Origin of the sequence: Ruminobacter amylophilus, from assembly GCF_900115655.1 — a bacterium.
GTDB lineage: Bacteria > Pseudomonadota > Gammaproteobacteria > Enterobacterales > Succinivibrionaceae > Ruminobacter > Ruminobacter amylophilus.
Genome location: NZ_FOXF01000001.1, coordinates 1 through 57,671 on the forward strand (window position 1 = coordinate 1; position 57,671 = coordinate 57,671).

43 protein-coding genes (1 of these 43 running past the window's edge) are annotated in these 57,671 nt (G+C 45.0%); 26 read left to right on the plus strand and 17 right to left on the minus strand.

Annotated features, from left to right (window positions below; genetic code table 11):
• Positions 1-542 precede the first annotated feature (542 nt).
• The 15 genes from leuS (at position 543) to BMY80_RS00075 (ending at position 17,850) form a co-directional block, all read left to right on the plus strand.
• The gene (gene leuS / locus BMY80_RS00005) at positions 543-3,128 is read left to right on the plus strand and encodes a leucine--tRNA ligase (protein WP_218140295.1); all 2,586 of its coding nucleotides are present in this window, start codon (positions 543-545) and stop codon (positions 3,126-3,128) included.
• Positions 3,129-3,420: 292 nt separating this feature from the next.
• A complete protein-coding gene (locus BMY80_RS00010; RefSeq protein WP_093139744.1) occupies positions 3,421-4,107 on the plus strand; it encodes an LPS-assembly lipoprotein LptE in 687 nt (228 codons plus the stop codon).
• A 47-nt stretch (positions 4,108-4,154) separates the two neighbouring features.
• A complete protein-coding gene (gene holA, locus BMY80_RS00015; protein ID WP_093139748.1) occupies positions 4,155-5,198 on the plus strand; it encodes a DNA polymerase III subunit delta in 1,044 nt (347 codons plus the stop codon).
• On the plus strand, positions 5,191-5,835 hold the full coding sequence (nadD, locus tag BMY80_RS00020) for a nicotinate (nicotinamide) nucleotide adenylyltransferase (RefSeq protein ID WP_093139751.1): 645 nt from the start codon (positions 5,191-5,193) through the stop codon (positions 5,833-5,835). Before holA ends, nadD begins: the two co-directional genes overlap by 8 nt.
• A 237-nt stretch (positions 5,836-6,072) precedes the next feature.
• Positions 6,073-6,393 carry a ribosome silencing factor gene (gene rsfS / locus BMY80_RS00025; protein WP_031578939.1) on the plus strand — a complete coding sequence of 107 codons (321 nt, stop codon included), beginning with the start codon at positions 6,073-6,075 and terminating at the stop codon, positions 6,391-6,393.
• Positions 6,394-6,441: 48 nt separating this feature from the next.
• The gene (gene rlmH / locus BMY80_RS00030) at positions 6,442-6,912 is read left to right on the plus strand and encodes a 23S rRNA (pseudouridine(1915)-N(3))-methyltransferase RlmH (RefSeq protein WP_093139753.1); all 471 of its coding nucleotides are present in this window, start codon (positions 6,442-6,444) and stop codon (positions 6,910-6,912) included.
• Between the two features lie 5 nt (positions 6,913-6,917).
• Positions 6,918-8,885 (plus strand): penicillin-binding protein 2, encoded by a 1,968-nt coding sequence (gene mrdA, locus BMY80_RS00035; protein WP_093139756.1) that lies wholly within the window; start codon positions 6,918-6,920, stop codon positions 8,883-8,885.
• Positions 8,885-10,021 carry a rod shape-determining protein RodA gene (gene rodA, locus BMY80_RS00040; protein WP_031578936.1) on the plus strand — a complete coding sequence of 379 codons (1,137 nt, stop codon included), beginning with the start codon at positions 8,885-8,887 and terminating at the stop codon, positions 10,019-10,021. Before mrdA ends, rodA begins: the two co-directional genes overlap by 1 nt.
• Positions 10,022-10,438: 417 nt before the next feature.
• Positions 10,439-11,551: a lytic murein transglycosylase B gene (gene mltB / locus BMY80_RS00045; protein ID WP_177178444.1), complete on the plus strand. Its 1,113-nt coding sequence runs from the start codon at positions 10,439-10,441 to the stop codon at positions 11,549-11,551.
• Between the two features lie 16 nt (positions 11,552-11,567).
• Complete coding sequence (locus BMY80_RS00050; RefSeq protein WP_218140296.1) at positions 11,568-12,434, plus strand: septal ring lytic transglycosylase RlpA family protein; 867 nt, start codon at positions 11,568-11,570, stop codon at positions 12,432-12,434.
• Between the two features lie 44 nt (positions 12,435-12,478).
• Entirely contained in the window at positions 12,479-13,687 is a 1,209-nt protein-coding gene (locus BMY80_RS00055) for a D-alanyl-D-alanine carboxypeptidase family protein (RefSeq protein ID WP_177178449.1), read from the plus strand.
• Complete coding sequence (locus BMY80_RS00060) at positions 13,687-13,983, plus strand: HP0495 family protein (RefSeq protein WP_093139761.1); 297 nt, start codon at positions 13,687-13,689, stop codon at positions 13,981-13,983. The genes BMY80_RS00055 and BMY80_RS00060 overlap by 1 nt, the downstream gene beginning before the upstream one ends.
• A 65-nt stretch (positions 13,984-14,048) precedes the next feature.
• Complete coding sequence (locus tag BMY80_RS00065; RefSeq protein ID WP_093139764.1) at positions 14,049-14,945, plus strand: SanA/YdcF family protein; 897 nt, start codon at positions 14,049-14,051, stop codon at positions 14,943-14,945.
• 218 nt (positions 14,946-15,163) lie between these two features.
• Positions 15,164-16,612, plus strand: coding sequence for a molybdate ABC transporter ATP-binding protein ModF (gene modF / locus BMY80_RS00070; protein WP_093139766.1), 1,449 nt, complete (start codon positions 15,164-15,166; stop codon positions 16,610-16,612).
• A 290-nt stretch (positions 16,613-16,902) separates the two neighbouring features.
• Positions 16,903-17,850: a glycosyltransferase family 2 protein gene (locus BMY80_RS00075; protein WP_093139769.1), complete on the plus strand. Its 948-nt coding sequence runs from the start codon at positions 16,903-16,905 to the stop codon at positions 17,848-17,850.
• Between the two features lie 71 nt (positions 17,851-17,921).
• Here the strand turns inward: BMY80_RS00075 and BMY80_RS00080 are convergent, their stop codons facing one another.
• From BMY80_RS00080 to BMY80_RS12165, 5 genes are all read right to left on the minus strand, one after another.
• A complete protein-coding gene (locus BMY80_RS00080; protein WP_093139771.1) occupies positions 17,922-19,181 on the minus strand; it encodes a glutamate-5-semialdehyde dehydrogenase in 1,260 nt (419 codons plus the stop codon).
• Positions 19,182-19,188: 7 nt separating this feature from the next.
• A complete protein-coding gene (gene proB / locus BMY80_RS00085) occupies positions 19,189-20,295 on the minus strand; it encodes a glutamate 5-kinase (RefSeq protein WP_031578926.1) in 1,107 nt (368 codons plus the stop codon).
• Between the two features lie 19 nt (positions 20,296-20,314).
• A complete protein-coding gene (locus BMY80_RS00090) occupies positions 20,315-21,562 on the minus strand; it encodes an alpha/beta hydrolase (protein ID WP_093139774.1) in 1,248 nt (415 codons plus the stop codon).
• 576 nt (positions 21,563-22,138) lie between these two features.
• Positions 22,139-23,008 (minus strand): IS110 family RNA-guided transposase, encoded by an 870-nt coding sequence (locus BMY80_RS00095; RefSeq protein ID WP_143066418.1) that lies wholly within the window; start codon positions 23,006-23,008, stop codon positions 22,139-22,141.
• Entirely contained in the window at positions 22,992-23,147 is a 156-nt protein-coding gene (locus BMY80_RS12165; protein WP_177178445.1) for a hypothetical protein, read from the minus strand. The genes BMY80_RS00095 and BMY80_RS12165 overlap by 17 nt, the downstream gene beginning before the upstream one ends.
• Before the next feature lie 1,315 nt (positions 23,148-24,462).
• Between BMY80_RS12165 and BMY80_RS00105 the strand changes: the two genes are divergently transcribed.
• Together BMY80_RS00105 and pepD are read left to right on the plus strand one after the other, a co-directional pair.
• A complete protein-coding gene (locus BMY80_RS00105; protein WP_031579549.1) occupies positions 24,463-24,681 on the plus strand; it encodes a hypothetical protein in 219 nt (72 codons plus the stop codon).
• A gap of 339 nt (positions 24,682-25,020) precedes the next feature.
• Positions 25,021-26,481: a beta-Ala-His dipeptidase gene (gene pepD / locus BMY80_RS00110; RefSeq protein WP_177178446.1), complete on the plus strand. Its 1,461-nt coding sequence runs from the start codon at positions 25,021-25,023 to the stop codon at positions 26,479-26,481.
• A gap of 107 nt (positions 26,482-26,588) precedes the next feature.
• Here the strand turns inward: pepD and ilvN are convergent, their stop codons facing one another.
• The 5 genes from ilvN to asnA all read right to left on the minus strand — a co-directional run bounded on the left by ilvN (position 26,589) and on the right by asnA (position 34,324).
• Positions 26,589-27,086, minus strand: coding sequence for an acetolactate synthase small subunit (gene ilvN, locus BMY80_RS00115; protein ID WP_031579547.1), 498 nt, complete (start codon positions 27,084-27,086; stop codon positions 26,589-26,591).
• Complete coding sequence (ilvB, locus tag BMY80_RS00120; RefSeq protein WP_031579546.1) at positions 27,086-28,834, minus strand: biosynthetic-type acetolactate synthase large subunit; 1,749 nt, start codon at positions 28,832-28,834, stop codon at positions 27,086-27,088. The genes ilvN and ilvB overlap by 1 nt, the downstream gene beginning before the upstream one ends.
• A gap of 358 nt (positions 28,835-29,192) precedes the next feature.
• Positions 29,193-32,255, minus strand: a complete 3,063-nt coding sequence (gene ydiJ, locus BMY80_RS00125) for a D-2-hydroxyglutarate dehydrogenase YdiJ (RefSeq protein ID WP_093139784.1) — start codon at positions 32,253-32,255, stop codon at positions 29,193-29,195.
• Positions 32,256-32,452: 197 nt separating this feature from the next.
• Positions 32,453-32,989: a hypoxanthine phosphoribosyltransferase gene (gene hpt, locus BMY80_RS00130; RefSeq protein ID WP_093139787.1), complete on the minus strand. Its 537-nt coding sequence runs from the start codon at positions 32,987-32,989 to the stop codon at positions 32,453-32,455.
• A 297-nt stretch (positions 32,990-33,286) separates the two neighbouring features.
• On the minus strand, positions 33,287-34,324 hold the full coding sequence (asnA, locus tag BMY80_RS00135; protein WP_093139789.1) for an aspartate--ammonia ligase: 1,038 nt from the start codon (positions 34,322-34,324) through the stop codon (positions 33,287-33,289).
• Between the two features lie 959 nt (positions 34,325-35,283).
• Here asnA and BMY80_RS00140 point away from each other — a divergent pair.
• The 4 genes from BMY80_RS00140 to BMY80_RS00155 all read left to right on the plus strand — a co-directional run bounded on the left by BMY80_RS00140 (position 35,284) and on the right by BMY80_RS00155 (position 43,243).
• A complete protein-coding gene (locus tag BMY80_RS00140; RefSeq protein ID WP_093139791.1) occupies positions 35,284-39,045 on the plus strand; it encodes an ATP-binding protein in 3,762 nt (1,253 codons plus the stop codon).
• Positions 39,046-39,065: 20 nt separating this feature from the next.
• A complete protein-coding gene (locus BMY80_RS00145; protein ID WP_031579541.1) occupies positions 39,066-39,707 on the plus strand; it encodes a hypothetical protein in 642 nt (213 codons plus the stop codon).
• Positions 39,700-40,992, plus strand: coding sequence for a hypothetical protein (locus tag BMY80_RS00150; RefSeq protein ID WP_093139793.1), 1,293 nt, complete (start codon positions 39,700-39,702; stop codon positions 40,990-40,992). Before BMY80_RS00145 ends, BMY80_RS00150 begins: the two co-directional genes overlap by 8 nt.
• Positions 40,993-41,098: 106 nt before the next feature.
• Positions 41,099-43,243, plus strand: a complete 2,145-nt coding sequence (locus tag BMY80_RS00155) for an LTA synthase family protein (RefSeq protein ID WP_093139796.1) — start codon at positions 41,099-41,101, stop codon at positions 43,241-43,243.
• Positions 43,244-43,326: 83 nt separating this feature from the next.
• Here the strand turns inward: BMY80_RS00155 and BMY80_RS00160 are convergent, their stop codons facing one another.
• The 4 genes from BMY80_RS00160 to ung form a co-directional block, all read right to left on the minus strand.
• On the minus strand, positions 43,327-43,776 hold the full coding sequence (locus tag BMY80_RS00160) for a hypothetical protein (protein ID WP_093139798.1): 450 nt from the start codon (positions 43,774-43,776) through the stop codon (positions 43,327-43,329).
• 317 nt (positions 43,777-44,093) lie between these two features.
• On the minus strand, positions 44,094-45,227 hold the full coding sequence (locus BMY80_RS00165; protein WP_093139801.1) for a LacI family DNA-binding transcriptional regulator: 1,134 nt from the start codon (positions 45,225-45,227) through the stop codon (positions 44,094-44,096).
• Positions 45,228-45,619: 392 nt separating this feature from the next.
• A complete protein-coding gene (locus BMY80_RS00170; protein ID WP_093139804.1) occupies positions 45,620-47,656 on the minus strand; it encodes a transglycosylase SLT domain-containing protein in 2,037 nt (678 codons plus the stop codon).
• Between the two features lie 546 nt (positions 47,657-48,202).
• Positions 48,203-48,913: a uracil-DNA glycosylase gene (gene ung, locus BMY80_RS00175; protein ID WP_255326988.1), complete on the minus strand. Its 711-nt coding sequence runs from the start codon at positions 48,911-48,913 to the stop codon at positions 48,203-48,205.
• Positions 48,914-49,427: 514 nt separating this feature from the next.
• Between ung and BMY80_RS00180 the strand changes: the two genes are divergently transcribed.
• Together BMY80_RS00180 and BMY80_RS00185 are read left to right on the plus strand one after the other, a co-directional pair.
• Positions 49,428-51,038 carry a sigma-70 family RNA polymerase sigma factor gene (locus tag BMY80_RS00180; protein WP_093139806.1) on the plus strand — a complete coding sequence of 537 codons (1,611 nt, stop codon included), beginning with the start codon at positions 49,428-49,430 and terminating at the stop codon, positions 51,036-51,038.
• Positions 51,039-51,067: 29 nt separating this feature from the next.
• Positions 51,068-51,799 (plus strand): MmcQ/YjbR family DNA-binding protein, encoded by a 732-nt coding sequence (locus BMY80_RS00185; protein ID WP_093139809.1) that lies wholly within the window; start codon positions 51,068-51,070, stop codon positions 51,797-51,799.
• Between the two features lie 234 nt (positions 51,800-52,033).
• Here the strand turns inward: BMY80_RS00185 and BMY80_RS00190 are convergent, their stop codons facing one another.
• The 3 genes from BMY80_RS00190 to guaB all read right to left on the minus strand — a co-directional run bounded on the left by BMY80_RS00190 (position 52,034) and on the right by guaB (position 56,293).
• On the minus strand, positions 52,034-52,822 hold the full coding sequence (locus BMY80_RS00190; protein ID WP_177178447.1) for an IS110 family transposase: 789 nt from the start codon (positions 52,820-52,822) through the stop codon (positions 52,034-52,036).
• Positions 52,823-53,188: 366 nt separating this feature from the next.
• Positions 53,189-54,766 carry a glutamine-hydrolyzing GMP synthase gene (guaA, locus tag BMY80_RS00195; protein WP_031579020.1) on the minus strand — a complete coding sequence of 526 codons (1,578 nt, stop codon included), beginning with the start codon at positions 54,764-54,766 and terminating at the stop codon, positions 53,189-53,191.
• A 66-nt stretch (positions 54,767-54,832) separates the two neighbouring features.
• The gene (gene guaB, locus BMY80_RS00200) at positions 54,833-56,293 is read right to left on the minus strand and encodes an IMP dehydrogenase (protein ID WP_093139814.1); all 1,461 of its coding nucleotides are present in this window, start codon (positions 56,291-56,293) and stop codon (positions 54,833-54,835) included.
• Positions 56,294-56,795: 502 nt separating this feature from the next.
• On the opposite strand from guaB, the gene BMY80_RS00205 reads away from it, so the two are divergent.
• The 3 genes from BMY80_RS00205 to BMY80_RS00215 all read left to right on the plus strand — a co-directional run.
• Entirely contained in the window at positions 56,796-57,065 is a 270-nt protein-coding gene (locus BMY80_RS00205) for a hypothetical protein (protein ID WP_093139816.1), read from the plus strand.
• A 300-nt stretch (positions 57,066-57,365) separates the two neighbouring features.
• Positions 57,366-57,563, plus strand: a complete 198-nt coding sequence (locus BMY80_RS00210) for a hypothetical protein (protein WP_093139818.1) — start codon at positions 57,366-57,368, stop codon at positions 57,561-57,563.
• Positions 57,564-57,638: 75 nt separating this feature from the next.
• On the plus strand, positions 57,639-57,671 hold the 5' end (the start) of the coding sequence (locus tag BMY80_RS00215) for an efflux RND transporter permease subunit (RefSeq protein WP_218140297.1). It continues 576 nt past the right edge of the window; 33 of the gene's 609 nt are visible here — the first part of the coding sequence; its start codon is at positions 57,639-57,641; the stop codon falls past the right edge of the window.

Below are 57,671 nucleotides of genomic sequence, written 5' to 3' on the forward strand. Positions count from 1 at the left end.
CTCACAATACTCACAAGTTAAATTATACCATAAAAATATTTTGTCAAACAAACGAAATAATGTGTAAAAGGCTTGTAATTCAAGGGATTGAAGGGTAAAAAAATTTTAAAAAAAGGGAAAATTCTTCAAAAGAATATTGTGAGAAAGTCTAAAGACGGGGCCTGACTGCCGGACGGAAAATTCCCGATTTAAAAGCTTTACGGGCCTCATAAGTTTAATCCGCTTTATTTTAGCCGGGCCGTCCAAATTTTGTGAGCAAAAACACTATTATCGTTGTATAATGCACCATTATTTTAATTAGCAGGAAAGTCGATGCTGTTTTCGCTGACGGCCTTACCGGGTTTTCAGACGGGCACCGGCTTTCATAAAGGCGGTGAAGTACTGACAATACGGCCGTTTAAGCAGATACGCCGTACTCAGACGTTCCTTCGGAGGCTTTTCCGGAAACACCGGAAAGGTCACGGGCACCGGCTCAGGCTACAGCCTGCTAACAACTTATTTTATGGATAAATTACTAATTTAATAAGAGCTCTGATTAAATCATGTCTACTATTCTTGAACAATACAATCCGCATGACCTTGAACCAAAGGTTCAGGAACACTGGGAAAAAAACAATACCTTCAAGGCTGTGGAAAACAGCAACAAGGAAAAATTCTACTGTCTGTCAATGTTCCCATATCCGTCAGGAAAACTGCACATGGGGCACGTACGTAACTACACCATCGGTGACGTTATTGCCCGTTACCAGAGACTCAACGGCAAGGAAGTAATGCAGCCAATCGGCTGGGACTCTTTCGGTCTTCCTGCCGAAAATGCGGCAATCAACAACAAGACCGCTCCTGCCAAGTGGACCTACAGCAACATCGACTACATGAAGGGTCAGCTCAAGATGCTCGGTCTTTCTTTCGACTGGAGCCGTGAAATCGCCACCTGCAAGCCTGAATACTACAAGTGGGAACAGTGGTTCTTCACCGAACTGTACAAGAAAGGCATTGTTTACAAGAAGACCTCAACCGTAAACTGGTGTCCGGTTGACCAGACCGTTCTGGCTAACGAACAGGTTCAGGACGGCAAGTGCTGGAGATGTGACGCTCCGGTACAGATCAAGGAAATTCCTCAGTGGTTCCTCAAGATTACCGATTATGCCGAAGAGCTTCTCAACGGTCTCGACACACTTGAAGGCTGGCCTGATACCGTTAAGGCCATGCAGCGCAACTGGATCGGCCGTTCAGAAGGTCTCACCATCACCTTTAACGTAAAGGACAGCGATGCCAAGCTGGACGTGTACACCACCCGTCCTGATACCTTCATGGGCGTAACCTACGTTGCCATCGCAGCCGCACATCCGCTGGCAAAGAAAGCCGCTGAAAACAATGCCGAACTCGCCGCATTCATTGAAGAATGCCGCAATCTCAAGGTTGCCGAAGCTGATATCGCCACCATGGAAAAGAAGGGGATGGCAACAGGTCTCTACGCCATTCATCCGCTGAACGGACGTACAGTACCTATCATGGTTGCAAACTTCGTTCTCATGGACTACGGTACCGGTGCGGTTATGTCCGTACCGGCTCACGACCAGAGAGACTTCGAATTCGCAAAGAAGTACGGTCTTGACATCATCCAGGTAATCAGACCTGCAGACGGCTCAGAAGTAAGCATTGCCGACTGCGCCTATACTGAAAAGGGTCTTACCACCAACAGCGGCAAATTCGACAACCTGAACTTCAAGGAAGCATTCGATGCCATCGCCGCGGAACTTGAAAAGAATCATCAGGGTCACCGCACTGTTAACTACAGATTAAGAGACTGGGGTGTATCACGTCAGCGCTACTGGGGTGCTCCTATCCCGATGATCTACATGCCGGACGGTTCAGTACAGCCTGCAGAGGAATTCCCTGTACGCTTACCTGAAAACGTGGTTATGGACGGTGTACAGAGTCCGATCAAGAGCAATCCTTTATGGGCTCAGACCAAGGTAAACGGTGTTGACGCCCTGCGTGATACCGACACCTTCGATACCTTCATGGAATCATCATGGTACTACGCAAGATACTGCTGCCCTGATTATCAGGACGGTATGCTTGATCCGACCAAAACAGGTTTCTGGCTTCCTGTAGACCAGTACATCGGCGGTATTGAACACGCCTGTATGCATCTGCTCTACGCACGTTTCTTCCACAAGCTTCTCCGTGACGCCGGTCTGGTAAAGGGCGACGAACCGTTCACCAGATTGCTGTGTCAGGGTATGGTTCTGGCTGACGCCTTCTACTACGTGGGACCTAACGGAAACAAGGTATGGGTAAGCCCTCTGGATGCAATCTGCACCCGTGACGAAAAGGGCAACATCAAGACCGCAGTAGACAAGGAAGGTCACGAACTGGTTCATGCCGGCATGACCAAGATGAGTAAGTCAAAGAACAACGGTATTGACCCTCAGCGCATGGTTGAACAGTACGGTGCGGATACCATCAGACTGTTCATGATGTTCGCTTCTCCTGCAGAACTCACTCTTGAATGGCAGGAATCAGGCGTTGAAGGTGCAAAGCGCTTCATCGGCCGTTTCTGGAACAGCATTGTTTCACTGGCTCAGAAGGCTCGTCCCGCAGACTACAATCCTTCAGCTCTCAGCTCTGAAGAAAAGGCTGTTCGCCGTGATCTGCACAAGACCATTCAGAAGGTTACCGACGATATCGGTCGCCGTCAGACCTTCAATACCGCCATTGCCGCCATCATGGAACTTCTCAACAAGGCTGCCAAGGTTGACACCTCAACCGACAGCGGCTTAGGTCTTGCCTACGAAATCTATGATGCGGTTGTTGTTCTTCTCTACCCTATCATTCCTCACGCATGCTACAGACTCTATGAAATCCTCGGTCACAGCGAAAGCATTGACGAAGCTTCATGGCCTGCCGTATGTGCAGATGCTCTGGTTGAAGATGAAAAGCTCATTGTGGTTCAGGTTAACGGCAAGGTTCGTTCACGTCTGACCGTATCAGCCGATGCGTCTGAAGACGACATCAAGGCCAAGGCTCTTGCTGATGAAGCCGTTAAGAAGTTCACTGACGGCAAGGAACTGAAGAAGATCATCTACATCAAGGGCAAGCTCCTGAACATCGTAGCCGTATAACCGGAAAATAATGCGGAATCAGCCGTTTCACGCGTCTGATTCCGTTTTTCCGGATCATACGGGTAAAAAAAGCAGGTGACGGATACTGCATATCGGAATCCGATAATGTGTAAACATGCGTCATCTGCTTTAAAATACCGATTGAGCAGAAGGACTGACAGTCAGACCTTAAACCCATCAGGACTGCTTCCGAAAGACGGAGTCCTTATAGGTTTAAGGTTTTAACATATCCTGAACCCCGTGTTTTAAGCAGGCTCATGTTTCCCTGCGAACAACAATAGGACCAATCAACATGAAAAACATCCGTGGAATACTCCCTATTATCCCGTTAACCCTTTTATGCGGCTGCGGTTTTCATCTGGCTGGCACCAATGACATCACCAATGATTTCGATGAAATAATTCTGGCGGGAAACAACAACGACATTCTTTTCAAGAACCTGAACAAAGAACTCTCTCTCGAAGGCGTCAATGTCATCATCGGATCTCCCGACATCAGTGAATATCTCGAAGGAGACATTCCGGTACTGACCTGCAGTGAACTGAAAAACGACAGCAAGGTGCTGTCAGTATCCAGTGATTCTCAGGAAATCGAATACGCATACAAGAATCAGATAAGCTGTACATTCTTCTCCAGGGGATATGAACCGTATCTGATTTCATCAACCCTCGACCGTTCATTTCTGAACAAGTCAGGTGCAACCCTGAGTCAGCTTACGGAAGAACAGGCCATCCGCAATGAAGTGGTTGATATTTTTACCGATCAGATTCTTTTCAGAGTCAGACATGCCAGTCTGAAACCTGTCAAAAAGGCAGATGAACAGAATACCGATGGAAAGGAAGAACCAACCACTATCGTAATCAACGGCACCGGAGGAACATCATCTGAAGAGAAAACCGAAGTCTTCGAAATTCAGAGTGACGATGATTTAAAGAAACTGGAACAGGAAAAGAACATCAGTATCAATCCTGACAGATAATCATTCTTTTTTAGTTACGGCAGGCAAACTCCACAAGACGCAGAACCATGAAAATAAACTCTTACGAACTGGAAGGAAAACTGAAACAGCAGATTGAAGGTGTTTACATCTTCAGCGGCAATGATCCGTTCTGGTTGGATGAAGCCACTGCCACGGTTCAGAATTATGCCGTTAAAGCAGGATTCACCAAAGACAACATCTACACCTTCTCGGATGACGAACTCAAAACCGACGAACTGATTGAAGCAATGAGCAGTCCGGGGCTGTTTGCCGACAGGGTTCTGGTTAAACTCAAGATTCACGATCTTAAGGTCAAAGGCAAAAAACTTCTGGAAATATGCTCGGAATGCATCAATCCGAGTCTGCTTCTCATCATTCACGTACCGAGACTGAGCCTCGCTGAACTGAATAAAAACAAGCCTCTGCTTTTTCTGGCCGACCACGGCATCATTTCCATATTCTACGATCCGGATCAGCGTCAGATAATTGACTTTATCCGCCGTCGCGCCTACTCCCTCGGACTTTCGCTTAATCAGGGGGCGACAGCCATCCTGTACAGCGCCTACGAAGGAAACGTGGAAGGCATGGTTCAGGTTCTGCAGAAAATGGAGCTGTGCGGTCTCAAGGGAGAAATAAATGAAGAGCAGATGAGAGAGCACATATCATCCGATGCCCACTTCTCTGCCTTCGACTATATCGAATCCCTGATCGATCCTTCAGTTCCCGTGGAAAGAAGAGTTCAGATCATGGAGGTTCTTCTGGAAAACGGAGTAACCGCCATGGAACTGGTGAGCAGAACGGGATCCGCTCTCGGCACTCTGCATGAAATGAGGACCATTCTGGATACCACCGGAAGTCTGGAAAACTACTTCAACAACCACCGTCTTCTCAAGAGCTACAAGGCCAAAAGAAACCTTTACCTTAACGGAGCCAGAAACAATTCACTCAAAGAGCTGCATCACCTTATAGATCTGCTGACAAAGGCGGATTTTCTGGTGCGTAATTTTGAGGACGAGGAAGCGGTGATGGTACTGAAGGAAATTGCCGTTGCCCTCTCCAAAAAACAGCTGAGGCTCTACACTGATGATTAAGAAAGGACTGCTCGGAGGCTCATTCGACCCTGTACATCTGGGGCATCTCAACATGGCCGTATCAGCCGGAAAGACACTTCAGCTTGACGAGGTGATTCTGCAGCCAAACAGGATCCCCTACTACAAGAAACAGGCGGCCGCATCCGATGCCGACAGGCTGGAAATGCTCAGACTCTCTGTCGAAGCCCTGAAAACTCCGGGAATAAAGGTAAGCGACAGCGAACTTAAGGCGGATGATTATCTTTCCACTTCAGAGGTTCTTAAAAAGTGGCGTGCCGAAGAACCGGACACCGCCCTGGTATTCATTATGGGTATGGACTCATGGCTTTATTTTCACAAATGGCGAAACTACCGCACCATTACCGAATATGCCAGCATAGCCGTATTCAACCGTCCCGGACATTCCCTGAATGTCATGGAAATGCCTGAAGAGCTGAAGGAGCTGTATGAAAGACACTTCACCGGTGAAAACAGGATAACCAGACCGTTCGGAGAACTTTTTTTTATTGAAAGCCGACCTTTTGACATCAGCTCAACCAGACTGAGGGAAATGCTGAAGGAACGGAACGCAGGAGTATCGGAATACCTGCCGGATGCCGCCCTTGAATATATAAAACGCAACGGACTGTACCTCTGATATCCGTACAAAAAACACACAAAAAATATCAGAGAGGGAAAACAAGTTTTTTCCGCAAAAGTGTACACGCAATTAGTATTTTTTTGGAATTGCTGTAAAATTACATTAAAATCTGCATTATCATCGCAGAAAACATCACAGACACACTCAGATCATTTATCAGCCCGGTGCTCCTTCCGGAAAAAGCCGGCAAGCCGTAAAAAGATCTGAAATTTATCGAAAAAGGAACCTATAAAATTGACTAATCAGGCTATTATCGAAAACATCACCAGTGCCATTGAAGACATCAAAGGCAGAGACATCAGCGTTATTGACGTTCGCGAAACCTCTGATGTTGCGGACTACTACATGATCTGCACCGGCACCTCTACCCGTCATACCACCGCCATTGCCGAAAAGGTAAGTGAATCACTGCACAGAAGCGGCATCAGAACCTACGGCATCGAAGGTGAAAAGAGCGGCGACTGGGTTCTGCTTGATGCAGGCTCCGTAATTCTTCATGTAATGATTCCGCAGGCCCGTGACGACTATCAGCTTGAAAAGCTCTATACAGCATAAAACCGTCCGTTTCTTAATCCAGCACTGCTTAACATCGTAGACAGAGTCATGAAAATTTATCTGATAGCCGTCGGTACCAAAATGCCGGCTTTTGTGAATATGGGTTTTGAGGAATACGCCAAGCGTTTTCCCAGAGAGGTTTCACTGGAACTGGTGGAAATTCCTGCCGGTAAGAGAACCAAGAACTCCGACATTGAAAAAATCGTCAATCACGAAGGCGAGCTGATGCTTGCAGCAGTTCCCAAGGGAGCCATGATTGTAACCATGGATATTCCAGGGAAAATGCACAACACCCATCAGCTGGCGGAAGAACTCAACAAATGGAAAAGCAGCGGCCGTGATATAGCCCTTCTGGTCGGCGGACCGGAGGGACTTTCAGATGCTTGCAAAAAGGCGGCGGAGGCCAGCTGGTCTCTTTCCCCTCTTACCCTGCCGCATCCGATTGTAAGAATAGTCATAGCTGAAAGCCTGTACAGAGCCTGGAGTATCACTGCAAACCACCCTTATCACCGTGAGTAGCAAAGATGAACAATTTTTTCTACAGACCTTTTCGATTCAGGGACAATGCCGCTGAAAAGAAAATATTCGTCAGAAGAACAAGGTTTGCCCTGTTGATGGTGATCCTGGCGCTGCTGGTATTATGGGGAAACCTGTACTATCTGCAGGTTCTGGGGTATGACAACTACCATACCCGTTCCAACCAGAACCGCATCAAAATCGTTCCTCTGGCACCTCCGCGCGGGCTGGTTTACGACCGCAATCACTATATTCTGGCCGATAACCGTCCGCTGTTCAGTCTTGAAATCATTCCGGAAAACAGTAAGAACCTCCGTGCAGACATAGAGGGACTCAACGATCTGTTAAAGCTTGATCTTGAAAGCGAGGATATCGACAACATTATCAGACTGAGTAAATACAGACGCAAATTCCTCTCCACCATGATTGCAGAAAACATCAATGAGGAACAGGTGGCAAAATTTGCCGTCAACCAGCATCGTTTTCCGTGCGCACACATAGAAGCGAACCTGAAACGTCACTACCCTCTCGGCGAAACCATGACCCATGCTCTTGGATACGTGGCAAGAATCAATACCGATGATCTGAAAAAGCTGAGTGAGGACGGCTTTGCGGAAAACTATGCCGCCACCAACGACATCGGTAAACAGGGTATCGAAAAGTATTATGAAAATCTGCTTCACGGCATCAGCGGCTATAAGAAGGTGGAGGTAGACTCCCTCGGCCGTATTCAGAGAACACTGAACCTTGTTTCTCCGAAACCGGGCAGAGACATAACGCTGAGCATTGACATCCGCCTGCAGCTTCGCGGAGAACAGCTTCTTCGCGGCAAACGAGGCGGTCTGGTGATGATGAATCCGAAGAACGGGGAAATCTATGCCTTCGTATCATCTCCAAGCTACGATCCGAATCCTTTCGTGAGAGGCATCAAGAACAAGGAATATAAGGCTCTGCTTTCAAATCCTGACAAGCCTCTGATAAACCGCGTAACTCAGGGCGGATACGCTCCGGCATCAACCGTCAAACCGTTGCTGGCGGTCATGGGACTTGAGGAAGACCTTATCACTCCGCATGCAAAATTCTTCGGGGCTCCGTTCTTCCAGCTTCCGGGTTCAACCCACAAGTTCCGAGACTGGAGACGCTGGGGACACGGCATGATGGACATGTTCAGAGCCATCGAAATTTCCGCGGATACCTACTTCTACGATCTGGCCTACCGTGCCGGTATCGACCGAATCCATGAATACATGTCAAAATTCGGCATGGGACAGCGTTCAGGCATAGACATCATGGAGGAATCACTGGGCAACCTGCCGTCAAAGGCCTGGAAAAAACAGAAGTACAAGCATGACTGGGTTCCCGGAGACACCATTTCCATCGGCATAGGTCAGGGATACTGGACCACCACGCTGATTCAGCTCGCCAGGGCTCATGCCATTCTTACCCAGAACGGCACCAACGTGGTTCCGCATCTGCTCAGCAATGCGCACGACCCTACAGGTTCCGATCCTGAAATCGTGATTCCGCCAAGAAGAGACAAGGCAGTACAGGTAAGAGACGAGCGTTTCTTCGAATATGCCCGTGAAGGCATGTGCCGTGTTATCAACGGCAACGAGGGAACCGGGCGCAAGGCCTTTGCCAATACCAAATACACGGCCTGCGGCAAATCAGGTACGGCTCAGATTGTAAGCATCAAGCAGGACGCCAAATACAATGCGGCCGCACTTAAGGAAGAACATCGAGACAACGCCCTGTTCGTAGCCTTCGCGCCAAAGGAAAATCCGGAAATTCTGGTAGCTGTGATTGCCGAAAACATCGGTGGCGGAAGCCGCGAGGCCGCACCTATAGTAAGAGCCATGATGGATGACTATTTCAAATATCAGTCCGAACCTACTCCTACAGAACAGGAAATTGATGACTACGTTAAAGAGATGAAACAGAGTTTTGCTGAAGAAACACAGGAGGTCAGACAATAATGAGTGAAGTCTATGACAACTACTATGACGGCTTCAGTCGTAAAAAGACCCTAAGCGAAAAGCTGCATATAGATATTCCGCTGCTCGGTGGTCTTGCCGCGGCTCTTGTGCTCAGTCTTTTTGTGCTGTACAGTGCTTCCGGTCAGCATTACGAAATGCTTCTGAAACAGATTCTGCATACCGGACTGAGTTTCGGCCTCATGGTGATAATAGCCCAGATCAACGTTAAATTCTTCGAACGCTGGGCACCGGTGATTTTTGTATTCTGTCTCCTTATGCTTCTCGGCGTTACCTTCTTCGGAGAAATAAGCAAGGGAGCCCGGCGCTGGCTGAATCTGGGAATCATCAGAATACAGCCGTCGGAATTTTTCAAGATTGCCATGCCAATCACCATTGCCGCGGTAATAGCCAAGGAAGCCATACCGCCGCGCATCATAAGAGTTATCTGGGCAGGCATTCTGGTAGCCATTCCTTCCGCCCTGATAGCCAAGCAGCCGGATCTGGGAACGGCCATACTGGTTGCCACCACGGGCTGTATTGCCATATTTCTCGGAGGCGTAAGCTGGTGGTTCATAATTGCCTGCATCATGGTTACCATCCCTATAATACCTTTTCTGTGGATGTACGTTCTGCACGACTATCAGAAACAGCGAGTTCTCACCTTCCTGAATCCGGAATCGGATCCGCTAGGCACCGGATACAACATCATCCAGTCCAAAATAGCCATCGGTTCAGGCGGCTTTTACGGCAAGGGATGGCTGCACGGCACCCAGTCACAGCTCGACTTTCTGCCGGAACACCATACCGACTTCATTTTTGCCGTGTACAGCGAGGAATTCGGGATGATGGGTTTTTTCCTGCTGATAGCCATCTACATGTACATTATCCTGAGATGTCTGTACATTTCCCGAAAGGCTCAGACCACTTTTGAGAGAATTCTGGCGGGAACACTGTCACTTACCTTCTTCTTCTACATTTTCGTAAACATCGGCATGGTAAGCGGCATTTTACCGGTTGTGGGCGTTCCGCTGCCTCTCATCAGCTACGGCGGTACCTCAATGGTTACCCTGTGTGCGGGATTCGGAATCATCATGTCCATCAGAACCCATCGCAGAATTACCGATTACCGCTACTAGAACACCGTTTCGAAACAGATGTTCTCCGGAAGCCTGCATCTTCATTTACATGAAAAAGGATGCAGGCTTTTCCCATATCGGGAAACATGACGCTTTTCTCTGTATAAAGTTTGGTATTTTGTGAGTTTTCCGTTTATTGTAACAGCCTAAATTATGCTATATTAGGCAACCGTGAAACAGATGTTTCAATGATTACCGGACGGGGCTGTCTGATGAATGCCTGCAGCTTTTCAGACACTTTACAGGAGAAAGACAGTTCCTCAACGTCAGTCCTTTTGGAATTCCTCAACGTCAGTCCTTTTTGAAAAAATTCGGACAGGAATGCAACAGACGGTACACAGCCCTGTCTTACTTAACAGGTCCTGATAAAACAATGAGGCCCGGACTGACAGTACTTACATGATGTGGAGATTTATTTTGAACAGATTATCCGCCCTTATACTTGGAACCTTAATCGGAACCATGGGCTTTGGCCTCCAGGCTGAAGCCGCCCAGAACACTCATGCACATCACCATGTGCAGAATCACGGCAACAGAGCACAGAACATCAAATCAAAAATTCCGCCAAAGGACGATGCACTGCTGAAGAAGCTGGCTGCGGATGCCGGCGGAATCACTCACGAAGAACTCAGATCCGCCTACCTGCAGGCAGAAAAAAAGCAGTCCATCATTGATGCCATGAACCGCCCCGGCGAAGCCAAGCCCTGGTACAAATACCGCCAGATTTTCATTGTTCCGAAAAGAATCAACGAAGGACGCAAGTTCCTCAAAGACAACAGAGCCATCTTTGACAGAGCGGCATCAACATATCAGGTTAATCCTGAAATCGTGGCAGCCATCATCGGCGTGGAAACATACTACGGCGCCAACATGGGTAACTATCGCGTGCTTGATGCGCTCTACACCCTCGGCTTCCATTATCCGAAAAGAGCCGAATACTTCAGCAAGGAATTCGCCAACTACGTAAAGCTTGCCAAACAGCAGGGATGGAAGCATAACGAAATCAAGGGTTCATATGCCGGAGCCATGGGTATGGGACAGTTCATGCCGTGGAGCTATATGAGATGGGCCGTTGACTTCAACAATGACGGTCACAAGGATCTGTTCCACAACAAGGCGGATGCCATCGGCAGCGTAGCCAACTATTTCCATGAACACGGCTGGATATACGGAGCTCCCGTAACCGCAAAGGTTAAGGTGGAAAGACCTGAAAAGATTGAATCACTGCTTGCAGGTGACACCAAACCAAATACCACGGTCGGTGAACTCAGAAAACTCGGAGTTACCGTTCCGGCCGTTTACGAAAACAAGGTCAGATGCCGTCTGTTCAAGTTCCAGACTGAAAAAGGCTGGGATTACTACATAGGCTTCCATAACTTCTACGTGATCACCAGATACAACAAGAGTCCTCTGTATGCCATGGCCGTATATGACCTAAGTCAGGAAATCATTAAAAAACCTGCAGCCGAAAACAGTCACCATAAGAAGCCTGCTCACGGCAAACCGGTCTCCCACAGTCACAAGAAGTAATAATCCGGGATAGTCTATGAAAAAATTTATACCTCTCCTAACGGTTAGCGCGGGACTCTCTCTCGGACTTGTCACGCAGGGGTGCGTTACCTCTTCAGGCAGCCCGGTCGTGGAAAACGGCAGTAACCCCGCCGTAACCACCGGAGCCGGAACCGATGCTCCCTACTACGGCACCGGCCCCAACAACAGCATGCCGGCACCTCAGACCGCTCCGGTTGATCTCAGAAACGTAACCGGAGCCAGACTCACCTCTGAAAAATACAGTGTAAGAGGCAACAAGGACTATACCGTTCTCGGACAGAAGTACAAAGTATGGCGTGACGTGGAAAGCTATTACGAGGAAGGCACGGCCTCCTGGTACGGTCCGGGATTTCACGGCCAGAACACCTCCAACGGTGAACCCTACAATATGAACGGCTATACGGCCGCCCACAAGAACCTGCCTCTGCCGAGTTTTCTGAAGGTTACCAATCTGGAAAACAACAAATCCGTAATCGTGAGGGTAAACGACCGCGGTCCGTTCCACGGCAATCGCATACTTGATCTGTCACGCGGAGCCGCCTCAAAAATCGGGGTAATCGGTCCGGGAACCGCCAGAGTCAGGGTTGAACTCATTAAAACCGTGGCCACCAAGGATCAGACCAACGAAAATCTGATGAACGGTTTTAAACCTTATATTCAGGTTTTCAGCACCATGGATTATAATAAGGCGCTAACTATAAAAAACAGTCTGTCCAGAGAAACCGGCAAACCTGTTTTTATCCAGAACTACCAGCAGGCATACAGGGTAAAAATGGGACCGCTTAAACAGGACGAGGCAGACAGAGCGCTGTCTGCAGTCAGAAAGTCCGGATTCTCCGGAGCTTTCTTTACAGCTGACTGATGAATTTAATGAAAGGAACCAGTAAACAAATGTTATCAAAGATAATATCTACTTTTATTGCATCCGTGTTACTTGCAGGATCTGTCACAGCCATAGCCGATGCCACTGTGGAAGTACCGGAATCATCCACCCTGCCGCCTCCGGCTCCTAGCGATCAGATTCCTGAACCGCCGTCTCCTAATGTTCGCGCCTACCTGCTTATGGATTATGCTTCAGGTCGTGTTCTTTTTGGAAAGGCATATGAGGATCAGATAGATCCTGCCTCCCTGACCAAAATGATGACCTCATACGTAATCGGTCAGGAAATCAAACTCGGACGTCTTCACCTGAACGACATGGTAACCATCAGTGAAAAGGCCTGGAGCAAGAACTACTCCGATTCTTCAAAGATGTTCATTGAAGTCGGCCGTGAAGTTCCTGTTGAACTCCTCAACAAGGGAATCATCATCGCTTCAGGCAACGATGCCTGTATCGCCATGGCGGAACACATTGCCGGATCTGAGAGCTCCTTCGCCTCACTGATGAACGAATGGGCCAAGATTATCGGCCTCAAGAACTCGCATTTCGTGAACAGCCACGGTCTCTATGACGAAAACCACTATTCAACCGCCTACGACATGGCCCTTCTGGGAAGAGCACTGATTAAGGATCTTCCTGAAGAATACGCCATTTACTCTGAAAAGGAATTTTCATTCAACGGCATCAAGCAGTACAACAGAAACAAGCTTCTCTGGGATACCACCATCAATGCCGACGGCATCAAGACCGGTCACCTCAGTCAGGTGGGCTACAATCTGGTGGCTTCAGCAGTTCACCCTTCCAACGGCATGAGACTTATTTCCGTAATCATCGGAGACGTAAGTGAAAAGGAGCGTGCGGCTCACTCCAAGGAGCTGCTGCGCTACGGCATGCGTTTCTATGAACCTTACACTGCTTTCAAGCAGGGACAGGCCCTTGCCACCAAGGAAGTACGTTTAGGCGACAGAGATTCCATCAGCATCGGAACCCTTAACGACGTAAGTCTGGTTGTACCAATCAACTCAGTAAGCCGTTTAAAGGCTGAATATTCACTTGATCAGAAGAATCTTACCGCTCCTATCAAGAAAGGTGCAAAGATTGGCGTGCTTAACCTGTCTCTTGACGGCAAGGTCATCTACAAGACCAATCTGGTATCCCTTGACGAAGTCAACGAAGGCGGTTTCTTTTCAAGAACCTGGGATCATATTGTGATATTTTTTAAGGATTTATTCTAATGACCGACAATACAAACGCTCCTGAGAAGGAAGAACCGAAGCTTGAAGAGCTTATTCAGTTTCCGGCCAAACTGACCTTCAAATTCATCGGCAACAACAACGACGCCGTTGAAGGCATCATCAAGACTTTTTTTGATGAAAAACTGGCTATCGGATCCCAGATAAGCGAAGGTCGAAAAAGCCGTACCGGCAAATACGTCACCTTCAATGTATCCGCTACGGTAAATGACAAGGAAACCCTTCACAGAATCTATAACGAAGGGGCTGAACTTCCTCACGTTCAGCATGTATTATAATAACTGATAAATAACGGCTCTGCCCGGGGACATTCCCCGGCAGAAAAAACGGCGGACGGGGAAATATGTCTCACAACGCATTCATAAGGGAATACGGCAACTTCATGCGCAAGGTGTTTTACGTATTCATTATCACGGTTCTCATGATGCTGGTTCTCACCTGCATCATGATGAGCGATATTTCCCGCATGTCCGCCTACACCTATAATTCAGTTGAAAAAATACCTCACAACCGTACCGGACTTCTTCTCGGAACCTCAAAGTTCGTATCCAAAAACAGAATCAATCAGTATTACCAGAACCGCATCAATGCGGCCATCGAACTGTTTCACAGCGGTAAAATCGATTATATTGTGGTATCAGGGGATAATGCCCTCAAATCATACAACGAACCACGCACCATGCGTAAGGATCTGATTAAAAGAGGCATACCGTCAGACAGAATCTACCTTGACTACGCAGGCTTCAGAACCCTGGACAGCGTGGTCAGAATCAAGCACATCTTCAAACAGAACAGTGTTACCATCATCAGTCAGGACTTCCATAACGAAAGAGCCGTGTACATCGCAAGACATAACGGTATCAACGCCATTGCCTTCAATGCTCACGTTCCGAAGCAGGATTTCTTTGTTTCCAACATCAGGGAATTCTTCGCCAGACTGAAATGCATCCTTGACGTCTATATTTTTGACAGCAAGCCTAAGTTCCTGGGCGACTCCATTGAAATCGGCGGAGAGAACATTTCTCCTAAGCATGCCCAGCTGCATGACACAACACATTCAGCCGAAGGCAAGCCTGAAGCCATTATTCCGGAACAGAACGATGCCGCCGACGGAATCATGAACAACAGTGACTATGAGTATGAAGAGAGTGTTCCTAACGACGAAGGCAGCTATCAGGAACCAGCCGGCGGACAGGATGCTTCAGAACAGATGCCGGACGCCTCAGGTACTCATCACTGACGGGAAAATTCCGTGCTTTTCATTTTCAATGAAAACACGCCCCGTTTTTCTTTTAAGTACATCACAAATTTCAGTTGAGAGAAAACCCCGAACTATTTACAATAACTGCCAAGGACTCTCACATATTCCCTATGAGTAATCAACTGCTGTTTTACCCAGAATTCGGACTCAAGGAATAAAGCCCAGGTTTTTACAGAAATACGGACACAGGATTTATTATGTACAGCTGGAAGGATTGTATATTTCTGACCAAAGACGGCCAGGCTCATTTCATTTTAAAGAATCTTACCCTTGAAGATCACTGCTTCTGCACCATCATAGGACAGAACGGCAGCGGCAAAACACTGTTTGCAAAATCCATCTGCGGTGAACTCAAGAACACCAGCGGAACGGTACCTGAATCAATCAGCGTGGCCAATATTTCATTCGAAAAACAGATGGAATTCATTGAAGAGGACTTCAACAGACGCAATTCCGACACCGAAAGCGATCTGGTAGGCTATACTCCCATGGAAATGTTCCTCAGGGTAAACGAGGATAAGAGAGTAATCAGCAGCCTGTGTGAAACTCTTCATTTCAGCTATGCGCTTAACCGTTCATATCACAAGCTTTCCAGCGGTGAAGGCCGCAAGGCGCTGATTATCGAAGCTCTGCTGAAAAATCCTGAACTGATTGTTCTTGATTCTCCTTTTGACGGACTTGACGTGAAAACCCGTGAAGATCTTCAGCAGATGCTGATTGATATCTACAATCAGGGAAAATCAATCGTTGTTACCGTTAACCGTTTTGATGAAATATCACCTATGTGCCAGAAGCTCGGTCTCATCATGGACAAGGAACTGGTTAAATTCGGAGATAAGGACGAAATTCTCAACAACAGTGAAGTAAAACAGCTTACCCACTACGAAAAGCTTCCGAAGATCTACAGTCTTCCTGAAGTTCCTGAAGACTGCCGTGACACTCTTGACCGCTCAATTCCTATTGCCGTACTCAAAGACGTTACCGTTCAGTACGAGGATCACGTGATTCTGAACAGGCTCAACTGGACCATCAATCCTTACGAACACTGGCAGATAAGCGGTCCTAACGGCTGCGGCAAATCCACCCTTCTTTCACTGATTACCGGTGACAATCCGCAGGGATACAGCAATGATCTGACCCTTTTCGGAATCAGACGCGGCAGCGGTGAAACCATATGGGACATTAAAAAGCATATCGGCTATGTAAGCCCTTCCTTCCACCTTGACTACCGTGTAAGCTGCTCCATCATCAATGTGATTCTTTCAGGATACTTTGACACCATCGGTCTTTACGAACAGCCTGGAGACAAGAAAATCAGCCTGGCATTACAGTGGCTGAAGATTCTCGGTCTCAAGGAACAGGCCAACAACAGCTTCAAATCACTGTCATACGGCCAGCAGAGACTGGTACTCATTGTAAGAGCCCTGGTCAAGCAGCCTCCTCTGCTGATTCTTGATGAACCTCTGCAGGGACTTGATTCACTGAGCCGTGAACTCGTAAGACGCTTTGTGGAATTTCTGATGAAGAACGGTGAAACCCAGATTCTTTTCGTGTCTCACCATGCAGACGATGCTCCAAGAGGCATTACTCATCATCTGGTATTCAAGGATAACGGCACCAGAACCTTTGATGTGGAAATCAAATAATTCACCCACTGAAAGGACATCCTTAAACAAAGCGGGAATTCACTGTTTTCAGGATCATATTCTGAAAAAGCCGAAGAGGAGGAATGTTGACATCATTTCTCAGTTCTAATAAAGTAGGTCGGAAGGTTTCCTCCCGGCCTTATTTTCTCCAACCGACATTTTATGTTTTCAACAGACATGATAATCATAAAGAACGGAAGATAACCGAGAACTCCGATCAAACCGATAACCATAATTAAGGAGCACACGCCTGACGGCCCGTGTTTCGGAACATTTTCAGGATAAAACAGATGCCAAAAATATCAGTAATAATTCCTATATACAATGTCGAAGAATATCTGCCTGCCTGCCTTGATTCTCTGCTTTCACAGACATTTACGGACTGGGAAGCGGTATGCGTGGTGGACGGAAGTCCTGATAACAGCGGTGAAATACTGAAGGAATATGCACTTAAGGACTCAAGAATCAGGGCAGTTTTTCAGGAAAACCGAGGTGTTTCCGCAACACGCAATACAGGTCTCGGACTCGCAACCGGAGAATATGTATGTTATCTTGATTCCGACGATGAATATTCTCCATTCTTTCTCGAAAGGATGTATGATGCGGTAAGGGACGGCAAAGCCGACATTGCCTACTGTGAAATCGCAAGAGACAAAAAACTTCTCAGCACAGCTCCGGTGGCGCCGAATTACCATGACAACGTCTTTGAAAACTTCGTCACCAAAAAACTCGATATAAAGATATATACTCCCAACAAGATCTTTCGAAGGGACTTGATAAAGGACATCTCCTTCCCGGAAAACATTGCCATTGGAGAGGATGTGGTATACATATACAAAATCATGTACCGCACCAAAAAAATAGCGTATGTACCGGAACGACTCTATTATTACAGAGACAGAAGCTGTTCTGCCGTAAACACCTCTCTCTCAGAAAAAATCATCATGAACAACTTCATGGTGGCTGAACTCATACTGAAGGAATTTAAGGATAAGGAAATGTCCTGCCTTTCCAGAAAATACGTAAACAGAAGAATGGCCTACAGATTCTTCAAGTTCGCAGTTACTGAACCCATTCACTCAGAAAACGGCGCACGTAAGAAGGAATGGTACGTTTACACCTGGCCGCTGCTAAAGAAGTTTAAGGATGCAGGCATGTATAAGCCGCAGCATCTGTCGCTTAAAAACCGCATAAGATCCTGGCTGTTCCTTAACTTTACCGGACGTCAGAAGAGTTAGACAGGACCAGAAAAACATAAAGGGATTTACGAATACGTAAATCCCTTTATCGTTATCATGCATACTGAGGATTAGCTGCGAACGGCGTAATCACCTTCAATAATCCACTTATAGCTGGTAAGCTCAACCAGTCCCATAGGACCTCTGGCATGGAGCTTCTGAGTGGAAATGGCAACTTCGGCACCAAGACCGAACTGGGCACCGTCAGAGAAACGGGTGGAAGCATTTACGTAGGCACATGCAGAACCTGCTTCATTTACGAATCTCAGAGCGTTGGCGTGATCGTTTGTCAGAATGGCATCTGAATGGCAGGCCTCATACTTCTGCATATGAGCAATAACCTGATCCAGACCGTCGACAATGGTCACGTTCATGCAGAGAGAAAGCCATTCGGTGGCAAAATCCTCTTCCTTACCTTCGGTAACCATGCTGCCGGCAACTGATGATGCCAGAGGCAGAGCTTCACCGTGGCATACCATTCTCACCTTCTTTTCAGTCATACGGGCGGCGAGCTTGGGAATGAAGGAAGATGCAATATTCTTATGAACAAGAATGGTATCAACACTGTTGCAGGCACTAGGCTTCTGAATCTTGGAGTTTTCGATAACGTCCAGAGCTCTTTCCTGATCTGCTGATTCATCCACGAAGATATGACCGACACCGAATCCGCCGATGATTACAGGGATGGTGCTTTCATGCTTGCAGAGCATGTGGAGCTTGGCACCGCCGCGTGGAATAATCATGTCCACGTACTTGTCCAGATGCAGCAGTTCGGTTACGTACGCACGATCCGGATTTTCAATATACTGAACGGAAGCTGCAGGAAGTCCGGCTGCTTCAAGACCTCTCTGGATGATCTTAACAATCACCGCATTGGTATTGTAGGTTTCCCTGCCGCCGCGGAGAATACATGCGTTACCTGTCTTGAGACAGAGAGAAGTAATGTCCACGGTTACGTTAGGTCTGGCTTCATAGATTACGCCAACCACTCCTAAAGGCACTCTGCGCTTTAAAAGCTTAAGACCGTTAGGCAGAACCCTGCTGTCATATTCTGCACCAACAGGATCGTCAAGAAGAACAACCTTTCTCATATCTCCGAGAATGTCGTTCACACGCTTTTCATTCAGCATCAGACGGTCAAGCATGGCTTCACCGATGCCGCTTTCACGCGCATTCTTAAGGTCAACGGCATTGGCCTCCAGTATTTCCTGAACTGATTCCTGAAGAATATCGGCAATTTTGGAAATAGCTTCGTTTTTACGGGCTGTTGAGAGAGATGCCAGAACATAAGAGCTCTGCTTTGCTCTCTGGCCTAATAAATTCATATCCATTTTTTCTTTACTCCAAAATTACTAAATCGTCACGATGAACCGCAACCTGGCCATGTTCGTAACCTAAAATATTTTCAATCTCTTCAGACTTGTGACCTGAAATGGCATTGAGTTCAGCACTGGTATATCTGCTGATACCGTGAGCTATCACCCTGCCGTCGGCACTGCTGATGTTTACCACGTCTCCGCGTAAAAAATCTCCTTCAACACGGGTAATACCCTTAGGAAGCAGACTTGAACCGTTGGCGGTAAGAGCCCTGACGGCGCCCGCATCAACCACGATTGAGCATCTAGGTTTAGGTCCGGAAAGAATCCAGGCCTTTCTGCCTTCGAGAGGTGAACTTTCAGGCTTGAATGAGGTTCCCACGTAGTTATTGTCAACAATGCTTTCAATAATGCGCGGATCGTCGCCGGAGGCAATTACAACCTCAATGCCGCTTCTGGTGGCAATTTCCGCAGCCTGAAGCTTGGTAGCCATACCGCCGGTACCGAGACCGCTGACGCTGTCACCTGCCAGAGCCTTGATTTCAGGAGTAATCTTCTCCACGGTTCTGATTAAGGTGGCATCAGGATTTGAACGGGGATCGGCGGTGTAGAGACCTTTCTGGTCAGTCAGCAGAATAAGCATGTCCGCATCTGACAGAATGGCAACTCTTGCTGAAAGGTTATCGTTGTCACCTACCTTGATTTCCGCAGTGGCAACTGCGTCATTCTCATTGATTACGGGAATAATGTCATTGGCAATAAGAGCACCGAGAGTATCTCTGGCATTCAGAAAACGTTCGCGATCCTCGAGATCCGCTCTGGTAAGCAGAATCTGACCGATATGCAGGCCGTAAATCTCAAACAGCTTCTGCCACGTATTCATAAGGAAAGTCTGTCCTACTGAAGCCAGCATCTGCTTGTTTGCAATGGTTCTCGGCAGATCCGGATATCCTAAAACCTCACGTCCGGCAGCTACTGCACCGGAACTTACCACCACAATATGATGTCCTTTCTTTGCCAGTACGGACAGAACTCTCACCACCTCAATCATATGAGCGGGATCGAGGCGCTTGGTACCGGATGTAAGCATGGAGGTACCGAATTTCACTACTATAGTCTTTGCGTTCAATTTATTATATCCGGCAGTTTTAAAGCCGTTCCTTCAACCAGTCTGTTATCTGATCAATTACCTTGGTAAACAATTCAAAAGCTGTTGCCGCCTTCAGTTCCATGAATTCAGTCTTGTCGCTGATGCTTCCTATAAGCTTTGCGTCGCCGATGGTACTGATGGACTTTCTGTCTGAGGTTACCACCAGAAGAGGCTTGCTGAGCTTTAATCCTGAAAGAAGCCCCTGTCTCTTCACTGAAAAAATCTGCAGTCTCGGAATCAGCTGCTCCCATTCTGCTGCATCAGTCCCCATGCGGTTGCACATGGAGGCTCTCTGAATCAGAGATGCCAGTTTGAGCAGTTCAGGATCCACAAGCACGTCATTCACAATCGGAGCTATCATGCACGCGGCTTTGATGTCCGATGAATGAGTAGCCAGCAGATGTGCGGCACAGTTACAGCCGAAACGCTGAGCAACGATACCTATGCGTGAACGATCAATGTAAGGGAGCTTTTCCTTCACATAGTCAAGCACAGCCTCATGCAGCACGCCGGTATTTGCTGAAAGCGTAATACCTGTGTTCATCCCCATTCCCGGAAGATCCAGCGTAATCATGGCAATGCCGTTAGGGAAAAGATTCTCTCTGTAGAAACGGAGATACTCTGTAGCCAGATTTATATAGTTACCGCAGATAATTACGCACGGCAGACACTTAAACCTGTCCGGAGTATGAACATAGGCCGTACCTTCGCCTGCCTCGGATTTGAACTTGATAATCTCAAAATGACCGGAAAGATAGCTCGCGGCCTTTTTGTAGTTCAGATGGTTCATCAGCAGCGCATGATTGGCCATTTCGTCACCCTGAAGGTGCGGATAGCTTGCCATGGCATAACAGAGATAGGCCAGACGGAAGTGCTTGAAGGCCTCTTCCTTCTTCACGGGATCCTCTTCAATACTTTTCGCATATGAAGAATGTTTTTCCGCAAGCATGGAAAACTCATAAACCCAGTTGCCCGGACCGTATTCATATACGGTATCCAGAACCCCTTCTCGAGTTCTCTTGTTCTCTGATCCTGATATATCTGCTAAAGCCTTCTGGATTTCCAGAATATCAAGCCCCATCCAGCTCCAGTAGTCTCGATGAAGCTCCCTGAACCAGCGACGGGGAGTTCCGTCCCTGTTCGGCAGCAGTTCTTCAACTGAATTCGATATGAAAGAAGTCTCCAGACTTGAACGGTGAGGTTTGAAGAGAACCTCGCTAAGATTTTCGGAAGATATCTCAGTCATATGTGCAAAACTTAAAATAAATCAACTAGAAACAGGCAATCCGTGACAGTCAGACTGCGGATTGCCGGACAACAATCATAAGTTGCACAATTTTACCATAAATCACCGATAAACAATAATCATAAATCCGCATATGCGCAAAATACGGAACATCACGGAAACGTCAGGTTAAAATAAAGGCTTTTTACCTCCGCGGCAGCAGAAATAATCTGTCAGACGCCGGCATAAAACCGCAGTTAACCTCATAACCTTAATGCCGTTCCGGCCGACGTAGTTTTCTGCTTTAAATTTTCACAGAAGCTGTATGAATTACACACTGTTATGAAACGACTTTTGTCAAGCAGTAATTTAGGCAAGACATTTTTCTCAGTCTAAGCACGGCATTGGCCACTCTGTTATACGGGGATTGGTTACCTCAGGTCAATGGTTCGCCGCGAATTCTATTGGTCTTACGTCGAGGATCACTTCACTTATTTCAGTGCCATCAAAGATCTATCGTAGATAATTCAAACCTTCTTGATGAAAAACGTCTTATCTAAATCACTGTCGTCTTCAGATGTTTAAAAACACATCCGTCTATACATTTATCCTGATTAACCCCTCGGCCGGTATTACTTCCGATGGCACATTCTTCTGGCGTTTTTTCAATGCCGCTGATTTCTGCCCGACATTGCCTCTTCTGTAAGAATTGCAGCACTCAACAGCAATCCTTCGCAGATGAGTATTTCCGGATTTCGTAATTACGGTTCTGCAGACTTTATCACCGCTGGAATGTTCTCCCGGTACCAGACCAATGTAACCCGCAAACTGTTCTGCGGTTCGGAAACGATTGAAATCACCAACCTCGGAAATAAATGACATGGCAGTATTGGTTTGTATACCTTTGATGCATACCAGTTTCTTCACTTTGTCGGCATACCGTTCACTTGAGGCAAAATCCTCTATTCTGACATCAAAAGCTTCAATTTTGCTTTTAAGCGCTTCGTATGTTGCAAGGTATTCATTTATGATTTCTTTCTGCTTAAATGTGCACTCCAGGCGCTTTATCCATTGAATATGGGCAAGTGTCCATTTTGATTTGTCATACTGAAATCCGTGTCTTAAACAAAATGCATTCAGTCGCTGCTTTATCTGTTTTAGAGCTGTCTGATGATCATCTCGCATTCTGAGGTAATCCCTTACATCCTCATCTTCAATATCGGGAATGTTGACAGCCTTGTAAGAGCCGCTTGCCAAACATCTGGCAATATCCAAAGCATCCCTGAAGTCATTTTTCAGCTTCTTTCCGCCTTTCTGTACAGCCATGGTGCTTGGAGCCAGAATCTTACAGTTGATGCCGGCCTTGGTTAATTCTCTGCAGGGAACATAACCAAGGCAACCGGCTTCGTAACCACATACAATATCGATGTCCTTTCTTTGTGATTTCAGATTACAAATATACTTTATCGGTGTTTTTAATCAGGTCATCCTTAAACTGCACCTGACCGAATATCTTATCCTCGGTCATGCCGTAACCCGGTTCAAAAGAGCACAAAGTAAAGTTAGAAGAGTGGACATCCATTCCAATATGTATTATCTTATTCATAACGACCTTCATTTAATGTTTGCGGTAAATCCGTATCTGTTTACATACATCTACAGTTTACACGGTAAATCCACGTTTTTACATTCATTCGTGGAGGTCGTTTCATATTGTCTTAAATGCACTGCGATTCTTCACAGAAGAAAAAGAAAAATATAACTCATGCTCATGCGTGTTCAAAAATGCTCATTCGTCACATATTCAAAAAATGTTGCCGCGTTTTACGAATAAAACTCTTCATGATGTATTCCTGTCATCAGACAGGAACACAGATGTTTTTTAAGCATTATCAGACTGAAAAAGATATATCGTTTTCATATCAGTGTACACGGGAAACCCGCAAAATATGAAACTGTTTTCATAAAACACCGGTCATGAGACTCGCGAATATTTTCTATTCTGCAGGCTAAACGATGAAAAATTCCCCAACATATCAACAATTAAAGAAATTTAATATTACTCTGTTTCACGTGTATGAAAATTTAATATATACAAATTTAAAAAAGTGTGAAACACATTGATTTCACTAGACTTTTAAAATGCAAGCAAAAAATTTAAAAAAATTTTTACATTTTTCAAAAGTATTAAAAATCAAGGGATTAGAGACTTATCCACAAATTTATTGACATGACTGTAAACAATTTCAGGGTACAACACGGCATAATATTTTTTTTAAACTCTTGACTTTTATATTTTATTACCTATACGCATAAATAATGTCTTTTCTTTTTTAGCACAGATCACACAGACACATTTGTCCGATTGATTTTTTTTAAACCGTTTTCTGTTTGTAATTCCACCACAAATCCTAAAAATGAGCATAATGCAGTCAATATTCCGGGATTATCCGGAAAAAAAAACTCTGATAATATTTCACCACCTTTAATAAATGTGACATCGGTTAAATCTTAACTGCAGAAAATGACAGACTGTGAATAAAAAAACCGTTTACCTGACATCACTGCCGCATCAGAAAAAAGTCTAAATAATGTTCAAACAGAATCTAAAAATCGTATTTATGCAGCCCGCGGGAACTGGCTGAATTTCTGAAAAACGCCCCGCATTATCTTACTTAAAGAATTTTCTGTGCTATACAAAACAGCTTTTGGCCGATACCTCGGTCTTACCTTTTAACCGACATTTTTCCACTGCATGTTTCTGTCTGAAACACCGGGTACCGATGTCCTGCATCAACAGGTGCACAATCAGAAGAAAATCCTTATGAACAATGCTAAAACAATAGACAATTTCAACGAATGTTCTATAATTAACCAGTTTATTTTCTGTCTTAAATATGCATCCGGAGTAAATGTAATCCATGTCATCAGATAATATTATCTCTTATGCCAAGAAGCGCAGAGCGGTTCCTGCCAAGCTCTCAGAAGAAAAAGGAAACGTGGAACGTTACTTTTCAGAAAACTGCGTAAGAAGAAACAGAGTCAATAATTTCTTTATTACTGATGAGGCCAACAGAAATTACATCAAAATGTATTTATCGGTTGACGCTCTTCAGTCTAAAAATATCGGAAACTATTAATCAGCTATTTCCTCACGAAAAGCATATACTTCCGTATATGCTTTTCTTTTATGTGCAGTCCTCCGCATTCATCATAAAACCGTCACACACCAATAACCTGAAACAGACATACGATACGGCCCCCTGCATTTCATGATCACGGTCCGCAAATTATCCCCGGGGCCTGACTTTTATCATTTTTATAGAAAAAAATATAATTCAAATATGCCGAGCCAGTAGCATTTATTTAAAGACTATGCAGACAAACTGCGGGAATCACGGCAATTAGTGGTAGAATAGGCATAAATTTCAATAATCGACGATTGCTATTCCAACAACCAATAATAAGAATACATGACAATGGAAAAATCTCTTTTAGAAACATTATCCCCTACTGCGGTGTGGACATACTTCAATCAGATTTGTCAGATTCCGCATACATCAGGACATGAACAGAATATCGGTCAGTTTCTGCTGGATACCGCGGAAAAGCTTGGACTTGAGGCGACCAGAAACGAATCAGGTAACGTACATATTATAAAGCCTGCATCTTCCGGTATGGAAAACAGACCGTCCGTACTCCTTCAGGCACATATGGACATGGTTGGAGTCAAGGATACCGAAAAGGAATTTGATTTTCAGAAGGAATGCGTTACCCCTCTCATTACCGATGACGGTTTTGTTACCGCTGACGGTACCACTCTCGGAGCCGACAACGGCATCGGCATGGCCATAATTCTTGCCATTTTAAATGATGCCTCACTCAGACATCCAAGGATCAAGGCTCTGTTTACCGTATCTGAAGAAACCAACATGAAGGGAGCTGTTGCTCTTACCGCTGAAGACATCGACTGTGATACCGCAATCAACATCGATTCTGAGGATATCGGTGAAATCTGTATCGGCTGTGCCGGAGGAAGTTCATACAATATCGTATACGAACCTGATATCAAAGCGGTACCGGACACCGGATTCAGAGCACTGGAAATCAGAATGTCCAACGGTCTTGGCGGCCACAGCGGCATCGATATCCACAAAAAGAGACTGAACGGCGGCGGAGCAGTCCTTTCCCTCATAAGTTCTCTCAGGGATGAAGGATTCAAGGTATGCATTTCGGATTTCAAGGCAGGAACCGTCAGAAACTCCATTCCTTCAGAAGCCTCAGCGGTTTTATGCATTCCAGAACACCTTATCGGTAAATCCATAAATTCTCTTCAGGATATGATTAACCGACTGCAGACCAAGTTCAGTGAAACGGATTCAAACGCTTCTTTTGAAGTAACCAGACTTGATACCCTGCCTACATTCATGCTGACGGATGAAGCAACCGATGACGTACTGAAACTCAAGGCACTCAATACCAAGGTAACTGAATATCTCGATGACGGTGTTACCCCGCTGACATCCTGCAATATGGGCGTTGCCAGACTGGAAAACAACCGCTTCCATTTTGAGCTTCTGGCCCGTTATGCCACCACCGAGGGAAAAGCAGGAATCGAAAAGAAAATAAACGATATCGTAGCCTCCGGCAGAGCAAAGATCACTCACTACGACTGTTACACTTTCTGGCAGCCGGATTTTGACAGCAGACTTCTGAAGCTGGCATCTGAAGAATATCGTAAGCTCACCGGACTTGATTCAGTAACCACTGTTATCCATGCCGGTCTCGAATGCGGCCTCTTCAAAACACTGAATCCGAAACTGGACGTCATTTCCATAGGTCCGGATATCTACGGAGCTCACAGTACCAAGGAAAGAGTTCGCATTTCCTCAGTGGACACATGCTACAGGTGGATTCAGCATATTCTGGAATCAATCTGAATCTAGGCAGCAGATCCTGAAATACTCCTTCTTTCAGGACAAAGCCTCAAAAAAAACAACCCCGGATCTTCGAAAAAATCCGGGGTTGTCGTCTGTTTAAAATGATCTTACGGTCTTAAAGATCTTTCACCCTGTGAAATACCGCATACGCCTGAGCGGATAATTTCCACAATGTCTACAGCCTGAGAAACTGCAGTCAGGAAATTATTGAGCTCTTCGCTGGTACCAATCACCTGAATGGTGTACAGATCAGGAGTAAGATCCACAATCTGACCATGGAATATATCAGAGATTGACTTAACTTCATCACGAAGATCACGGGTATTTGCTCTAACCTTTGCCAGCATGATTTCACGTTCAATATGACCTGAATCAGCCAGATCAAATACCTTCAGAACGTCAATCAGCTTGTGAAGCTGCTTGGTAATCTGTTCAACTTCATCATCGTCACAGCAGGTTACGATGGTCATACGGGAAAGAGTATCGTCTTCAGTTGGAGCAACAGTCAGTGATTCGATATTGAAACCACGCTGAGAGAACAAACCAACAACACGGCTTAAAGCACCGGCTTCATTTTCAAGAAGAACTGAAATAATATGTTTCATTATGTACGCTCCGTCTTGCTTAAGAACATATCAGCCATTGAACCACCACCAATCTGCATTGGGTATACGCGTGAATCAGGGTCTGCAATGATATCAACTACTACGGTCTTGTCATGGATTGAGAATGCCTTGGCAAGAACATCGCTTAATTCTGATTCATTGTTTACTCTCAGACCTACCTGACCGTATGATTCAGCCAGTTTAACAAAATCAGGTACCGCATCCATGTATGATTCGCTCTGACGTCCGTTATAGAACATCATCTGCCACTGCTTAACCATACCGAGTGAACGGTTATTGATGATAATAACCTTTACAGGTACGTTGTACTGCAGACATACTGCAAGTTCCTGAAGATTCATCTGGAATGAACCGTCACCGGTGAAGCATACTACTTCACTGTCAGGATTTGCAATCTTGGCACCGATTGCAGCAGGGAAACCGTAACCCATGGTTCCCAGACCGCCTGATGACAGGAATCTGCGAGGCTTTTCCAGAGGATAGTACAGAGCGGCAAACATCTGATGCTGACCTACGTCGGTAACAACAATCGCGTCACCCTTTGAAGCCTTGTAAACCTCTTCAACAACCTTTGCAGGATGGAGAAGGCCCGGAGTGATGTCACTTGCGTATTCAAGAGGATGAGCCTGCTTGAATCCGTTGATCTGCTTCCACCAGCCTTCTGAATCAGATTTCATTCTCTGTTCGTCGATATTGTTGTTGGCTTCAAGTTCCTTGAGAGCTTCATTCAGCTGATCAAGAACGGTATTTACGTTACCGACGATTGGTACGTCAACCTCTACGCACTTGGAGATTGAAGACGGATCGATATCAACATGAATGATTCTGGCTTCAGGACAGAACTTGGAAATATTATTGGTTACACGGTCGTCGAAACGGGCACCGAGGGCAATAATCAGATCTGAGTTATGCATTGCCATGTTGGCCGCATAGGTGCCGTGCATACCGAGCATGCCGAGACTAAGTTCATCACTGCCAGGGAAAGCACCGATTGCCATCAGGGTGGTAACTACAGGAATATTGAAGCGGTGAGCCAGATCGTAAACCTTGGCTGAAGCTTCTGAAGCAATTACACCGCCGCCGATGTAAAGAATCGGACGCTTGGCTTCAACAACCATTCTTGCAGCTCTCTTAACCTGACCTCTGTGACCTACAGTGGTCGGATTGTATGAGCGCATTGAGATTTCGCTTAACGGAACCGGATTATAAGGGAACTTGAGCTGAGGGTTCTGAGCATCCTTAGGGATATCAACCACAACAGGACCTGGACGACCGGTTGAAGCGATGTAGAAAGCCTTACGGATGTATTCAGGAATATCGGTGGCCTTCTTGCACAGGAAACTGTGCTTTACAATCGGACGTGAAATACCCAGCATGTCAACTTCCTGGAAAGCATCTGAACCGATTAAGGTTGTTGCAACCTGACCGGTTAAAATAACCATAGGAATTGAGTCGGCATATGCTGTTGCAATACCGGTGATAACGTTGGTGGCACCAGGACCTGAGGTTACGAGAACACAGCCAACCTTACCGGTTGCACGTGCATAACCGTCAGCCATGTGTGAAGCACCCTGTTCATGACGAACAAGGATGTGCTTTATCTTTGATGATTCAAGTAAAGCATCATAAATATGTAAAACGCCGCCGCCAGGATATCCGAACAACTTGTCTACACCCAGATCCTCCAGGGTGCGAATAACCATTTGGGCACCAGATAACATTTCCATAAAAAAGCCTCCCGGGCTTTATTAAAATTTCTGAAAAAACGAAGTCAAGGACCACCCCCACTCATCAGTTCGATCGAGCTGGAAGAGTCTTAAGCATCCAATAAGCTTACTTGACTAGCCGGCACAACCATCCGCTAAAAAAATAATTTTCATAAATGAAATTTATTTAAGAAAACAATCTTTATGAAGGTAAACGGAGACTTTCATGCGGTGTCGTGATAGTCTTCAGACTACATGTACTTTATAACAAAAACAACGATATAATTCAACTAATATAAACAAAACCGCATCCTTTAGGGACGCGGTTTCACACCTGAATCTGAGCAGCCGTGGAATAAGGCCGCACGGTGTTTTCAGACTACAGCAGAGTACTGAGTACCTGCAGAGGATGAAGCACGTTCTTCTCCTCCATGCGGCGTACCTGTTCACGGCAGGAATAACCGGTGGCAAGACAGTATTCAATAGGATACTTCTTAAATACAGGAGCCCAGTTTTCGCGATAGATTTCCTTACTGCGTTCAACATTGGCCTTAAGATGACCGTAAAGCCCCGCCATACCGCAGCATCCGACAGGAACCGGAACCAGCTTAAGCCCAGCCGTCGCAAAAATTCTGGTCCAGTCGGCATGAGTTGTCGGCTTGAGGCTCTTCTGAGTGCAGTGCGCCATCAGATAGTATTCGTGGCCAGCCTTTTCCGCACTGACAGGTCTGATTGAGTCAAGATTGTCAAGAAGCCATTCCTGGGTCAGCTGAACCACGAAATCTCCGCGGCTGTCACCTAAAATCTTTCTGTACTCATCCCTGTAGCAGAGAGTCATTGCCGGATCGATACCCACCATAGGAATTCCCAGTCCGTATACCTGATTGAAGAAATCAGCCGTTGAACGGGCCGCTCTGGCGAATTCCTTCATGTAGCCTCTGATGTGCATTACCTTCCCGTTCGGCTTAAGAGGAAGAATGGCAACCTTCCTGCCCATCTTTGAGGCAAGAACGATAAAGTCGGCAATAACCTTCGCATCATATGCGGAGGTAAAGGCATCCTGAACCAGAATCACGTATTTTCCGCGTTCTTCGGCACTCAGTCTGTTCATTCTGTCAAGGTCAAGATACTCGGCATCGGTGCTCTTCACCAGCGTGTTGAAGGTCGGATAGCTCATCACCGGAACATCCACAAATCCCCAGAGCTTCTTGGTTATGAACTTAACCGGAGCCAGACCGTTAACCGCGTTCAGGAAACGGGGAACCTTCGCCATGTATGGAGTAACCTGTTCGATGTTCTTCACCAGAATATCTCCGGCAGGTCTCAGATATCTGCTGAAATAGAGATTGAGGAATCTTGATCTGAAATCAGGCACGTCAACCTTTACCGGACACGCTGAAGCACAGGCCTTGCATGCAAGACAGCAGTCCATTACGTTTCTTACTTCATGGCTGAAATCATTTACGTTATCCCCGTTCAGTGTGTTGGACACCTTTTCGAAGAAAGCCTTAAGACTGAAACCTGATTCATCAAGCTTCTTTTCCTCACTGAGAACATCCGCACCGGCAAGCTGCATAAGTCTCAGCCATTCTCTTGTCAGTCCGGCTCTGCCCTTTGGAGACTGTCTTCTGTCGCCTAAAAGCTTGTAGGTAGGACACATAGGAGCGGTCTTGTCAAAATTGAAGCAGAGACCGTTACCGTTACAGCTTACGGCAACCCTGAAGCTGTGTCTTACTTCAACAGGAATCTGACGGTCAAATGAACCGCGCTTGGTATCGTCAACACTTACCAGCTTGTCGGTATCATTGCCGAAAGGAACACAGATCTTGCCAGGATTGATTCTGTTGCCAGGGTCGAAAGCCGCCTTAACCTTTCTCAGTTCGACAAACAGGCTGCCGAAGAACTCCGGACCGTATTCGGCACGATAGCCGCGGCCGTGTTCACCCCACATGATGCCGCCGTACTTTGCGGTAAGAGCCACTACGGCATCGGAAATCTCACGCAGTGTCTTTTCCTGTTCCGGATTGCACAGATCCAGAGCCGGTCTTACGTGAAGCACGCCTGAATCGACATGACCGAACATGCCGTATGTCAGATTGTGACTGTCAAGCAGAGCTCTGAATTCCTGAATATAGTCGGCAAGATGCTTTGGCGGAACCACGGTATCTTCGGTAAAGGCTATCGGCTTGGCGTCACCTTCGGCATTTCCGAGAAGACCTACCGCCTTCTTGCGCATGGCGTATACGGCAAGAATATCCTTAAGTTCGGTACAGGTCTGATAACCGATGATTCCCCTGGTGTTTCCTGACGCTCCGAGATCCCTGTCCAGAGAATCGGTAAGAGACTTCATTCTTGAACCTTCAAGCTCATTGTCCCAGCCGGCGAATTCAACGATGTTGATGCCGTCCATGGTTTTATCAGGAACTTCCTTAATCAGTTCCTTAACGCTGTGCCATACGATATCCTGCTTGGCGAGATTGAACACCTTTGAATCCACTGTTTCAACGGAAAGCGCATTGGCTTCAACCAGAACCGGGGCGTGTCTCAGGGCTGAATCAAAGCTGTCGTACTTGATAACCACAAGAGATCTGTAGCTTGGTATCGGAGTCAGATCAATTCTGGCTCCGGTAATGAAACAGAGAGTACCTTCAGCACCGCAGATGATACGTGAAATATCAAGAGTGTCGGTTTCCGGATTGTATACATGCTTCAGATCGTAGCCGGTAAGGAAACGGTTAAGATCAGGGAATGTCTTTAAAATCTCTTCCCTCTTTTCCTTCGCAATATTGTACACGGTACGGTAAATGCGGCCTTCCATGTTTTCCTGATTCATTTTCGCCTGCAGGGCTTCGCCGCTTACAGGTCCGAAGGTCACGAGAGAGCCGTCAAGAAGTACGGCTTCCACGGTCAGAACATGCTGAGAAGTCTTGCCGTATTTGAGAGAGCCCTGTCCTGATGAATCGTTGCTTATCATACCGCCGAATGTTGCTCTGTTTGAGGTTGAAAGCTCAGGTGAGAAGAACAGGCCGTGAGGCTTTATCTGCTGATTGAGATAATCCTTGATTACGCCTGCTTCAACGAATACGGTACGTTCATTCACATTCAGTTCGCGGATGTCTCTCATGTGACGTGAAAGATCCATGACGATCCAGTCGGTAAGAGACTGACCGTTGGTACCTGTACCGCCACCGCGCGGAGCAAACTTGAGTCCTGCGAATTCAGGTTCTGAGGCAAGTTTGACGGCCAGAACCACGTCATCCCTGTTCTTAGGGAAGATAACGCCCTGAGGCAGTCTCTGATATACGGAATTATCAGTGGCTACCGCCAGCCTGCTTGAATAAGAATATTCAATATCACCGAGAAAGTTGGCGTCTTTTAATCTGTTGAAATAATTCAGATATACAGGATCTATACTGCTTTCAGGATTTATCTTTGGAATCATCTTCTGCACCGTAGTTAAATAATCAGGAAGAATTAGAAAGAATGCATACTTGAGAAACAATGACAAAAATTATTGCTTAATCAAGACAATTGATGTTATTTTCTCACTTTTGTGATTAATTGCAAATAAAACAGGCATTTCAGCGAAGGTTTTTAATGAAAACTTAAATCGGGCTGTTTTTCAGGTCTTCCACCCTTTCAGGCTGAATACTCTGCAATGTATGGAAGCTCCCTGTATGCCTCGTTGTAATCCAGACCGTATCCGATGACAAACAGATTCGGAATGGTAAACAGGGCATAGTCCGGTCTGATGTCTGCGATTCTTCTTTCGGGCTTGTCCAGAAGGGTTACTATTTTCAGGGAAAGAGGATTCCTGCCTCTGAGAATATCGGTAACAGCCCTGAGTGTCAGGCCGGTATCCATAATATCCTCGATAATGACAACATGATAACCGCTGATATCCCTTTTAATGTCCTGTACTATCTGCACGTTACCTGTAGTACTGTCGCCCTGATAACTCTTTACCGACATGAAGGCTATTTCACAGGGAGTTTTCACCTGACGGCAGATATCGGCCATGAACATGAAGGCGCCGTTCAGAATACTGACCAGAAGCAGAGGTCTGCCCCTGTATTCCTCGGTAATCATGCGTCCCGCTTCCCTGACCTTCTCCCTTATCTCCTCTTCAGTTATCAGTATCCGGCTGATATGACCGTAAATATTATCTCTGTCCATTCTCTTCTCTTTTTCCGCAAAAAGGTTATATATTCTGTTTTTACTTACGACACGCTCTTCCGGCAGCTTGAAGATGCCGGAAAATATTTTTAAAAGACCGTTAACGGCGGCGTTATTCTATCTCTTTACGAATATTTTTTCACCATCCGTCAGCCTGACAACTCTTTTTCGCCACCGGATACAGACCTGTACGCCATACGTCAAAAAGGCATGACTCCAGAGGAATCATGCCTTTAATCTCAACTGACTGTCAGCCTCCGGACGTACCGTGAGGCGCAGCCCGGTATGTCAATCTGATTAGATAAGGTGCATACCGAGCTTCTGACATTCCGCTCTCATGTCATCAGGCCAGATACTTGCCTGAATTTCACCGATGTGACCTTTATGGAGGAGAACCATACACAGACGGCTCTGACCGATACCGCCGCCGATACTTAACGGTAATTCATCATTCAGGAGCTTCTTGTGGAAGTAGAGTTCCTTTCTTTCTTCACAGCCTTCAATCTTTAACTGACGGAGTAATGCTTCCTTGTCTACACGGATACCCATTGATGAAAGTTCGAATGAACGGTTAAGGATAGGATACCAGATTAAGATATCGCCGTTCAGACCTAAAAGACCGTTACTGCCTTCTGTACTCCAGTCATCATAGTCAGGAGCGCGGCCGTCATGCTTTTCACCATTTGAAAGCTTGCCGCCGATACCCATAAGGAATACGGCACCGTACTTCTTACAGATGGCGTCTTCTCTTTCCTTCGGAGTTAAATCAGGATACATCTTAAGAAGTTCTTCACTGTGAATGAAGGTGATGTTTTCAGGAAGGAAAGGCTTGAGATCAGGATAGAATTCGCAGGTAAGGTATTCGGTACGGCGAATGGCTGAGTAAATACGTTCAACAATTGACTTGAGGAAATCAACGGTTCTCTGTTCTCTGGTGATTACCGCTTCCCAGTCCCACTGGTCAACGTACAGTGAATGGAGGTTGTCAAGTTCTTCATCAGCACGGATGGCGTTCATATCGGTATAGATACCGTGACCGGGTTCAATGCTGTATTCAGCAAGAGTCAGTCTCTTCCACTTTGCCAGAGAATGAACAATTTCAGCTTTGGCATCGCCCAGATCCTTGATAGGGAAAGTTACCGCACGTTCAACACCGTTAAGGTCATCATTTATACCGAGACCTTTCATTACGAATAAAGGTGCTGTAACACGGCGTAAACGTAATTCTGTTGACAGATTCTGCTGGAAAAAGTCTTTGATCTGCTTGATTCCCTGTTCAGTCTGCTTGAGGTTTAAAACTGCTTTGTAGTCCTGTGGCTTAATTAAGTTGCTCATAATTGATAGTGGCGTTCATACACGTACAACAACAATCGTGTCGAGTACCAGACTCCTCTTGTTACGGTGAAAAGATAAACACAAAAAACTGCACGTCTGATTTTCCGATAATGACGGGATTCCAAATCCGGAACCGGATTTACCGTCATGATGCATCAGCCGGTCAGCAGAGTCATTGTCAAAACAACTCCTAACTCAAGTTTATGCTAATGATAAACTTTCAAATTCGAACCTCTTCCGTTCTCCGACGGAAGCTTCCCGGTCAAGGCATCTCATCCAGATTATCCGGGCTAACCCCGCTGTTCCCGCGGTTTTCAATGTTTAAGCTACCTGCCGCAACTTCGCTTTCAGTAGTCTTAATCCGTTGAGCTATATGCTAACAGCTACATTTACAACAAAATGCAACTCAGTTTGACACTTGAAACGTTTAAAGTCAATCATAACTGAATTTATTTTGGCTTTTGCCTTCACATATTCACACTGTTCACCTGCTGCCGGAACAGATGCCGTTTCCGGCAGAAGTTCCTTCTGAAACTGATGTTTCAGCTTTGATGAACATCTTACATTTTCAAACTGTCATTCATTTTCAGTTCCCGCATGACAACCTTTTAAGGGGCAATCATTTCAAATAATGATATAATGCATGTCCGTTGAACAGTTATCCGGTTACTGAAGACGCATCTGCGGAATTACAGACTGAAATCATTTGCTTAATGTAATTCAACAATAAGTACATATGCAATAACCGTTCCATTATGCAGATTTTTTGTTTTACAGTAAAAAAACATAACCATAAAATTGATCGGCAGACATATTTTTACGAGGGCACCGCCCCGCCGTGATTCATTTTTTACCAGTGCACACCTAGTGCACACCTGAAGGATGCACAAAAAAAGTGAATAAAAGCACCATGATTGACGGTCAGCCGGAAAACCTAAATATATAAAGGAAAAGTCAGAATGTCAGAAAACTACTCCGTCCAGAAAAAAACGGCCGGTCTTAACCGACTAATTTTAGTGAATTCATACATTGCCTCAGGAAACGGGATCTATGAATTTGACTTTTCCAGACACACCCAGATAAACGGTGCCAACGGTTCAGGTAAAACCAGTCTGCTTAACCTTATCCCTTTCTTTTACGGTCTGGAGCCCGGCAGAATCACCAGCATCAGTTCCGTCCGCAAGAGCTTCGCCGGCTTCTATCTGCCGAAAGCGGACAGCAGCATTATATATGAGTATGTAACTCATAACGGCACCATGGCCCACGTGGTGGTGAGCAACGCTTCAAGCAACCAGGGCAATACAGCCGTAAGCTACGGATTCATTCCGTCAGCCTTTAATACCATGGATTACATAACCCAGGACTCCATCAACGGAAAATTCAGACCGAAAACCTGGATGGAATACAGGGACACGCTGAGAAAGAACGGCATAAAGGCGGAAAAAATCATCTACTCAGTGGATTTCTACCGTTCGGTAATTCAGAACATTCCCATGGGTGACAATGCCCAGCTGAGAAAAAGATATGCCTTAAGCGGCGGTCACTGTCAGCTCCGCTACGTCGGCAATATCGTTCACAGCATCATTACCGGCAACATCAGCTTTGACAACATCAAACTGCTGCTGACCGATATCCTGAAGCAGGAACACCGCACTCCCGATCTGCAGATAAGGGAACAGGAGCTCACCAAATGGTGCAGTGATACCAGAGCCTTCAAGGAAATCAGCGAACTGACTCCTAATCTTCAGCACATTCTGGAGCTGTTCCACGTTCTTTCCACCGCCAAGGAAAAACTCCTCTCCGGATACGGCAGTCTGCTGTGGTATCAGAACGAAAACGATGAAAGTCTCGGCAACCTCATAAAACAGAGGGATGAAGAGGCTGAAAGCTACCAGAACTTCAGACAGGCAACCGAAGAAGCCATGACCAGACTCCGTTCTTCAAAGGAAGCAGCGGAGGAAAAACTCTCCCGCCAGAGGAAGCTGGTGGAAACCATGGAAGAGGAAAGAGAGAAATTCATTGATGCGGAAGCAGACAAGTGGCGTGAAAAATACCACAACCGCAGCGTTATCGAAGGCTTTATAGACAGCAAGAAGAAACAGCTGGCCACCTTAAGCGAAAGCTACAGCTTCATCGAATCGGAATATGCGGCAACCAAGGCCAAGCTCATCAGCAAAAACAAGGAAGACAGAGCTCCGATAGAGGCGATACTGCATAAATACGAACTTGAAGAAAACAGTCAGCTTGCGGAAGAAGACAGGAAATATCAGGCTCAGCGCAACCAGATTAAGGAACAGGAAATTCAGCGCAAGCACGAACTGGATCTGGAAATCACAGCCAAAAAGAATGCCCTCAAGACTCTGGAAAACGAAAAGAACATGTTCGTGGTTCCTCCTGAAATGCAGCAGCAGCTTGATGAAATAGACGCAAGACTTGAAACCGCCCACGGAGAAAACGGCGCCCTGCAGAAAACAATTATGGAGAGCACCGGAAAACAGCATCAGGCTGAGGCAAAGTGCAATCAGATTGCCCTGCAGTACGTACAGCTTCAGAATCAGCTTGAGAACGCCACTGCGCGTTTTGGCGATCTGTCACGCCGTCTCAGTGCCGACGAAGGCATGCTCACCGGCTTCCTTAATGAATATATCCCTGAATGGAAGAAATCAATCGGCAAGATAATAAGAGAAGATCTGCTGGACAGAACCGATCTGTCTCCGAAAATCATTGATGCTCCCGCAGAAGAAATCAGAGATCCGGCAGAAACCGCAGCCGACAGTACCAAACCTGAACAGTATATCCGCATTGACAACCTCAGACTGGATATCCATGACGTGGCGGAAACACAGAAGGATAACTCCGAACTTGAGGATGAACGCCGCAGAACCGGAGAACAGTGCGAAAAACTCAGGGAAAAGCTCGGAGAAATGGACAGGGAACAGAATCGTCTGTCCACCGAAATCGCCGAATGCAAAAACGAAATCAACATTGCCCGCAGCAAACTGTTAAGCGAAGCGGCACTGAACGATCTCAACGAAAAGAAAAAGGCCGTAAAGGAATACATTGCCCAGGCACGCATTGCCAGGGAAACCGACATCAGCAGTCAGATTTCAGATATTCAGAAGGAACTCAAGAGACTTGAGGATGAACTCAGGAAGCATCATGAAAAATACGTGGAAATGCTTCAGAACAGCGACACCGACCATCTGGCAAACAAGAGTGACATCGAAAGCCGTTTTGATGAACTGAAACAGACACAGATGGATCTGCTGAAATCCATAGACAATGAATTCACCACCCAGGTAAGCACACTCAACGAACTGAAGAAGTCAAAGCTCAGCAAGCAGAACATCGATCCGAAGCTGATTGACAAGATTCACGAGGAATGCGAATCCTACGAGAAGGAATTAAAGGAAATCAATTCCAAAACCGCCCTTGTCAGTGAATACGAGCTGTGGCTCAGCGGTAACGGAAACCGTATCAGCGACGAACGCAATCTGCTTACAGAACTTGAAAGAAAGCTTCAGGGCGAGACTGAGATTCTGAATTCAAAGACAAAGCAGAACGAAAGTACCGTCAAGGATTTTGAAAAATCCATCCGTGAGCTCTCTGATGAAATAAAGAGCAGGGAAAACCTGCAGAAGAACATCAGAAACTGCGTAACCGATCTGGACAGCGAACATATCGTCGGCAAACCTACCCAGATCAGACCTGCTCTCACCATCAACAGTGTTCTTTCAGAGACCGCATCCGGTATTTCCGAATACCGCAAGGCCATGAGAGGCCTCAATGACGAACTCGGTCTTCTTGACTCAAAGATGTCATCACACCGCGCCACCTCTATTTACGGCATGTGGAACGAAGCCAGGGATCTGAATAAAATCAACTACACCTTTACCGGTAATGAAACACAGAGTCAGCAGGAGCTTATCCTGAAAACCATCGCGGCCCAGACGCTGTACACAGGCATTCTTCCTGAACAGAAAAAGATGCTTCTGCTTCAGGAAAAGAATTTCTCGCACATGATCAGTCAGTACTATCATTACCTCAAGGAATTCGACAACCGCATTCAGGGCTTCAGCAGAAGAATTTCCGACGTGGTTACCCAGAATCTGCAGTTTGAGGCTTTTGAATCCTTCAATATTGAACTGGAAACCTGCATCAAGCAGATTGCCAGCTGGGATCTCATCGAAAGCATTGCCGACAGCTATGAAAACAGATACCGTCTCTCAGGCGACTACGATCTGCCTGATGACGCCTTCATCAATAATCTTGACAATCTGGCCGGCAAATTTGTCAACGGTCAGCTGAAGAACGAAGTGAGCGAACTCTTCAACATCGTATTCAAAGTTACCGAAAACGGCAAGGAAAAGACAGCCAAAACCGCCAAGAACCTTAAGGATCTGAGTTCCAACGGTCTGACCTTCCTGCTTATCTGCGCCCTGTACATCAGTCTTATTCATCTTTCAAGAGAAGGACAGGACGTGAACATTCACTGGCCGGTGGACGAAATGAGCAAGCTGTCCAACAAAAACATTCATATTCTGCTTCAGGTTATGAACCGCAACAGAATAGCCATGGTATCCGCGGCTCCGGATCTTAGCACGTCAATTGCATCGGAATTCAAGTGCATCTACCGTATAGCCCGCGACGGCGTATACGTAAATGCTGAAGCGGTAAATCCTATCGGTGAAGCCATTTCACGCAAGCTGCTGGAATCTTAAGGTCGGAAAGGAGATTAAAAATGAGTATCAGAAAAACCACCGAAATGCTTCTTTCAGGTAAATTCGTCTGCGCAGTCACCTCTCCGGAGGCCTTTAACGATCTCAGAAATCCGGAAACCTTCGAAACAGTCAGCAGTCTGCTGCGCCCGCTCAACAGAAAAATCAGTCATACCAAGGGAGGCAACGCCTTCTACGCCTCATGGCTCAATCTTGACGACAACAGCGACCGCGACTCCATTTCCAGAGAATTTGAAGGACTGCGCAATCAGCTGCGTCCGGTCATATCCTTCGTACTGGAACTTATGGACTGCGATCTCAGAGACCATCCGCTGAACGTCGGAGACATTATTTCCGAAGCGGAAATCGTCACCATTCTGGAAAACAACAATTTCCTTAACGAACGCAATGTGGCTCTGCTGCGACTGCTTACCACCAAGCATGCAAGCGCACCAGTTCCGACTCAGGTCAAATTCATTTTTGACCACATGAAAAAATTCGGAATCATTGCCGAAACCATTGAGGGAAGCAGACGCTTCCAGTTCACCGGCAAGCTTGAATATATCTACGAGGTTCTTGAATACATCAACAGCCGTGAACAGATTCTGGAAAAAAATGCCGACGAGCAGCAGTTAGCCGTACAGGGAGACATCTTCAATGGCTAGCGGTGTTAATCAGAAGGTCGGCGGTACCGAACTTATAAAAAGATTTCTGAGTTCCCTGAATCAGGGAGCTGAGCTTATAACTGCCGCCTACAGCGGAAATCTGGAGGAAATTCCGGAGGAACAGAGCAACATCTTCTCCCAGCTCAAGGGACAGAGGGTTCTGATGCAGATTCAGGGCAAGTACAAGCTGAACCCGAACCTGACCTCCATGCTGAACTATCTTCTGGCTCACAGCAACTCCCGTCATATTGAGATTGACCTCATATCCCGTCTGAAGACTCTCGACAGAATTATTCTGAGCTACCTTGAACACAGACAGGCAGGCGAGGATTCCCTGGCTGAAGAGGTTCTCGGTGACATAGAACAGATGACCTTCGACATAACCTTCACCGCTCAGGATGCCGTATACAGTCTGGCCAACAGAATTCAGACCCAGTTCGGTTTTGTTCGCAGCATAAAGGACAAGATAACCGAAAACGAAGCCGCCATAAACACGGCAACCAGACTGGTGGACAATTTCACGGCCTTCACCTTCACCCACATGATGGAATTCATCAATCAGGATACCCCCAACAGTCCCCTTTTCGGGATTCTGTGCAGCGGCCTGCTCAATGAACTCGCCAACTGTCAGAGAGACCTGAACGTGATTCTGATTCAGCTCAGAAACATGCTGGCCACATTCAGAAGTGAAGTACATAAAACAAATATTCTCAAGGCTTTCCATGAACACTACAGCAAAAATCCGGACTATCAGCCGAAGAACTACGCCGATTATGAAAAACCGGATGAACTCTTCATCAGAGCCGCGGACATAGCTCCTGAAGGCTCGGCTCACGCTGACATGAATTCAGACAGCGAAAAGTACAATGAAAGCCTAAGCGTTCTTGTAAGTGAACTGAACAGAAAGGATGCATCCGTACCTGAAAGAACAGATACACTGGATTCATCAGGAGGTCTTGACGAGGCACCGGAAATCAAATCCGAAGCCATTGTACTGGATGACATAACGGAAGATCTCACGGCCCTGTTCCGCAGATGCATCAGCACCGGGCAGCCTGTAAGCGCCACTGAATACCTCCGTGAACATGGACTGTCCCACATTCCGTCCCACTGGCTTTTTGCCGTTGGTGCCTTCTATGAGGACATGCCTCCTGAAAACCGGAAGTATTTCGAATGCAGTTTCATAGGTCACAATCAGTACCATGAAATACTCGGAGAACTCGGTGAAAATCAGATAGGTGATAAAATACTCGAGGATATCGTAATCAGTACCAGAGGATTATAAATATCCGTTATGAGAACTCAGGATAAGACTGCAAAACTGAAGCCATAAAAACAATAAGAAACATAATTCACGAGAATCAAACTTAAAGGAAACATGAACAGACAAAATGACTATGACTAATGAGATAAATAAGAAGATGACGGTTCAGTCCGGCTTTAAAACAATCGGAAGCCAGCTGTGCACCGCTTTTGCCACTTTTTTTGCGTCCACCGCCATTGGCATGGCCATCCTTGCCATCGGTCGAAAAATATTTCTGGAAACCTTCGGACCTACGGCCATCCAGCAGATATCCGAACTGGAAAAAATTACCTTCATTCAGACATCACTGCTTTTTGATGCCAAATTCTCATCAACCATATTTCTGCCGGTTCTCATATCAGGCATACTGCTTTTCATTCCACGCCTGAAAAAATACTACCCGAAGACCACCTGCATATTCAGCTACGCGGGCATCATGCTGGTATTGGGACTAACCGTTGTACAGCATTACTACTACGACACCTACAAACAGGCCATCAACACCTTTATCTTCTCTCTTTTCAAAGAAGATCCAGGTGCAGTGCTGTTCACCATCATCAAGGATTATCCGGTGCTTCCGGCTCTGTTTCTAATAATTCTGTTTCTTCTGGTTTACTATCCTGTTTTCAAGTACGTCACCGCATTTTTCAACTGGGTATTCAACGGTATTTTCCGGAAACTCGATAAAACCGGAATCGTACTGTTTCTGATCCTTCAGGTTTTTCTAACCGTATTCATTCTAAGAGGTTCCCTCACAACCTTCCCTCTCCGTCAGGACAATCTGAATGTGTCGAGAAATACGATTATAAACATAGCCACAGGTAACGGTCCTGCTCATTTCTACTGGGCATACAAGTGGCACAAGAAGGAAGGACAGAAGCCGTTCGTAAGTGCCCGGGATCTGGTCATGAGTTACCTGAACAACGGCATGGAAACTACCACTGACAATCTTACCGCACCGCTTACCGTAAAAATTCCGGAAAACGAATTTCTGGATAAAAACAAGCCTGACGTGGTTGTTGCCATTATGGAAAGCATGAGTACCCACATGCTGCTTCTTGACAATCCTAGGATTGGAGTTGACGTCTACGGCAGTTTCAGACAGCATGCCGAAAGTGATTTTCTGTTCCTTAACTTTCTGTCTGAAGGCAACGGTACGTCAGATACTCTGATGAGACTCTTTACCGGAGCTCCGGACATGAACCTGTCCACCTCCTCAAACTATGACAAGAAGTTTTTCCTGAACACTGTAAGACCGTTCAGAGAACACGGCTATCACGTAATATTCATCACCAGCGGCCGCAGCTCCTGGAGAAATATCGGCAACTTTCTTACCGCCCAGGGCGTGGATGAAATCATTGACGAAAACGGCATTCGCGAATTATTCCCTGAAGCCACCTCCGGAACATGGGGCATCGATGACGAATACCTGTTCAAAACTGCCTACAGAACACTCACCAGAAAGCACGACAAGCCACTGCTGATATTCATGCTGACCATTACCAACCACCCTCCGTACAGAGTGCCTGATAATGTAACTCCGCAGACGATCCCTCTTCCGAAGGAAATTCTGCAGAGATTCCCGTATGACAATACCGAAACCATCTTTGCGACATTCAGATATGCCAACAATTCGCTCGGCAATTTCATTTCCGAGGTAAAGAATAATCCCCGGATGGCTGAAAAGACCTTTATTGCCGCTACCGGCGACCACAATTTAAGAGGCATCGGCTACAGCAACAGAGTTGACGAGGTTATTCTAGGTCACAGTGTGCCTTTCTATATCTATATGCCGAAGGCTTACCAGAAGGCGACAGGTGTAAGCTATGACTATCACAGATTCGGTTCACACAAGGATGTAATGAGTACCCTTGCAAAACATGCGCTTTCAGGAGGGAAGATGCTGACTACCGGCTGTGACATGCTTAGCGATACCGATATATGCAACTACCCGTTCAGCTATAATGATGAGGTGGGAATCTACAAGAAAAACTCAAGCTATATGATAAGAAACAGTAACTCTGAAGAATACATAGCCTGCTTCATCAGAAATCCTGAAATCAGCTATAAGAACGTTCTGCTGAACACGCCGAGAATTACCGGACTTCAGGCGGATCCTTCAAAATTCAGTAATACGGAAGAACTGTGCAACGATATCGAAAGTTACGATCAGCTGGTTCATGATATCTATCATTACAACATTACTCTGAAGGACAGAGAAATCTCCCGGTAAAAATTATATCTTCATTTCATCTGTATAGTGTAAAGAGCTCCTGCCGGTTAACGGACAGGAGCTCTTTTTGATGGTAATTAACACTAGAACAATATAATTACACCGAAAAGCAGAACAGTAACAAATAAACCATCAACAGCTGAAACAATGTATGCTGCTATTCCAGGCGGCTCTATTGTTACATATTCTCCTTTTGCAAGACGTCTAATCAATAACTCTACTGATATAAAACGCCAGAGGCAGTAAAACTTGAAAAACACCATTACAAATACAAACATAGCGCAGGCAATTAGTATTAATAGTGTCGCATTAAGAGACAGGCCTTGCCATAAAACAGATTTTTCCGTAATACACAGTTCAATGATCAAAGTAAAAAAGCTCATAACCAGCAGAACCCTGAATATTTTTTCAAGACCTTTAACCATTTTAACGTGATGCGGTAAATTAACACTTTCAAAGAGATCTCTGACTTTTTCAGCAACAGGAAAAGAAAACATAATCAGTACTATAAGCAGTACATTGCCTATAACCACGCTAAAACCTGTATTTCTAAAAACAATGGGAAGCAGAATGTATGCACTAATCAGTGATGTTATTTTCGATAAACTATTTAAAACTTCCTGAAACGCAGTATTTACCGACTTACCTCACTCAGGACAAAATTTGACAGGCACACTTATTTCTGAATTACAGAAAGGACAATTCATAAAACACACACTCCTAATCAGGGGAGCAAACAGAAAGTTCTCACCGCGAAAAAATACATGACAAATCGTCACACGACACATAAAAAGCCTCAGAATAACGGATATTCTGAGGCTCTACAGATTATATAAGAAAATTTCTAAAGTTATTTTTTCTTCTGCTTCTTAACCTTGCTTTCTCTTACAACCGCTTCGTCATAAGGAGCAACAGAATCACGAACGATGAGGTCAGGAATAAACTTGAGATCCTCTCTGGTAAATTCAACCACTTCATGAAGATCGAACTTCTTTTCGTAACTCTTGTTTGTTTCCTTTTCCTTGCGTTCTTCATATTCTTCACGCTCTCTTGCATAAAGAACATTCAGAGCAAGCTTTGCCGCTGTCTCACCTACTTCTTCAATCGGATAACGGACGGTGGTAAGTTTCGGCTTGATGTAGTTGGTGATAAGGTTGTTATCAAAACCGATGGCACTCACTTCCTCCGGAACACTGATATTGTTCTCGGTAAGAGCACTGACAGCACCTACTGCCATGGCATCGTTATAAGCAACGAATGCGGTAAATCCGACATCTCTCATCAGCAGAGATTCAATGGCATTGTGACCGCCGTTTTCGTCCGGGAATGCAAGACTTACGAGATCATTGTCGAACTCAATGCCTGCATTGTTCAGGGCACGATGATAACCGTCCATACGGTCTTTGGCATCCTGATTGTTAACTTCATCGGAAGCGATGTACGCAATTCGCTTGTGTCCCTGCTTGATAAGGTGGTTTACGGCTGTTTCCATGCCGGAGCTGATATCAACCCATACGCATCTGTCTTCTAAAGTAGGAACAAGACGGTTAACAAAAACGATAGGAACATCAGAACGGGCAATTTCAATCAGTTCCTGATCACTCAAAGCCTTTGAATGAACGACAAGTGCATCGCAGCGTCTCAGAAGAAGAGCCTCGATACTGTTCTTTTCACGATCATGTTCATGCTTGCCTGACATTACGATAACGAACTTGTTGGCAGGCAGAATCACATTTTCAATACCGCGCATCATCTGGGCAAAGAAAGGACCGCCGCACAGGTCACCTACGAGCACACCTATGCAGTTTGATTTCTTGTTTACCAGAGCCTGAGCGAAGCTGTTAGGCTGAAAGTTGAGATCTTCCATAGCCTTCATTACTGCTTCAACCTTGTCAGGTGAAACTTTTAATGATTTGTTTATAACTCTTGATACTGTTGATATGGACACGTTAGCTAAACGAGAAACATCTTTTATTGTAGCCATACATCACCTAAAAAGTTAACCTTAGAGGTTAACATGCGTACTAATCAAAATTAAAAACCTAAACCCAATTATACTATAATGATTATAGTAGAAAATTAATGAAATGCGACAAATATTGCAGGTAGATCTGAAATATTTCAAAATATCTTGACCGATTGCCTATTTTTTAATATTAAAACAACATAAAATATACAAATGTTACTCTAAAAAGACTTTTTAACTGATAATAACCAGCTTTTTCCGAAAATAATCAGCATATTTTTAATTCATGATATTCCGGCCTAAATAGGTTTTTCACTATCAGTTTTCGTCATCAGATAACGGCCGAATACAAATTCTTCAGCCGTCATGCGAAACAGAAAAAATACTTTGAAAACGGCGGAAAAGTACCGCTAGTAGCAGTTCTCCTTCTCGCTGTCGTAGATGAATACAGGATTCTGTACTCCGAGCAGATGCTGGTACATATAATCGTACAGCACCACCTTCTGTACATAATTTCTTGTTTCATTGAAAGGAATGTTTTCAACGTAGGTTGCCAGATCTCTGCATACACCGTCTGAACTCTGCCATCTTACAGCTCTTCTCGGACCGGCGTTATATCCTGCCGACGTGAAAATTCTGTTTCCGCCGAAATCACTCAGAAGATCCTTGAGATAAGCCGTTCCAAGAACAACATTCACCTCTGGCTTAAGCAGGTCAACAGGTTTGCTGTAGCCCACTCCGTGTTTTCTGCTGACTATTTTGGCAGTTTCAGGCATGATCTGCATCAGTCCCATGGCACCTACCGGTGATTTGGCCTTCGGATTCATCATGCTTTCCTGACGGGTAATACCGTACATGAATGTAAGTGAAACCTTCTGGGCATCAGACTGAGTGCTGTAAATTTCCCTGTATGTTACAGGGAAACGAAGTGAGAGCACGTCCCAGTCTTTCTTGTAAATTGACTCCCACAGGGCCAGGTCATAGTAACCACGTTCCGCCTCGGTCTTTGCAATATATCTGGCATCATCAACGGTAGCCTGATTCATCAGTTCCTTCCATTCAGTTCTCAGCCCTTTTCTGTCACCGAGAAACTCATATTCGGTAAAGCGCAGATATGCCGGATACTTTTCAATAAAACCGGCTCTCTGTCTGATGTTCACTGAAGGAACTGCAACCTCATTGATAACATACGGAGCCCCCACCTTGTCGGCGGCCAGATAACCGTAGAAGCTTCTCACGCCGGCAAGCTCCTTCATTATTGCTCTTGCCTCTTCCTCACGGCCAAGATTTTCAAGAGCAACGGCACGCCAGTATCTGTAGTTATCCTCCTTCAGAGTTTCAGCCGGAAGACGGTTCAGATACTTGTTCAGAGCGATGTAATCACGGTTCCAGATTGCCAGACGGATACGCTGTTTGAACATATCCTCATTTCCGAGTGATGGAAGTTCAGAATCGATGAAATCCATAGGCAGATCGTCTCTTTCAAACAGCAGGGAAATAATTATCGCCTTCTTGATGTCCCTTATATCCTTTTCGGAAGGATGATACTTGCTGATGAAAGACTGGAAATCCTTAAGTGCTCCTCTCGGTTCCACTCTTCCGTATCTTCTGAACACCGCAGTGGCCGCGGTTTTCTGTGTTACCGGAATGGCAGCGTATCCTGCCGGATTGGCATAATACTTACTCATAAGCTTCAGAGGTTCACTGTATGCCTTTGATTTATGAAGCATGCGGGCAGCCGTCTGATAAATTCCCTGTTTGTTGCGGGTCCAGTAAGCCTCATAGACACGTGAATATATGTCGGCCTCTGTCATGGCTCCGGTAGCCACCAGAACCGACGCAAGTCCCATACAGCCGGCGTTCAGAGGTTCTGCATGAGTGAATTTATTCTTAAGAAATGCCACCGCATTGTGTCTGTTGCCGGTCTTATACTGAGCCTTCAGCCACAGACATTTCAAATCCTCGCTCTGAGGAATGGAAGGAGAAACCGACAGAACGCCCTTGTAGTCGGCATTGTTGTCGAATTTCTGAATATAGTAGCTTTTAAGACGAGCTGAAAGAACGTCATGCTGTCCGGAGTTTATGAACTTCCGGATCTGATTCATGTCCGCACCTGGTCTTTTAAGCATCAGATATTCAATATTCACAGCCAGAGGATAATCGGAAAGATCGTTTACGAGAATACTTTCCACTTCAGCGTATTTTCCGGCACTGTATGCGTCAAGGGCATTCAGATATGCTTCACGCTGCTTTTCAAATCTGGTGTAGTCATGAACCTCGGCTTCTGGAATAGGTTCCGATAATAAAACCGGTACATCAAGCTTGGCCGTATCTTCTTCAAATGACGGAGGAATGTCGGCTTTGGCACATGAACTCAAAATGGCGGACTGCACAATGGCAGCTATAACAAAAACGATATTTTTTACGTAATTCTTCTGTTTCAACATATCTCTATAAATCAACCGATTACTTAGGCTAAAGAACAACAAAAAATAAGAGAAGGCGACTGTCAGTCAATCGTACGCATATTAAAAATTCATTAGAATGGAACACATATAAACAGTAACAATAAGACAAATAAATTTAATACTGATTATCATCACCTGTTTTTTGAGGCTGTTCCACTCTGTTTTTTACCTGTTATAAACACCATTAAATTATAACAATTTAAAGCAAAAACCCAAATTTTATTTACAAAAATTTTTGTCTGATCAGAAAAAAAAGGCAAATGGTAAAGCAGGTAATTTCCGGTCATTATTTCAGGTAACACAATTTTGATAAAATACTAAATTTTAAATAACCATATATCAATAAAATATAATTATATCAGTATATGCTTTAATATGATAATTTTTTGACCAAAACAGAAATTTCAGGCAGAAAAAAACAGTCGTAATGTTCCGCCATCAGAAAAAAGAGAGGATTGAAAAACAGTTATGACCAGAGGAATCAAAAAAATGCCGGAATTGAATCCGGCAGAGTATTGGTAAGAATCAGAGATCCAGAGGAACCTGCCAGCATATAGGTTTTTTACCGTGAGCCACCAGATATTCATTGCATTTTAAAAAATGATTACAGCCGAAAAACCCCCTGTAGGCACTCAGCGGACTCGGATGAGCGCTTGTCAGGACAAGATGGCGGTTCTGATCCACGCATCTGCATTTTTTCTGTGCATGCGATCCCCAGAGCATAAATACGGTATGTTCAGTGTATTCATTGATTTTCTCAATTACCACATCGGTAAAGGTATCCCATCCGATGCGTCCATGGCTCTGAGGCTGACCTTCTTCAACGGTAAGGGTATTGTTCAGCATGAACACCCCCTGCCTTGCCCAGCTTTCAAGATAACCGTGTTCCGGAATGGTGAAACTGTCACCGTATTCATTTTTAAGTTCCTGGTAAATGTTGCGAAGAGAGGGAGGAATTTCCACTTCAGGTCTTACCGAAAAGCACAGACCATGTGCCTGATAAGGCCCGTGATACGGATCCTGACCGATAATAACCACCCTTAAATCTTCAAGAGAAGTGTATTTAAAGGCATTAAACACATCCGCTCTCGGAGGATAAACATTAACACCAGAAGCTCTTCGCTGCTCCACATAAGCCAGAATCGACTTAAAATAATCCTTATCCTTTTCCGGACCTAACACATCATGCCAGGAAGTCATAAATAAGCTCCTAAGACCATGCGGGCTCCCCCCCATGGGAATGAGAAAACAAGTATAAAACCGCAGAAAGAATATCATCAATAGGCATATTAAGCAACAAAGAAGGACAGGTGTTTTTTCACGCAGGCAGAAGGCCGTTGAATTATTACCACTGCCTGCCACCATACCGGAGACGTACATTCATTTTAAACGTCTGAGCGTATTATCAGGACAACGTTCCTCCTTGCAAAAAACCCCTGCCATGTATCATTTTTAACCGTTTTGCGTGCTACATCTTATAAAACATAAACAAATAATCTTATAATGAAAAGAATGTATCTGATTTTTTTGTATATGAAATCAATATCATTTTACATATTTAATAAAGAATATATATATACAACATTTGAGAATACAGGCCAGGTCAGTCCACTTAATCACCATCACTCATGACTGAACTCGAGTCTGAAGGTAATAACACAGTCTGCTGACACTCTGCGAATGACGGCCTTTACTTCACTGATTCCGCCCATCGCAGAAAAGGCTGTGACAATCAGAAAGAGAAAACAAAATGGCTACGACAAATAGTAACGACATCAACATTTCTCCAAGTCTCTATTACAGACTCAGGGATGAAAAGCTTCTTAATCCCAAAGAGGAACAGAAGCTGGCGGAAATAATCAAAGACAGCAACCGCAATATATGCAGTTTCATAGCTGAAGCCATTTTTATCGTTAAATTCATTCTGGACAAATACGATGCCATGCTGGCGGCAAGTGACAGGAACGATAAGGAAGACGGAAAGATTCTTATCGAAAAACTTATTATCGGATTTACCGAAACAGATGCCAGAGTCTCCGTAAAAAAGAGTGAAAATAAATATGACGAAACCGGCGATTCAGCAGAGATAGTGATTCCTGGTAATGAACTGCAGGAAACAGCTCCAAGAAAATTCGCCGAGCTCAGAGAACTTTACGGCAAAACCGTCAAATCAATAAAAACAAAAGGAAAACAGGACGAGAGCACCATAAATCTGCAGAAGCAGCTCCGTGATCTTATCAGCACCTTTATTTTTACCCCATCCCTGTTCAACGAGATTATCGCTCATATCAATCTGCAGTTTTCACGTGTGCTTGAAATCTGTCACTGCTTCAGAGAGATACTTATCGATAAACTGAAAACAGGCACCAGAAACTTCAAATCCATGAATCTCAACAGAAATCTCAAGAACGTTTCCGTACCGAAAGAGACACTGTACTGGATTGAATCCATGGACGACCTTCCGGGCAAGACCTTAAGCAGACTCGAAAAATTTCCGGAAATGGCCCGTGCCGTGAAAAACTCCCTGCACAAACTCAAGCAGCTGGAAAGATTTACTTTTCATGATATTGCGGACATCATCAATATCTACAACAACATCAAAAAGGAATTCTCCAGAGGTATTGAAGCCAGAAACATCATGATTCAGGCCAACATCAGACTGGTAATGTATGAAGCCAGAAAATTCAACAAGGATGATGAAACATTCAATGACCTGACCCAGTATGGCATTTTAGGTCTTATCAGAGCCATAGAAAAGTTTGACTACACCATGGGATTCAAACTTTCCACATATGCAACCTGCTGGATTAAGCAGTATATGAACAGAGCCCTGAACAATGATTTCAAGTCCATCAGGCTTCCTGCAAACAAAGAGGAGAAGCTGAAAAAAATCAAACGTTTCAGCGTGGATTTCTACAAGAAAAACGGCCGGGATCCGAAAAATACGGAAATAGCCGAAGCTCTGAATATTTCTGCAAATGAAGTATCCAAACTCAAATTCTATGCCGTTCCCACCATATCACTGAACGAATCCGTAAACCATGAAAATAACGGTGATGAACTGTACATAGAGAATGTATATCATGTTGATGATCAGGAAACGCCTGAAGACAGCGTGGAAACACAGAACATGAACGAAAGCATCAGCAATGCTCTGGAAATTCTGCCTGCGCAGGAAAGAGACGTTCTGCGAAGACGTTTCGGCATTGGCAAGTTTGATCCGCAGACACTAGATGAAATCGCCAAACTGTACGGAGTCAAAGCTGAAAGAATCCGTCAGATTGAGGAACAGGCTCTGAGACGTCTGAAAACCAATTCCAGATTTGAATTTCTCCGCGACTGGATAGGAAGCATAAAATAATTCTTTAAGTAATTGTGAATTCGTAAAACATGAATACTGCTGAAGAAATCTTTCGTAAAAAAAAGATGTGCCGTCATCTTCTTGAGAAATTCGGATTTATCATAAATGACAATACCTACATCTACTCACGCCTGTTTTTAAACGACAGATTCAGAGCAGTCGTGCAAATAACCACAGACGGAAAAATATCCGCCTCGGTGATTGATACTGACACTAATGAAGAATATCTTCCTCTTAACGTACCATCATATACCGGCAGGTTTATCGCAGAAGTTCGCAACGATTTTTCCAACATTCTGAAACAGATAGCGGACAAATGCTTTTTAAACGAGTACTTCATATTCGAGCAGACCAATCGAATAAGCAGACTTATTACCGACAGATATGGCGAGAAGCCAGATTTTCCTTTCAAAAGATCTCCAGACTGCGGTGTATTCAGATATGCCGAAAACCGTAAATGGTATGCAATTATCATGAATGTCAGAAGAGACAGACTGAATTCAATCTCAAATAATTTATGCGCAGTCGATTCGCTAAAACATTCACGTTCAACTCCTGTCAGCGATGAAATCATTGAAATAATCAACCTCAAGATTCCAGAAAAGGATATTGCCGTTTTACAAAAGATCCACGGAATTTATCCGGCATATCACATGAATAAAAAAAACTGGATAACGATATCCCTGGACGGAACGGTACCTGACGATCAGATAATGACACTTGCCGACCGCAGCCGCTCGATAATCGTTTCCGGTCATTAACATTCAGAAAGCAGTATATGATTCAGATATAAAAGAACTGAAGCTGCCAGCTGTGACTGCTCGAATACATGCATTTACAGAACTGTTATGAAACGACTTTTGTCAAGCAGTAATTTAGGCAAGACATTTTCCTCAGTGTAAGCACGGCATTGGCCACTCTGTTATACGGGGATTGGTTACCTCAGGTCAATGGTTCGCCGCGAATTCTATTGGTCTTTCATCGAGGATCACTGTTTACAGTGCCATCTGTTCTGCGGTTCGGAAACGATTGAAATCACCAACCTCGGAAATAAATGACATGGCAGTATTGGTTTGTATACCTTTGATGCATACCAGTTTCTTCACTTTGTCGGCATACCGTTCATTTGAGGCGAAATCCTCTATTCTGACATCAAAAGCTTCAATTTTGCTTTTAAGCGCTTCGTATGTTGCAAGGTATTCATTTATGATTTCTTGCTGCTTAAATGTGCACTCCAGGCGCTTTATCCATTGAATATGGGCAAGTGTCCATTTGGATTTGTCATACTGAAATCCGTGTCTTAAACAAAATGCATTCAATCGCTGCTTTATCTGTTTTAGAGCTGTCTGATGATCATCACGCATTCTGAGGTAATCCCTCACATCCTCGTCTTCAATATCGGGAATATTGACAGCTTTATAGGCTCCGCTTGCCAGACATCTGGCAATATCCAAAGCATCCCTGAAGTCATTCTTCTGCTTCTTTCCGCCTTTCTGTACAGCCATTGTACTTGGAGCCAGAATCATACAGTTGATGCCTGATTTGGTTAATTCTCTGTAAGGAACATAACCGAGACATCCTGCTTCATATCCGCAGACAATATCGATGTCCTTTCTTTGTGATTTCAGATTACAAATATACTTTTCGGTGTTTTTTATTAAGTCTTCTTTAAACTGCACCTGACCGAATATCTTATCCTCGGTCATGCCGTAACCAGGTTCAAAAGAGCACAAAGTAAAGTTAGAAGAGTGGACATCCATTCCAATATATATTATCTTATTCATAACGACCTTCATTCAATGTATGTATTAAATTCATTCAATGTATGCGGTAAATCCGTTTCTGTTTGTTTAACATCTACAGTCTACACGGTAAATCCACGATTTGCATTCATTCGTGGAGGTCGTTTCATATTGTCTTTTCTATTTGTGGAATAATATTTTCCATGAATCTGAGATGGTTATTGTAACAGTTACAATATTCTTCTCTTTGATTTAGTTTCCATAGAAATGATTGACGGATAAGCATAGGAATAAAAACAGCCTGAAGGACTATAACCTTCAGGCTGTTTGCATAAGATTTAAGAATATCTCTTTACGGTGCTTCAGGAAAATGAGAACAAAGCCGGATTATCCTTCAGCGCGATAGAATTATTCCCATTCAATAGTTGCAGGAGGCTTACCTGACACGTCATAAACCACGCGGCTGATACCGTTGATTTCGTTGATGATACGATTTGATACGCGACCTAACAGATCATACGGAAGTTCTGCCCAGTGAGCAGTCATGAAGTCGATGGTCTGTACGGCACGCAGAGACACCACGTAATCATAACGACGACCGTCCCCCATAACACCTACTGACTTCACAGGGAGGAACACTACGAATGCCTGAGATACCTTGTGATACCATTCAGCCTTGTAGAGTTCTTCGATAAAGATTGCATCGGCACGACGTAAAAGATCACAGTATTCCTTCTTAACTTCACCCAGTACGCGAACACCGAGACCAGGGCCAGGGAACGGATGACGGTAAAGCATTTCATAAGGAAGACCTAAAGCAAGACCAATCTTTCTTACTTCATCCTTGAACAGTTCTCTTAAAGGTTCAACCAGACTGAACTTGAGATCAGGTGGCAGACCGCCAACGTTGTGGTGAGACTTGATTACCTGAGCCTTACCGGTCTTGGCTGCTGCTGATTCGATTACGTCAGGATAGATTGTACCCTGAGCAAGGAAGGTTACGTCAGTAAGCTTTCTTGCTTCATCAGCGAATACGTCGATAAATGCCTTGCCGATGGCCTTACGCTTGGCTTCAGGATCACTTACGCCCTTAAGTACGGAAAGGAAGCGGTCTTCTGCATCAACATAAACGATGTTGAGACCGAACTTATCGCCGAACATTTCCTTAACCTGAGCACCTTCGTTGAGACGTAACAGACCATTGTCAACAAATACGCAGGTAAGCTTGTCACCGATGGCGCGATGCAGAAGAAGTGCGGTTACGGAAGAGTCTACACCGCCTGAAAGGCCGAGCATAACCTTGTTGTCACCGACTGTGGCTCTGATTCTGGCGATGGCATCTTCGATAATTGCTTCAGGAGACCATAAACAGTTAAGCTTACAGATCTTCTTAACAAAATTTTCCAGCATTACGGCACCGCTCTTGGTATGGGTAACTTCAGGATGGAACTGAACGCCGTAGAAATTACGCTTTGGATCATAGATGGCTGCATAAGGACAGCTTGGAGTTGAAGCTGAAACTTCAAAACCGGCTGGAATTGAGTCAACCTTGTCACCATGGCTCATCCATACTTCAAGCTGCTTTCTGCCGTTTTCAGTCTTGTCGCAGATACCGTCAAACAGAGGATTGTTGTCATTTAAGAGATCAACTGCCGCATAACCGTATTCACGAAGATTTGAACACTTTACGCTGCCGCCGAGCTGAGCTGACATGGTCTGAAGACCATAGCAGATACCGAGAACAGGAACACCGGCTTCGAATACGTATTCAGGAGCTCTTGGAGAACCTTCATCGTTAACTGAGCATGGACCGCCTGAAAGAATGATACCGTTAGGATTGAATTCCTTAATCTGTTCCGCGGTAACATCGTTAGCCCATAACTCACAGTAAACACCGATTTCACGTACACGACGGGCAATCAGCTGAGTAACCTGGGAACCAAAATCCAAAATCAGGATTTTTTCATTGTGGATATTTTTTTCCATAATAAATAAATTTCCTAAATAAAAAGCCGGACTGAGCAGTCCGGTCCGGCCTTACGTTGTTACAAATTAAATTCTGTAGTTAGGTGCTTCCTTGGTGATGGTAACATCATGAACATGAGATTCCTTGATGCCTGCACCGGTAATACGTACGAACTTGGCCTTGGTACGCATATCATCGATGGTTGCGCAGCCGGTAAGACCCATTGCTGAACGGAGACCGCCCATCTGCTGATGAATGATGTGCTTTAAAAGTCCCTTGTATGGTACACGGGCTTCAATTCCTTCAGGAACAAGCTTGTCTGCAGCATTGTCAGACTGGAAGTATCTGTCGGCACTGCCCTTTGACATTGCACCGAGAGAACCCATACCGCGGTATGACTTGAATGATCTGCCGCCGAACAGTTCAACTTCACCAGGAGCTTCTTCAGTACCGGCGAACATAGAACCAACCATTACGAGGTTTGCACCTGCAGCAATGGCCTTGGCAATATCACCTGAGAATCTGATACCGCCGTCAGCGATAACCTTGATGTCAGTACCCTTAAGAGCTTCAACAGCATTTGAAACAGCGGTAATCTGAGGTACACCGCAACCGGTTACGATACGGGTGGTACAGATAGAACCAGGACCGATACCAACCTTAACAGTGCTTGCACCGGCTTCAGCAACAGCAATTGCGCCTTCTGCGGTAGCAACGTTACCGGCAACAATATCAATATGAGGATAAGCTTCACGGGTAGCCTTGATACGATCAAGAACGCCCTGAGAATGACCGTGTGATGAATCAATCAGCAGAACGTCAACACCGGCTTCAACCAGAGCCTTAACACGTTCTTCGTTACCTGCACCTGCACCTACGGCAGCACCGCAGCGTAAACGGCCTAATGAATCCTTACATGCGTTAGGCTTGCTTTCAGCCTTCTGGAAGTCCTTAACGGTAATCATGCCCTTTAACTTGAAGTTTGCATCGGTTACCAGAACCTTTTCAATGCGGTTCTTCTGCATTAAAGACTGAACTACTTCTCTTGATTCGTTTTCATGACAGGTAACAAGACGATCCTTTGGAGTCATGATTTCGTAAACCTTCTTGCTGAGGTCGGTTACGAATCTTACGTCACGACCGGTGATGAGACCTAAAAGGTCGCCTTCGTCGTCAACAACAGGATAGCCTGCAAAACCGTTCTTATGGGTTAATGCCACGATTTCAGCCAGAGTGGTTTCAGGATGAACTGTGATAGGATCAACAACCACACCGCTTTCAAACTTCTTTACACGGCGAACTTCATCAGCCTGCTTTTCAATGGACATGTTCTTATGAATGAAACCGAGACCGCCTTCCTGAGCAAGAGCAATAGCGAGATTTGACTCGGTAACGGTATCCATTGCTGCGGAAACCATAGGAATGTTGAGAGTGATATTGGCGGTTAACTTGGTACGTAAGTCTGCAGTATTAGGCAGGACGGTTGAATGAGATGGAACTAAGAGAACATCATCGAATGTTAATGCTTCTTCTACGATTCTAAGCATGTGGCAAAACCTCACATCAATTAAATTAATGGGTAATTTTGCGTTGATATTATAGGCATTTAGGTATTAAAGGTAAAGAAAAATTTATCATAAATCACATTTTTATTACAAAAAACATAACAAAGCGGAATTTTTACCTGTCGTTGAATCCTAATCATCCCCTAATATCAGAACCATTTGTCTGATACCGCACCGACAGTCCCCCGTTCCAAATACCTGAAAAGCAGCTGAATTATTTATTTTCCATGGTTACTAAAACAGTTTAATCATATTTCTCTTACGTAATATGTCTTAAGATTTGTCTTTTTATCATAAAAAACACTCCCAATATTATTATAAATACATTCTTTTTATTGCTTTTCTCAAAAATTAACATATTTATAACAAACAAATCTTGACTGTACAGATAAAGATACTATAGTTACCCTGTGTACACCGCCTGCCGTGATTATCGGCAGGTGGCAGGGATTTTCAGAAACTGATTAAAAAAGGATTCAATACAATGTCATTCATTAAGAATTTTATTATTAGCTCAGGCACCGTTATTGTAGATATAGCAGTTATCTTATTAGAAGTACTCGTAATCGTGGCTTCTCTGGTATCCATGGTCAAAAGCGGATTTATCGTTGGCTTTGCTACATTTTTAATCGGTTCAATCAGTACTATAATATCAGCATATTTCGTTTACCTGCTGATTGATATCCGCGAAAACATTGCAAAGATTGCCAATGCAAAGGCAACTGAAGTGACAAACCCCCAGAACCAGCAGTAATTTTAAAATATTTCAGAAAACAGGAAAGTCAGAAACTTTCCTGTTTTCATTTTCAGACCGTTCCTAATCTGATTTACATCAACTGGAGATTTCTGAAAAGTCATCCAGCAGTTCACTCCTTGTCCAAGGCCTGTAATCGGTCATTTTCATTACTTTTTCTCTATTACCGCATCTCTCAGAAAATATCCTTCTGCTTGAATTACACTCCTGAAATATTTCGAGACTACATTGTCTTATTTTGGGTGTTATGATACCATTTTAATCATAATAAGACTTTTTAATCTCATTTTGGAATTTCATATGAAAAATTCAGGTAAAAAAATTACTATTGTTCTGACAGTCTTAGCCTCTGTTCTGATAGCTTACGCGGTTATGAATCAGAACAGCGACAATGAAGAATATGTTGAATCCGAAAACCTGAAAACCGTGGCAGTAAACATCGGCACCGCACAGGAAATGACCTATAAGAAGGTACAGCACCTGACGGGAACAGTCTAAGGCCTTACATCCGCCATAATAAGCAGCAGATATTCGGAGAAGGTTAGCGAGATTTTTGTTGAAAACGGTCAGAAAGTGGTTAAGGGACAAGCTCTTCTACGTACGGAC

Excerpts from the sequence above, each read along its gene's own strand:
- leuS (WP_218140295.1), top strand. The coding sequence starts at position 543 with ATGTCTACTATTCTTGAACAATACAATCCGCATGACCTTGAACCAAAG.
- BMY80_RS00010 (WP_093139744.1), top strand. The coding sequence starts at position 3,421 with ATGAAAAACATCCGTGGAATACTCCCTATTATCCCGTTAACCCTTTTA.
- holA (WP_093139748.1), top strand. The coding sequence starts at position 4,155 with ATGAAAATAAACTCTTACGAACTGGAAGGAAAACTGAAACAGCAGATT.
- nadD (WP_093139751.1), top strand. The coding sequence starts at position 5,191 with ATGATTAAGAAAGGACTGCTCGGAGGCTCATTCGACCCTGTACATCTG.
- rlmH (WP_093139753.1), top strand. The coding sequence starts at position 6,442 with ATGAAAATTTATCTGATAGCCGTCGGTACCAAAATGCCGGCTTTTGTG.
- mrdA (WP_093139756.1), top strand. The coding sequence starts at position 6,918 with ATGAACAATTTTTTCTACAGACCTTTTCGATTCAGGGACAATGCCGCT.
- rodA (WP_031578936.1), top strand. The coding sequence starts at position 8,885 with ATGAGTGAAGTCTATGACAACTACTATGACGGCTTCAGTCGTAAAAAG.
- BMY80_RS00050 (WP_218140296.1), top strand. The coding sequence starts at position 11,568 with ATGAAAAAATTTATACCTCTCCTAACGGTTAGCGCGGGACTCTCTCTC.
- BMY80_RS00060 (WP_093139761.1), top strand. The coding sequence starts at position 13,687 with ATGACCGACAATACAAACGCTCCTGAGAAGGAAGAACCGAAGCTTGAA.
- BMY80_RS00065 (WP_093139764.1), top strand. The coding sequence starts at position 14,049 with ATGTCTCACAACGCATTCATAAGGGAATACGGCAACTTCATGCGCAAG.
- modF (WP_093139766.1), top strand. The coding sequence starts at position 15,164 with ATGTACAGCTGGAAGGATTGTATATTTCTGACCAAAGACGGCCAGGCT.
- BMY80_RS00075 (WP_093139769.1), top strand. The coding sequence starts at position 16,903 with ATGCCAAAAATATCAGTAATAATTCCTATATACAATGTCGAAGAATAT.
- BMY80_RS00080 (WP_093139771.1), bottom strand. The coding sequence starts at position 19,181 with ATGGATATGAATTTATTAGGCCAGAGAGCAAAGCAGAGCTCTTATGTT.
- BMY80_RS00090 (WP_093139774.1), bottom strand. The coding sequence starts at position 21,562 with ATGACTGAGATATCTTCCGAAAATCTTAGCGAGGTTCTCTTCAAACCT.
- BMY80_RS12165 (WP_177178445.1), bottom strand. The coding sequence starts at position 23,147 with ATGAATAAGATAATACATATTGGAATGGATGTCCACTCTTCTAACTTT.
- BMY80_RS00105 (WP_031579549.1), top strand. The coding sequence starts at position 24,463 with ATGTCATCAGATAATATTATCTCTTATGCCAAGAAGCGCAGAGCGGTT.
- pepD (WP_177178446.1), top strand. The coding sequence starts at position 25,021 with ATGGAAAAATCTCTTTTAGAAACATTATCCCCTACTGCGGTGTGGACA.
- ilvN (WP_031579547.1), bottom strand. The coding sequence starts at position 27,086 with ATGAAACATATTATTTCAGTTCTTCTTGAAAATGAAGCCGGTGCTTTA.
- ilvB (WP_031579546.1), bottom strand. The coding sequence starts at position 28,834 with ATGGAAATGTTATCTGGTGCCCAAATGGTTATTCGCACCCTGGAGGAT.
- ydiJ (WP_093139784.1), bottom strand. The coding sequence starts at position 32,255 with ATGATTCCAAAGATAAATCCTGAAAGCAGTATAGATCCTGTATATCTG.
- hpt (WP_093139787.1), bottom strand. The coding sequence starts at position 32,989 with ATGGACAGAGATAATATTTACGGTCATATCAGCCGGATACTGATAACT.
- asnA (WP_093139789.1), bottom strand. The coding sequence starts at position 34,324 with ATGAGCAACTTAATTAAGCCACAGGACTACAAAGCAGTTTTAAACCTC.
- BMY80_RS00140 (WP_093139791.1), top strand. The coding sequence starts at position 35,284 with ATGTCAGAAAACTACTCCGTCCAGAAAAAAACGGCCGGTCTTAACCGA.
- BMY80_RS00145 (WP_031579541.1), top strand. The coding sequence starts at position 39,066 with ATGAGTATCAGAAAAACCACCGAAATGCTTCTTTCAGGTAAATTCGTC.
- BMY80_RS00150 (WP_093139793.1), top strand. The coding sequence starts at position 39,700 with ATGGCTAGCGGTGTTAATCAGAAGGTCGGCGGTACCGAACTTATAAAA.
- BMY80_RS00155 (WP_093139796.1), top strand. The coding sequence starts at position 41,099 with ATGACTATGACTAATGAGATAAATAAGAAGATGACGGTTCAGTCCGGC.
- BMY80_RS00165 (WP_093139801.1), bottom strand. The coding sequence starts at position 45,227 with ATGGCTACAATAAAAGATGTTTCTCGTTTAGCTAACGTGTCCATATCA.
- BMY80_RS00170 (WP_093139804.1), bottom strand. The coding sequence starts at position 47,656 with ATGTTGAAACAGAAGAATTACGTAAAAAATATCGTTTTTGTTATAGCT.
- ung (WP_255326988.1), bottom strand. The coding sequence starts at position 48,913 with ATGGGGGGGAGCCCGCATGGTCTTAGGAGCTTATTTATGACTTCCTGG.
- BMY80_RS00180 (WP_093139806.1), top strand. The coding sequence starts at position 49,428 with ATGGCTACGACAAATAGTAACGACATCAACATTTCTCCAAGTCTCTAT.
- BMY80_RS00185 (WP_093139809.1), top strand. The coding sequence starts at position 51,068 with ATGAATACTGCTGAAGAAATCTTTCGTAAAAAAAAGATGTGCCGTCAT.
- BMY80_RS00190 (WP_177178447.1), bottom strand. The coding sequence starts at position 52,822 with ATGAATAAGATAATATATATTGGAATGGATGTCCACTCTTCTAACTTT.
- guaA (WP_031579020.1), bottom strand. The coding sequence starts at position 54,766 with ATGGAAAAAAATATCCACAATGAAAAAATCCTGATTTTGGATTTTGGT.
- guaB (WP_093139814.1), bottom strand. The coding sequence starts at position 56,293 with ATGCTTAGAATCGTAGAAGAAGCATTAACATTCGATGATGTTCTCTTA.
- BMY80_RS00205 (WP_093139816.1), top strand. The coding sequence starts at position 56,796 with ATGTCATTCATTAAGAATTTTATTATTAGCTCAGGCACCGTTATTGTA.
- BMY80_RS00210 (WP_093139818.1), top strand. The coding sequence starts at position 57,366 with ATGAAAAATTCAGGTAAAAAAATTACTATTGTTCTGACAGTCTTAGCC.